Genomic DNA, 57,671 nt, shown 5'->3' on the forward strand with positions numbered 1-57,671 from the left:
ACTCAGCAGTGAAACGATGCATCGCCGATGGTAGTGTGGGGTTTCCCCATGTGAGAGTAGGTCATCGTCAAGATTAAATTCCGAAACCCCAATTGCGTAAGCAGTTGGGGTTTTGTTTTAGTAGAAGTTCCTGTTTTTGCTGGCTTGTTACCGTGTTGACGGGCCAGATAAAGAATTTCTTGACGACCATAGAACATTGGAACCACCTGATCCCATCCCGAACTCAGCAGTGAAACGATGTATCGCCGATGGTAGTGTGGGGTTTCCTCATGTGAGAGTAGGTCATCGTCAAGATTGAATTCCGAAACCCCTGTCTGCTCACGCAGACAGGGGTTTTGTCATTCAAGCGCTTACACAAGCTCAAGCTGCTCTACGAGGCTTGCTGCTGCGTCTTGCCTGCCGCTTGCGCCACCATATATAAACGCCCGTTCCTGACAACCCTGCAATCAATACTCCTAATACTGCGATCATTATCTGCCCTGTCACGCCGATGATCCTCCCCCCATGTATCGGCAACTGAAGCCGATAGAACTGCTCTCCCAATGTGCCCTGTCCCGCGATTTCCTGTCCTAATAAATGTCCGTCGGTACCGTGAAAGAACAACCAGGATTTGCCATGTGCGTCCGTATCGTGCTGTCCAAAACCTGCACCGTAAAAGTTGTACTCGAAGCTGTAATACAACTCGCCGATTGCCGCCGTCAGACCTAACCGTTTCCCTTCCTGCAATGCCCTCTCGTACGCCTGTTGATAACTTAACTGTGTCGTCCCCAGTTCATCGGCGGGCATTCGTCCTCTGGCTTCATAAACGCTTGGCTCGATAGGCGAAAACAGCGACACAGCAGGTTTGAACACTTGGCTCGGCAAGTTCATTGCCACGCTGCTGACCGCGATCGGTAATAGCAGTAGCCACAGCCACAATCCACCTGCGCGATGCAGGTCGTAGTTCAAGCGGTACGCATGCCCGCCTTTCACTTTCCACGCAACAGCCCATTTCTTCCAGAATGGATTGCCGCGCGGTAAGGTCAGCCACAACGCGACAAAGCAGTCGATTACCCACGCGATGGCCACTAGGCCCATCAACAGCAATCCCCAGTTACCGGGCAGCGCCAGGTTGTAGTGAAACTCCAGAATGAACGGGATGAAGTTCTCCCGTTGAAAACAGCACTCGCCCCAGTAACGAGCGCCTTTCTGCTCCGCACTCACCGGGTCCAGATAGAACACCTGATTGCGCTCATCAAACGGCTGCCCCGTCGCTGGATCGTTACGCGGAACGGCCGCCAGCAGCGCCGTATGCCCCGTCTCATGCGGATACTCCATGTACCAGACTTGCAGTTTCGGATGGGCAGACTGCACCGCATCCACTAACGCACCGGGTGGCAGGCGCTCACCCACTGATGTCGCCTCGTAGAATTGCGGATTCAGCCATTCATCCAGTTCGTGATTGAACGCCAACACACTGCCTGTAAGGCCCGCCAGCAACAGAAACACCGCAGTGGCCAAGCCAATATAACGATGCAACAAAACCAGAAATGCGCGCATACAAAAGACCCCAAAGAAACGACAAAGCCAGCCCCTGACACCAGGGGCTGGCTTTTTTATGCACAGGACATAGCTTTAGAACTGATAGCTGACGGTCGCCGCTACGTTGCGTTCTTCGCCCATGTAGCAGAAGTTCAGACTGGCGCAGGACGCGACATAGGACTCATTGGTCAGGTTGTTTGCATTGAGCCGTATATCCACACCTTTCAAGCCAACCTTGCCCAAGTCATAACCAATCGAGGCGTCGAACAACGTGTAAGACGGCACCTTCATCGTGTTCTCGGCATCGGCCCAGCTGTAGCCGACATAGCGCACCCCACCGCCCAATCGCAGCCCATCGAGTGCAGCAGTGTCGAAATTGTAATCGGCCCACAGTGAGGCCATGTGTCGAGGCGCCTGAGTCGGTGAGTTGCCTTTGTTCTCGATTACATCGGCCGGCGTGCTCAAGGTGCTGATCATTGATTTGGAGTATTCGATATCAGTGAAGGTGTAACTGCCGAGCACTTTGAAGTTGTCGGTCAGTTGCATGTGCGCTTCCAGCTCCAGACCTTGCGAGCGCACGGCGCCGACCGCGCGATAAAAGTTCTCCTGCGGCAGTTTGGTCGCGAGATTCTCCTGGTCGATACGGAACAGCGAGGCGGTGAACAGGTTGTCGGTCCCCGGCGGCTGATACTTCAAACCAACTTCCCACTGCGTGCCATCGGTGGGAGCGAGTGGGTTGCCGGCGCTGTCGGCATAAGAGTTCGGGTTGAATGACTCGGAGTAGCTGATATACGGCGCCAGACCGTTATCGAACAAGTACAGCGCGCCGGCGCGCCCAGTGAGTTTGGTGCGTCGATCATTGATCTCTGTACCGACAGGACGCCCGGCTTCGGCGATGCGGTTTTCGTCGGATGTCTCGACCCAATCCTGACGCAGGCCCAGCGAGAAGCGCCATTTGTCCATCTCGATCAGGTCTTGCAGGTACACGCCAGTCTGCTCCAGACGACGCAGATAGCTGGTCTCGCCGTACATCTCGATCGCCGAGTTGCCGTACACCGGATTGAACGCATTAATCGGCGCGAGGCCACCGCTGGTCCAGTCGACCACGGTTTTGCGCCGTTGATAATCCGCGCCCATCAGGACTGTGTGCCTGGTCGCGCCGGTGAAGAATTCGGCCTGCAGCATGTTGTCGACGATGAACGCATGCAGGCGCTCATCACCGCCGGTGTAATAACGGTTCAGTTCATTGCTGGTCGGGGTGGTCCAGCCATAGGCGTAGACCTGATCCATGTTCACTTTGGAATCGAGATAACGGAAGTTCTGCCGTGCCGTGAAGACGTCGTTGAAGCGATGTTCGAACTGATAGCCGAACGATTGCTGGTCACGGGAGTAGCCGTCGACCCCCGGCTCGCCCTCGAAGAATCGCGGCGAGATGCGGTCGCCATTGCGCTGATGGATCGTGCCGTCCGCCGGAACACCGCCGTGGTAGCCGCCGTCCGGATCGTGTTGCAGATAGGCCTGCAGGGTCAGCGAGGTATCTTCACTGAAATCGATGCTCAACGTCGGCGCGAGGGCGAAGCGTTTTTCCTTGTTGTGGTCGAACTGCGTGTCGGACTGATCGCTCAATCCGGTCAGACGATAGGCAATACGCTTGTCGTCATCGACCGGGCCGCTGAAGTCAAAACCAACCCCACGCTGGCCTTGTGTGCCCACTGTGGCCTGTACCTGATGGTAGGCCTCGTACAACGGCTTTTTGCTGGTCAGCGCGACCAGACCGCCGGGCGAGCTGCGACCGTAGAGCACGGATGACGGGCCTTTGAGAATGTCCACGCGTTCGAGGAAATACGGATCGACCTGCATCGTGCTGTAGGTGCCGCTGTCACCCATCGACTTGAGGCCGTCGAGGTAGATGTTGTCCACCGAGCCGTCGTTGAAACCGCGCATCGCCACGTAGTCGTAACGGTGCGTGGCGCCATACGGGTTGGTCAGCACGCCCGGGGTGTAGCGCATCGCTTGCGAGACGGTTTGCGAGCCTTGGTCATCCATTTGCTCGCGTGTGACCACGGACACGCTTTGCGAAGTTTCCAGCAGCGCGGTACTGGTCTTGGTGGCGATCTGGCTGTGCGTGGCGTTGTAGCCGGCCATACTTCCCAGCGCGTTGCCGAGGGCGAAGCCTTTGATGTCGGTGGTCGGCAAGGCCAGTGCTTCGCTTTCGGCAACTGGACGCAGGATGTAACTGCTGCCGTCCTGGCTGACGGCTTGCAGTCCGGAGCCCCCGAGCAAATGGCTCAAGGCCTGATCGGTTGAATATTCACCTTGTACGCCCGGGGATTGCTGACCTTGTGTCTGTTGCGGCGTCATCGCCAAAGTGATGCCGGCCTGCCGGGCAAATTGATTCAATGCCTCAGCCAATGGCCCGGCCGCGATGTTGTAGCGGTGGCTGATCTCAGTGTCGGCAGTGCTGGCGGCCAGACTCAGGTTTGGTAATACGCTGACGCCCAACGCGGTGGACAGCAGTGCCGCCCGAACTGCTTGGCGTAGCGGTGCCGATTCGGCAGTGAAATTCAGAGAATTCTTACAAATGGCGCGGACAGTCATTGTGGTTTTCCGTAGGCAGTCGCGAAGGCTGAGTTGAAGTGCTTACTGACTAAGCCGGACTGCCTGGAAAAACCCGCCAAAAAATTTCACACCGCGCGCTCGAGCGTCACCCACCAGCGAGTGCGATAGCGCAGTTGCACCGGTAGCGTCTGCGGCAGGACTGCCAGCAGCCTGTCGGTGTCCTCCAGACGGAACACTCCAGAGAGGCGCAAGTCTGCGATATTCGCCGCACAATTGAGCAAACCCGGGCGATAGCGGGCGACTTCGACAAGGAAGTCGCCCAGCCGCATATTGCGCGTGACAATCAAGCCGTCGAGCCAGGCGCCCGCATCCATGTCCGCCGGCGGCGCTGCGCGCAAGCCCGTTGGATCAACGAGGAAACTCTGCCCGGCGATCGCTTCGAGCGAATGACCGCCAGCGTGAACGACAACCCGGCCACGCGTGACGCTGAGCCGCGTGCACTGATCGTCCTGGCGCAGAATGAAACGCGCATCGAATGGCTCATAAATCCCGTGACGATTCTGAACGCGCAGTGGTCGATCGGTCGCCGCGCCTTCGTCCGAGCCGCCGCAGGTAACGATGATCTCGCCGCGAGTCAGTTTGATCAGGCGCTGCTGCGCGGTGTAATGCAGGTCAACGGCGCTGGCGGTGTTGAGTTCGATCCGCGTGCCGTCGGGCAACTGGAAACCGCGCCGTTCGCCGGTCGCCGTCGCGTAGTCGGCGCTCCATTGCTGCCAGGCAGCCGAGTCCTTGGCCAGCCACGCGGCGGACCCTATCAACAGTGCGCCGGACAGCAGCTTTATGGCTTGGCGACGGTGCAATCGCTGTGCACTGTTTTCCAGGGTGTTGAAAGCGACCTGCGCACCCGGCACGGCGCGCAGGTTACTGCTCAATTCGGCTTGCAGCGACTGCACCCGCTGCCAAGCCAGTTCGTGCTCGTGGTGCTCGGCGCGCCACTGCTCGCATTGGTGAGTAAGCCGGGGGTTGCCGTGATTGTTGCGCAGCCGCAGCAGCCAGTGAATCGCTTGCCTGACCACTTGTTGTCGTGGTTCGACACGGCGACCGAGCGTTAGGTTATCCACAGGCATCAGCTTTCGTACCGCAACACGTAACAGTGATACAGCGCATCGGCGACGTAGCGTTCCACGGAGCGTACTGATATGGCCAGTTGATCGGCGATCTGTTTGTGCGTTAACCCTTCGCACTGCGCCAAGAGAAACGCCTGACGCACTTTCGGCTTCAATCCCTCAAGCATGCGCGCGATGCTCTCCAGCAGTTCCAGCACCAACGCTCGCGATTCGGCGTCAGGAACTTCGCCTTCGGGTAAATGCGCAATCGTTTCCAGATAAGCCCGCTCGATTTCCTCGCGGCGCCAATGATCGATCACCAGGCCGCGCGCGATGGTCCGCAGGAAAGCGCGGGGCGCTTTCAGTTCGAGGCGTTCGGTGCGTTGCAGAAGTCGCAGGAAAGTGTCCTGCGCCAGATCAGCAGCATCCGCCGCGTTGCCCAGCCTTGCGCGCAGCCAGGCGTTGAGCCAGCCGTGGTGACTACCGTAAAGCGCCTGTACGACCAACTCAGGTGAAGACATGACACGCCAGCCCGAACGTCACAAATGATAATTAGTCGCATTGTCATCAAGGGTCACCGATTTTGCAACTGTCGCTCCGGTGCAGGTAGGAAATATTTGGTCGCAGCCGCTCTGGCACGCCGTTCGGCGGGAATCCTCTACAAAACGCGTTCATTTCTTACGCGGCCCTAAGATTTCTCCGCCGCTGGCCGACAGACTGGTGAGAAATGCGTGCACCAAAGTAGAGCGGCCAGAAGAACGCTGCCTGCGCTGTACATGGAATGTTGCATCGGAACGCATCCCCACTTTTGGCATAAGAAGTCCTCTGAAATGAATCTCAAGTTCAGCCATAAAATTCTCCTGGCCGCTTCGGGCGTCGTCGTCCTGGCGTTCGCGTTGTTCACGCTCTACAACGACTATCTGCAGCGAAACACCATTCGCCAGAACCTGCAGTCCTCCGTGCAGCAGGCCGGTGACCTCACCGCCAGCAGTGTGCAGAACTGGATGAGCGGGCGGATTCTGGTGCTGGAAAACCTCGCGCAAAACGTTGCCCATCAAGGCAGGAACGCCGATTTCCCCGGGCTGGTGGATCAGCCGGCGTTCACGTCGAATTTTCAGTTCACCTACGTCGGGCAGGCCAACGGTGTCTTCACCCAGCGCCCCGATGCCAAGATGCCGGACGGTTACGATCCGCGTCAGCGTCCTTGGTACAAGCAGGCAGTGGCCGCCGACAAAACCATGCTGACGCCGCCGTACATGGCGGCGGTCGGTGGCCTGGTGGTGACCATCGCCATGCCGGTGAAGAAGGACGGTGAACTGCTCGGTGTGGTCGGCGGCGACCTGAGTCTGGAAACCCTGGTAAAGATCATCAACTCGGTGGACTTCGGTGGCCTCGGCCATGCGTTTCTGGTCAGCGGTGACGGCCAAGTGATCGTCAGCCCGGACAAAGACCAGGTGATGAAAAACCTCAAGGACATTTACCCGAACACCAGCGTGCGCATTGAGAAGGGCAACCAGAACGTCGTGCTCAACGGCCAGGAGCGCATTCTTTCGTTCACGCCGGTCAGCGATCTGCCGAATGCGCAGTGGTACATCGGTCTGTCGATCGATCGCGACAAGGCCTACGCCGCACTGAGCCAATTCCGCACTTCGGCGCTGATCGCCATGTTCGTCGCGGTCTCGGCGATTGCGTTGCTGCTTAGCCTGTTGATCAATGTGTTGATGCGTCCGCTGACCACCATGGGGCGCGCGATGAAAGACATCGCTCAGGGCGAGGGCGATCTGACCCGGCGTCTGGAAGTCGAGAGCAAAGATGAATTCGGTGAGTTGGGCAGTGCGTTCAACCAGTTTGTCGAGCGCATTCACGCTTCGATTTCCGAAGTGTCTTCGGCGACCCGCCACGTCCATGACTTGTCACAACGTGTGATGGCTTCATCCAACGCTTCGATCATCGGTTCCGACGAGCAAAGTGCGCGCACCAACAGTGTCGCTGCAGCGATCAACGAATTGGGCGCCGCCACTCAGGAGATCGCGCGCAACGCGGCGGACGCTTCGCAGCATGCCAGCGGTGCTTCCGAGCAGGCAGACGACGGACGGCAGGTGGTTGAGCAAACCATTCAGGCGATGACCGAGCTGTCGCAGAAGATCAGCCTGTCGTGCACGCAAATCGAGACCTTGAACGCCAGCACCGACAACATCGGCCACATTCTCGATGTGATCAAAGGCATCTCGCAGCAGACCAACTTGCTGGCGCTCAACGCTGCCATCGAGGCCGCGCGTGCCGGTGAAGCCGGACGCGGTTTTGCTGTGGTCGCCGATGAGGTACGCAACCTCGCCCATCGCACCCAGGAATCGGCGGAGGAAATCCACAAGATGATCACCTCGCTGCAGGTCGGTTCGCGTGAAGCAGTCAGCACGATGAACGCCAGCCAGGCGTCCAGCGAGCAAAGTGTGGAAGTGGCGAATCAGGCCGGTTTGCGTCTGGTCAGCGTGACCCGGCGCATTGGCGAAATCGATGGCATGAACCAGTCGGTTGCCGCTGCGACTGAAGAGCAGACTGCGGTGGTGGAAACCCTCAATGTCGACGTCAACCAGATCAACCTGTTGAACCAGCAGAGCGTGGCCAACCTCAACGAAACGTTGAAGGATTGTGACGCGTTGTCGCAGCAGGCGAACCGGTTGAAGCAGTTGGTCGACAGCTTCAAAATCTGATTTTCAGATTGGAGACCGCGTTATCGTTCTTCGCGAGCAGGCTCGCTCCCACAGTTGGAATGCATTTCCCTGTGGGAGCGAGCCTGCTCGCGAAAGCGGTCTGACAATCACCGCAAAGCCGAAGCCTTAGACAAACAGCTTCAGCACATTGCCCATCGCTTCATCGGCAAACCCCTGCACAAAATCCTTGAACCCCGGCAACGCCCCTTCCCCGCCCGTAACGGGTTCAGCGATGATCGTCCAGGTCGCCCGGGATTTCCCTTCACTCAGCCATTCCACCTGCATCGCCGCCCACAGGTTCGCCACCCCCAACGTGTTGTAAATCGTCGTCCAGGTCATGCGTCGCGCCTGTTCATCGCGGGCGTTGAGCTGCTCGACCACGACGTTGCCGTCCTTGAAGATTTTCTTGCGCAGCGAGGACACGCCTTCGCCGGTCATTTCGGTGTGCGACAGCGCCGGAATGAAGCGATCGAAGCCGGCGAAATCGCCCACTACGGCCCAGACTTTTGCCGCATCCGCCGGCACGTCGACCGACGACACAACGTGGCAGCCTTGCGGATTTTTGATCAAGGTGTCGGGTTGCAGATTGCTCATGGTGTGGCTCCTTGTTGATGAGTCAGATGAAGTTGATTTCTTTCAGGTAGTCGCAGCCGCGACGTAGCAGCGCCGGGGATTTTTGCGGGTAGTGCGCGCCCATCTGCTGCACGCCGGCCGCAGCGTTGGCGTGGCCGATCAGGGAGATGTCGCCGATGTCTTCTTCAAAGCCGTTGAGGTAGAAACCGAGCACGCCGAACAGCGCGTTGTCAGCGTCGACCCGATTCAGTTGCTGTTGCCAGTGGGCAACGCTGACCAGCGAAAACTCGCTACCGGTTTCGCGGAACGAAGCGACGTAGGCATCCCAGCTCAGCGGCTCGGGGTTGTGCAGGTTGAACACCGCTCGTTCCGGCGAATAACGGCTGGCATGGAAGGCGATGAAGCGGGCGAGAAAGTCCACCGGCATCAGGTCGAAATTCAGCGCAAAGGCTGGCACCTGACCGAGCTGGATCGAGCCTTTGAGCATCAGCATCAAACGGTTTTTGTGCGGCTGACAAACGCCGCTGAGGCTGTTGAAACTTATGTTGCCGGGGCGATACAGATTGACCCGCACACCGCGTTCGCGCGCCCGTTCGAGGAGGCGTTCGCCGACCCACTTCGACAGGTTGTAGCCGTTGCGAATGTAGATCGGCGGCGTCGTGGCGGCGGGCAGCTCAAGCACTCGACCGGCGGCGTCCACGGTGCTGGATGCCGATAGAGTCGAGACGAAGTTGAAGACCTTCTTGCGTTGCCCTTCGCACAGTTTGAGCAGTGCAAAGATCGGCTCGACGTTGTCCGCTGCCAGCGACTCGTAATCGAGTACGTGGTTGACGTTGGCGGCGTTGTGCACCAGCGCGCCGAACTCGCGATCCAGGCGCTGATAATCGTCATCAGTGAGGCCCAGTTGCGGTTGACTGATGTCCGCCGCGTAGACTCGCACCCGGCTGAAATCCAGGTGCTCCAGACGGTTTTCACGCAATGCCTGAGCGAAGCGTTGCGCCGCCGTTTGCCCGCCGCCGGCGCGCACCAGGCAGGCCACCTCGCTGGCGCCCCAACCGAGCAGCGCCTGGACGATGTGCACGCCGACAAAACTGTTGGCACCGGTGACGATGACCTTGTGCACATCACCCATGCGGCTGATCGGCAGCGCTTCGATGTCCAGCGCGCGCTCGGCGTCGACCATGGCCTGGGCGCTGAGCACGGCGCTGTCATCGGTGCCGCGCACCAGCGTCGCCAGTTTGCTGATCGTCGGCTGTTCGATGAAGCGGTTGATCGAAATGCTCCGGCCGAATTCCTCACGCAAGCGCAGCAACATCCGCGACAGCAGAATCGAATGGCCGCCGAGATTGAAGAAGCTTTCGTCGGTGGAAATTTCATTGGTCGGCAGATCCAGCAACTCGGCCCAGATCTCCAGCAGCAGTGCTTCGTCGGCGTTCGCCGGCAGGCATTTCGCAGCGCTGTCCTGCACCGTCACCGGCAGTGCCAACAGCGCCTTGCGATCGATTTTGCCGTTGCTGGCGAACGGCATCTGCGCCAGTTCGGTCCATGCCACGGGTTGCATGTAGTCCGGCAGAAACTGCCGGGCGTGGTCTCTCAGTTCGTCTCGGGCAGTCTCGGTCTGTGGCTGGGCGAGGAACGCCAGAATGCGTCGCTGACTGTCGATGACCACGGCGATCTGCCGGTACAAGCGGCTCTCGCGCAGGCAGCGTTCGATCTCTTCCGGCTCGACGCGAAAGCCACGGATTTTCACCTGATTGTCGCGCCGCCCGCACAGTTCGATACCGTGCTCGCCCCACCTGGCCATGTCGCCGCTGCGGTAGGCGCGCAAGGTCTCGCCGCCGGGCAGCGACAGGGTCAGATAACGCTCGGCGGTCAGCTGCCGATTGTTCAGGTAGCCGAGGCAGACACCGGGTCCGACGATGAATAATTCGCCGACGGTTTGATCGGGCACCGGTTGCAGATCATCGTCGAGAATCAGCACCTGACTGTTGGCGATCGGCCCTCCCAGCGTGCGGTTGCTGTCGCCCGGTTTGAGCTGGCGCGCGGTGATCAGCACGGTGGCTTCGGTCGGGCCGTAGAGGTTGTGCAGGGTGCCTTGACGGGTCAGTTGCTCGATGACGAACGGCTCGCAGACATCACCGCCGGTCATCACCTGCACGCCCTCCAGTTGCTCCAGCGCCAGGATGCTCAACAGCGCCGGCGGCAGGAAGGCGTGGGTCAGTTGCCGACGGCGAATCAGCGCAACCAATTGCAAAGGATCGCGGCGCTGGGTGTCGTCGGGCACCACCAGTTCAGCGCCGGCGAGCAGACTGGGGAAGATGTCGATCAGCGATGAATCGAAGCTCAGCGACGAGAACTGCAACACCCGACTCTCGGCGCGCAACTGCACGTAGTCGGCGTACCACGCGGTGAAGTGGGCGAGGTTGGCCTGGCTCAGCAGCACGCCTTTCGGATGCCCGGTGGTGCCCGAGGTGTAAAGCGCCATGCACGGCGCGTCGAGTTCCGAGCGGTGCAGCATCAGCGGTTGATCGAGGGCGGTGTCCGTGGCCTCAATGCCACTGACATCCAGTCCCGCTATCGATTCGCCGAGCGCCTGCTGGCCATCGTGGAGCAGCACAACAGCGCCGGCGTTTTCCAGGATGAATTGCTGCCGTTGCAGCGGATGACTCGGCTCCAGCGGCAAGTACACCGCGCCGCTGCCGAGAATCGCCAGAATCGAAGCGAACAGCGCCGGGCTTTTGCTTTGGCAGACACCGATCACCCACGGCTGCGGATGTTGCTCAAGCAAGGGCAGCAGTCGCTGCTGAATCGCGCGGCTGTGGGCGTGCAGCTGGCGGTAGCTGACGGACTGCCCGCCGAGGTGCAGTGCCGGTCGTGCGGCATGCTCGGTCAGGCTCTGTTGCAGGCGCTCGATCAACGGGGTCTGCGCTTGTTGCAGCAGCGCCGGGTTCGCCGTGTCGTTGAGGCGGTGGACGTAAGCCAGCTTGTCGAGAAACAGCAAATCTTCCAGCCGTTCGAAATCCGGCGCGATCAGTGCCGGGGCATGGCGCAAATAGTCGCCATCGCGGGAAAAGCGGCTGACCAGCAAAGCCACTTCGTCGACCACATGGGCGAGCGTTCGCTGGCGTAAGGACTGGCCGTTGCCGGACGGCTCATCGCCGATCGGTGTGCGGCTGATCAGCGACGAGCCGAGGAAGCACAACAGATCGAGGGTCGGCAGGCCGCCATGGTCTTGCGCGGCGACACCCAGGCGCAGGTGCAAGTGTGGAATGGCGCAGAGGTCGCCGGCAGCGATAAAACCATCGTCGATGATCAGATCCATCGCCGCTCGTGTCGCACCGCTGCGGGACACTGCATGGCCGTGTTGTTCGAGTTCCCCGGCCAGGTCGGTCATCGCCTGGCTGGCGCCGGTGAGCAAAATGTCGAGACGTCTCATGTCGGCCTCCTCAAGCCAGGTAGTCGCGCAAGGCGTGCTGCACGCACGGTGCGTCGAGCAGCGCGCTGTTGTGGAAAAACCTGACGATGTTGCCCACCAGCGGGTGATGGCGATTGATCGGGAAGGCCAATCCAGCGATCTCCTCGCGCAGTGAGCGCCGCGTGGTTTCGCTGACCGGCAGAGCCTCGATCAGGCGCAAATCGAAAGACTTCTGGATGTCGTTGGTCAGGTAATGGCCGATGAACACCGGCAGAATCTGCGCAATGGTCTGGCGATCCGCGTCGTTGGCGGTGTGCCAATAGATGCGCACCATCCGCGCCCAGAAACTCGAGTGGCGACCCTCGTCGAGCAAGTGGTCGGCCATCAGGCCCTTGATCGACGGCTTGACCGAATCGTCGCGAGCGAACGCTGCAACGTCGCCGGTCACGGTGTTTTCGGCGATCGCCACGCAGATCAATTCCACCGCGCTGCGCAGGTGCTCCGGCGCTAGTGCGACGGCGGCAGGAATCGCCCGGCTCAGTTCGATTTCGTCGGGCAACGGGATCGGTTCGATACCGGTCAGCGCGACGGTTTGCTGCATGAAATCCATGGCCACCAGCGCGTGGTAATCCTCATCGACCACGACCGTCATCGCGTCGTAGCGACAGGCGAACGGGAAGGCCACGGCGAAGCGATTCTTGGCAATGCTGCGGGCGGTCTTGTCGACGATTTCGGTTTCGAATATCACTACGTCGTTGATGAATTTGTACAACGTCTGCACCAGGGCGAAGTCACGTTGCTGCGGGCATTCACGCTGGAAGGTTTCGCTGAGCACCAGCGGCTGGCGGCTCAGCGGGTAGATCAGTCGCTGATCGTCTTCGAGCAACCGCCGGGGACGGGTACGGATGGTCGCGCGGCTTTCCCAGGCCTCGGCGAAGGATTGATAGTCGGCGGCGTTCATTGGGCCACCTCGGCAACTTCTGCGCCCATGCTCAGGCGCAGCCCGTTCCACAGGGCGATGCGGCTTTCCACGGCGGCGATGGCGCTGGCATAGACTTCAGCTTCGCGCTGCGGATCGCCGTCCACCAGCCGTTGCAGCAATTGTTCGGCGGCGGGGCCGTGGTCTTCGGAATCGACTTCGATGTGCCGTTGCAGGTAGTAGCGAAAGGTCGGTGCCTGTTCGATGCCGATGCCCCAATCGTCAAGGATGCGCTGGAACATGGTCGGGATAACGCTTTCGCGACCGTGCAGAAACGCGGCGGCGACGCTGTGTCCCGGCGCCTCGAGGGCAATGCGCAAGGTATCGCGGACAAACTGCGCCGCCGCCGGGTCGACATCGACGCTTTGCAGCGCCACGTCATAACTCGCGCCTTCCTGCTGCAACGTGACGAAACGCTCCACCGCCGTGGTGCTCGCGCCGATTTCGCGCATCGCATCCAGGTACAACTCGAAGTGGCTGTAATGGCCGACATCGAGGCGATCATCCGATTCCTCGCCCAGCACGATCTCGTTGATCAACCGCGCCGCATGAGGATCGCGCGGCGGCAACCAGGGTAACCGCGTGCAGGTCAGTTCCTGTTGCAGGCGTTTGGTCAGCGACATGAAGTCCCAAACGGCAAATACATGGGTTTCCATGAAACGGCGTAATACCGATAACGAAGTAATCTCGGAAAAGATCGGGTGAATACTCAGTTCGGCTTTCTTCAGGGCGAGTTGCTGCTTAATAGGCATCATGATGTCCTTTATCATTGATATGAAGTCCACGGTTCTTTCCGCTGCTGCAAACTGTCGAGCAAGTTCGGCAGAAGTTGTTCGGGTAATGCGCTGTTGCGGCGCCATGTTTGCTGCGTGAGGTGTGCCGGGCTGGACAACGAATCTCAAACCTGGCGAGAGAAAGCTAATACAGGGCAAATGCAATTAACAAGTTATTTTTCAGTTATTAAAAGTTGGCTGTTTTATAGATATGAAAGTTACCGATAAAACTTTCTTGGCAAGTTTTATTTGGGCGAAGTTGCTCCTTTCGGCTAATAGGGGCCAAAATTGAAGGGGAGAGTGAATGCCTCACTCGAAGCAACTTTTAAACAAGGGGATTGATTGAATTCAAAGGGGGCGAAAGTTGGCCGGGACCGGCGCCATTACTTCCTGTTTCCCGTGACAAGGCTCCTTCCGTAGGTTCCTGTTGCGGGGACTTTGCCGTCAGGGCGGCGTGTCTCCGTTCTATAGGGTTTGGCGCTGGAAGAGTGCGGGTAAATTGCCGTTACGGCTATTACCGATTGGTCATTGGCATGGAGGAACAATGCGTGGGGCAGGGCGAGGCGGGCAGTCGCGCGCAGGCCGATCCGCTGCCAGAGCGGGCGGCAGAGCGGGCGCGAAGATTTGTAAGGGGATTATTCGAACTTTGGGATATCAGCGTGCGGTATGGCGCTTCTGCGCAGCGGAAGTCGCGAGGTAGCGGGTGATCACCTCGACGCCACGGTTGAGGTGTTGCTCCAGCAGTTCGATTGAACGCGGGATGTCCCGTTCGGCCACGGCCTGATGCATGGCGCGATGGTCGTCCTGAGACAGCTTGCCCAGGCCCATGGCTTCGAGATTGAAACGCAGGAAGCGTTCTTCTTCATTCAGGCCGTCTTCGACCAGACGCAGCAGTCGCTGGTTGGGCGCCTTGCTGTACAGGGCCATGTGGAACAGACGGTTGAGGCGGCCGATTTCGTTGTAATCGTGCTGCGCTTCCAGCTCGTCGATATAGCTGGCGGCGAGTTGATGCTCGGCGTCGGTCAGCAACGGAACCGACTGCCGCAATGCCTCGGATTCGAGCAGAATGCGCAACTCGTAGGTTTCGGCGGCATCACCCTGGATCAGCGGTGCGACCACGGCGCCTTTGTGCGTGGTGACGCTGAGCAGCTCCTGCGCTTCGAGCTGGCGCAAGGCTTCACGCACCGGCATGCGGCTGACCCCGAACAGATCGGCCAGATCCTGCTGGCGCAGTGCAGTACCGCAGGGCAGGCGTCCATCGAGAATGGCCGAGCGCAGGGTTTCTTCAATCACCGACCGGGCCAGATGCGCAGGAATCGGTCCTTCGACTTTGATGCTGTGCAGCGGTTTGGGCTTCTGAGTCACGACGACACACTCTGCAGGTCGCAATATTTGGATCCAAATGACACTAGTGATTGGTCTACGGGTTGTCAAACCTGGTAGAGCGTGGCGCTGCAATGCTGAGTCTAGCGCGTCTTCGATGATCTCACGGTGCCATTGTTTTTTAGCGGACTAAGCTTCACCATCAAACGCTTCCTTCTTGTCCTTCTGGAAACCTGCTGTGGCGGTACGTTTCGCGATCCCTCGGACCTTGCGCTGGCTTGGCTGCGCATTGCTGCTGGCCGGCGTCATGCTGGGCGGTCTGCACGCCGATTGGGATTTTTCCGCGATCAGCCGCAAGGCATCTGCCCTTTACGGCCCACTGGGCGCCGGGCAGCAGCGCATCGATGCCTGGCAGAATCTGCTGGCCACGCAAAAGCAGGCGAGTGAGATGGACAAGCTCAAAGTCGTGAATCTGTTCTTCAACAAGCAGGTGCGCTATGTCGAAGACATCGATCTGTGGCGCGAAGTGGATTATTGGGAAACCCCGATCGAGGCGCTGTGGAAGGGCGCTGGCGACTGCGAAGACTATGCCATCGCCAAGTATTTCAGCCTGCGCCACCTCGGAGTTTCCAGTGACAAGCTGCGCATCACCTACGTCAAGGCATTGCGCCAGAACCGCGCGCACATGGTGTTGACGTACTATGCGACCCCCGATGCCATGCCGCTGGTGCTCGACAGCCTGATTGATCCGATCCAGCCGGCGTCGCAGCGGACCGATCTGCTGCCGGTCTACTCTTTCAATGCCGAAGGTCTGTATTTGCCGGGCGCCAAGGGCAACAAGAAGGTCGGCGACACCAAACGCCTGTCGCGCTGGCAGGATGTGCTGAAGAAAATGCAGGCCGAAGGTTTCCCGGTCGAGACGACTAACTAGGAGCACGCGCTCAGATGTCTTTGTTCAAACAGCTGTTGATCGCTATCTGTCTGTTCCTGGTCGTGGCCTTCACCGGCAGCTTCATGGTCAGCCTGGAGAGCTCGCGCACCCAGTACGTCAACCAGTTGCGTTCCCACGCGCAGGACGCCGCCACCGCGCTGGCCTTGTCGCTGACGCCGAGTATCGACGACCCGGCGATGGTCGAGCTGCTGGTCAGTTCGATTTTCGACAGCGGTTATTACGCAAGCATCCGCGTGGTCGACGTGAAGACCGATCAAACCATCGTCGAGCGTACCGGCACCCCGGCGGTGAGCAACGTGCCCGACTGGTTCGTCAAACTGATCGGCCTCGAGCCGGCCGGTGGTGATGCGCTGGTCAGCCGAGGCTGGGAACAGGCCGCGCGGGTCGAAGTGGTCAGCCACCCGATGTTCGCCGTGGCCAAGCTGTGGCAGAGCGCGCTGGGCAGCCTTGGCTGGTTGCTGATCTGCGGCGCATTGAGCGCGGTGCTCGGCGCGCTGTTGCTGCGTCGGCAGTTGAAGCCTCTCGATTACATGGTCCAGCAGTCCCACGCCATCGCCCGCCGCGAGTTTCTCAGCCTGCCGGATCTGCCGCGCACACCTGAGTTGCGTCGCGTGGTGCAGGCGATGAATCAGATGGTCGAGAAGCTCAAGACGCTGTTCCAGGAGCAGGCCGAACGCAGCGAAAAACTGCGCACCGAGTCCTATCAGGACAACCTCACCGGCCTGGCCAACCGCCGCTATTTCGAGATGCAACTGAACGACCGGGTGAGCAATCCGGAGCAGGCCAGTTCCGGTTATCTGTTGCTGTTGCGGGTCAAGGATCTGGCCGGCCTCAACCAGCGTCTCGGCGGCCAGCGTACCGACCAGTTGCTCAAGGCCGTCGGTGAGCAACTGACCCGCGAATGCGCCCGATATCCACAAACCCAGGACCTGGTCACGCGTATTCGCGGCGGTGAATTCGCCGTACTCGCACCCGGGCTGGTGCGTGAAGAAGCGTTGCAGTTGGCGCAAAATCTCGACAATGCGTTGAGCAGCCTGCATGCCACTGGCGCGACCGATGTGCCGGCGGTGGCGTGTATCGGGCTGGCGCCGTTTGCGCACGGTGACTCGCCGCAAGCGGTGTTGACGTTGGGCGATCAGGCTTTGGCGCAGGCTGAAGGGCAGGGCGAGCAAAACTGGGCGTGCATCGATCAGAGTCTGGTGGCGGAGGTCGGCGACGATCACCACGCCTGGCATCGATTGCTGGACCAGGCCTTGAGTCAGCAGCGTTTCGAGTTGTATTTCCAGCCGGTAGTCGCTGCGCAAGACACGCAGCTGGTGTTGCATTACAAGGTGCTGTCGCGCTTGCTCGACGAGCAGGGCCAGACCATTCCCGCCGGGCGCTTTCTGCCGTGGCTGGAGCGCTTCGGCTGGACCGCGCGGCTCGATCGGCTGATGCTCGAACGCGTGCTTGAGCAAATGAAGGAGCACGAGGATTCGCTGGCGCTGAACCTGTCCTCGGCGACGCTGGCTGACCCGCAGGCGCTGAACAAAGTCTTCGAGATTCTGCGCGCGCATTCCAATCTCGGCGCGCGTCTGACCCTGGAAATCGGCGAGGAGCAATTGCCTGAACAGGCGGTGCTGGAGCAGTTGACCCGGCGCCTGCGCGAGCTTGGCTTCTCGCTGAGCCTGCAGCGCTTCGGCGGGCGCTTCAGCATGATCGGCAACCTGGCGCGGTTGGGTCTGGCGTACTTGAAGATCGACGGCAGCTACATCCGCGCGATCGATCAGGAAAGCGACAAGCGCCTGTTCATCGAAGCGATCCAGCGCGCAGCGCACAGCATCGATCTGCCGCTGATTGCCGAACGGGTCGAGACTGAAGGGGAGTTGTCGGTGATTCGCGAGATGGGCTTGTATGGCGTGCAGGGACAATTGCTCGGTGAGCCGAAGCCCTGGGCCTGACCTGATCGTTCCCACGCTCTGCGTGGGAACGCATCCCGTGACGCTCTGCGTCACAACGATGTTTGAGCGGTGTGGCTGGAACGCATAGCGTCCCTTGATGCATTTCCACGCGGAGCGTGGGAACGATCACTGCAGCGAATCAGATCAACCCACCCTCATCCTCATCGATCAACTGGCTCAACCCGCCCAGCGCTTCCCGCGCCTGGGTTCGGTCCATCAGTTTGGCCTGGGCCGCCGCCGGCAGGTCGGTGACGCGGATCACGCCTTTCTGGGTCAGCACCTGAATCAGGTCGTCGAGTACCCGAATCATTTCAAAGTCGCTCTGCTTGAGCTGTTTGAGGCTGTTTTCCACGGCTTCGTTGGCGTACCACGCCTGAATTTCATGGTGGTCGGCGGGCAGCGTTTCCGTAGCCTCGGCGTACGCCGCAGCTTCCACGCGAATCAACTGGCCCTGCGCATCGCGTTGCACGTAAAACATTGAGCATCCCTCACAAATGAACAGCGTCATGCTGTCAGCAGCATAGCCAACTGCGCGCCAGTATGCGGCTCGACGATGAAATCGTCACCGCTGCATTACCCGCAAACGCGACGGCCGCCTCATCGGAGGCGGCCGTTTTGGTTTCAGCCTCAGCTATTGTTGTGGTCGACCTTGATAGTCGGATCGCTGCCGGCAATCAGGTTGTGCAGATTGGCGCTCGCCCAGTTGTTGCCTTCCAGTTTGATCGTCACGTCCGGCGTTGCCGCGGCGGCATCGCCTGAGTTGAATTTACCCGCCGAGCTGACTTGCAGCGACGACGTGCCATCGACTGTGGTGATCTTCAGGAAGTTGTCGATCGTGCTGCCGGTCTCGCCCTGCAACAGGTCGCGCAGGTCGATGCGGTCGCCTTCGCTGGCTTTGAAGTCCTTGATCACATCGTTACCGGTATCGCCCGATTTCCAGACGAAGGTGTCGCCACCTGAACCACCGATGAGGATGTCGTTGCCCTGACCGCCGATCAGCGTGTCGTTGCCGGTGCCGCCGAGCAGGATGTCATTGCCCTTGCCGCCGTCGAGCAGGTCAATACCGCCCGAGCCGAACAGGATGTCATTGCCTGCGCCACCGAGCAGCGTGTCGTTGCAATCGTGCGCGCCGGACACATCGAACGTCTGATAGTGCTCGGTGATGTACTGGTGCACGTTGCTGGTGCTGACTTTGCTGACGTCGACGCCGGTTTCCTTGGCGACGAACGCCTGCATCGCCTGGTAACCCTCGCCGGCAATGCCGTTGAAGCTGACCAGATCGCCGAACAGGATGTCATTGCCGTCGCCACCGTTGACGGTGTCGTTACCCGGCATCGTGGCTTCGGTGTGACCGATGATCGAGTTGGCCAGGTCTTTCGGATCGATATTGGTTTGCGGCGTTTTGTCCGAATCGTACGGCTTGAGGTCGTTGAGACTGACGCCACTGTTCAGGCCGATGGCTTCGACATTCGACAGACCGCTCAGCAAGGCAAAGCCACTGGTCGAGTTACTGGTCGTGTACGAGTTGGTGCTGTTGCCGGTACCCGCCAGGCTCGACAACTCATAAGTGCCGTCGCCCTGCGCATGGATTGTGCCCAGGGTCTCGCTGCTCCAGCCCCACCACGAACTGTAGGTTTGCAACACAACGCTACCGGCGCTATTGATGGTCAGGTAATGCGTGTTGTCGATATAGGTGCTGAACGCGTCGCCCTGCTTGTAGTTGCTGGTGTTCACCACGCTGTCGAGTTTCACGTTGCCATACAGCGTCGGGTTGGTCTGCTCGCCGCTCTGGTAGTAAGTCGGCTGGCCGTCGGTGATGAAGTACGTGAGGTTCTTCGCCCCGGTGTTGGCCACGGCGTCGGCACTCTGGAACCAGTTGGCGGTGGTTTTGAACACGTCTTCGTAGTTGGTACCGCCGCCGGAGCCCATCGAATTGAGTACGGCTTTGAGCAACGTGAGCGCGTTCGGGTCGTTGAGATTCACCGACACCGATTTATTGACCTGGGTGTCGAAGTCCACCAGGAAGATGTTCACCGTGCCCGAGTTGCTGCCGCCCAGGCTTTGCTTGAGGCTGTTGAACACCGAGGTCAGCGAGTCTTTCGCAGCGTTCAGCGAGGAAGTGCTCATGCTGCCCGAGCTGTCGACCATGAAGGCGATGTTGTAGTTGGTGCCCGGCACCACGGTCAGGCCGCCGATATCAGCGACGATGATGTCGTTGGCGTCGGTGCCGGTGACGTTGTCGTCACCCGAGGTGGCGGTGACCGCGTTGTACACCGCAGGCACTACCGTGACCGGAATGGTCGCGGTGCTGCTCGCCGAGCCGCCGACCTGCTCGGTGGACGTCGAGGTTACGGTGAGATTGAACTGGCCGTTGTAGTAGGTCGGCGGGGTCACGGTCAGAGAACCGAGGTTCCAGCCGGTGACATTGGCTTCGCCATTGCTCGCGCTAACGGTGAAGGTATGACCCGCGCCATCGCTGAGCACCGAACCGACCGGTGCGCCGCTGATCTTCACGCTCAGGGTTTCCGAGCCGTCGGTGTCGGTCAGCGCGGTGCTGATCGCCGAGAGTTTCACCGTGGTGCCCTCGGCGCCGGTGTTGAGCTTGTAGCCGTCGTAATAGCCTTCGCCATTGGCGCCGTGCAGATCGGAGACGGTGACGCCCGAGTTGATCAGATCCTGCACACCGGTGTAGATCGGCACGCCGGCGTTGCTCAGGTCGATCGGCGTGCTGCCATTGACCGACAGATTGACGTCATAGCTGCCCGGGCCGCTCTGGTTGTGGTGGTAGATGTCGAGGGTGTAGTAACCGCTGGTGGTCGGGGTGAACGAACCGTTGATCGCACCGCCCGCGCCCCAGGTCCCGGAAGCCACGCTCTTGCCGCCGATGGTGATCAGCAGGCTGTCATCGGCGATGCCGCTGAAGCTGTAGGTCTTGCCGGCTTCCAGATAGATCAGGCCAGAGGTCTTGGACGCCGTACCGGCGGCCACGCTGCCGTCAGACTGCACGTTGGTGACGCCAGTGCTGGAGTTCGGTTTGCCGGCCGCGTCGATGACGGTTTTCAGGGTGGTCGAGTTGGCGCCGCTGCCGTCAGTGCCCAGGCCCGACAGACCGGTCCAGACTTCCTTGATCAGGCCAGTGGATTTAACGCTGTTGTCGGCCACGGCCACGGTCGGCGCATCCGCCACTGGCGTGATGTCGATCTTCACCGTGCCGGTGCTGCCCAGCACCTGGCCATCGGTAGGCTGGAAGCTGATCTGTGCGTAATCCGACTGATTGTTGCCCAGACCGGTGCCGCCATAACCGTCGGCCCCCGACTCGTTGGCATCCGGCAGGAAACGCAGCTTGCCGGCGTCGATGTCGACCTTGCTGAAGGTCTGGTTGTTGGCAACATCCTTCCAGGTCGAGCCATCCAGATACTGCAGTTTGCCCTCGCCCGGCAGTTGAGTGATCTTGATACCCAGGCTGCTCGCCGGGCTGTCGACATCGCTGACACCGAAGGTCGACCAGCCGAGTACCAGCGGCGTGTCTTCGGTGCCGGTGACATTGCTCGGCGCAGCGACCGGTGCATCGTTGACCGCCACCACGTTGACCGTGGTCGTCGCGGTGTTCGAGTAGTTGCCGCCATCGGTCACGGTCACGGTGATGACGCGCGGCACGGTGCTCGGGTTTTCGCTGCTGTTGGTGAAGCTGATGTTCTTGATGGCCTGCATGTAGTCGGCCAGGGTCGCGTTACCCGAGAGCGTCAGGGTCACCGTGCCGTTGGTGCTGTTGGCATTGATGATGATGCCGTTGACGCTGTTGCCCAGATTCAGCGCATCGCCGTCCTGACGGTTGGTCAGCACCACGGTGGCACCGGCCAGCATCGTGCTGTCCGGGTCGGTGATGCTGAGGTCGGTGTCAGCGATCGACACGCCGGCGCCCGGGGTGTTCTCGGTGAACGTCACTTTGTAATCGGCACCGGTCGCACCGCTGGAGTTGTTGGCGTCCAGATCGAGCACCGGTGGCGCATCGTTGTCGATGATCGAGGTGCTGACGCTGCCATTGGTGCCGCTGACCGCGAGGTTCTCGAAGTTGCCGCCGGTGGCCGAATCGATCTTGACCACGAAGTTCTCGGTGCCTTCGGTGATTTTGTCATCGAGGGTGGCGACATTGAATTGCGCGCTGCTGGCGCCCGCCGGGATCTTCACGGTGTACACGCCGGTGAAGTCCGAACCGTCGGCAGCGGTGCCGCTGTAGACGATTTTCAGCGTCACTTCGGTCTGCGCCGGATGATTGAGGCTGACGGTGTAGCTGGCGGTCTGGCCTTCGGTCACCGAGCTGCTGCCAGTGATGCTGACGGTGGTGGTGTCGACGGTGTCGGTAACAGTGGTCACCGCGGGCGTGGTGCTCGGTACCAGATTTTCGAAGTTACCGCCGGTCGCGGTTTTGATCGTTGCCTGGACCGAGCCGGCGTCTTTGTAGACGTCGTCTGCTGGCGCTGAAACGTTCACGGCGCCGCTGGTTTCGCCTGCCTTGATGGTGATCACAGCGCCGTTCGACAAGGTCACGGTGACTGGCGAGCCGGCGGCGTTGCTCAGAGTCGCGGTGTAGGTGATCTGGCCACCTTCGGCTACCGAGCCGGTCGCGCTGAGCGACAGGTTGGTGGTGTCGACGGTATCGGTCACGGTGGTGCTGACCGGGGTCTTGTCGGCGATGAGATTTTCGAAATTACCGCCGGTTACGTTAGTAATCGAGTTGGTCAGCGGAGCGTTACCCGTCAGCGCATCGTTCGGTGCGACGGCAGTTACCGTGCCGGTGGTCTGGCCGACGGCGATGGTGATGTTCTGGCCGTTGGCCAACGTCACGACAACTGGCGAACCGGTGACGGGTGCGCCGACGGTTGCGGTGTAGACGACGTTGCCGCCTTCGGCCGCTGTGGCGGTTGCGCTCAGTTTTACGGTGGTGGTGTCGATGGTGTCGGTGACGCTGGTCACTGCTGGCGCGGTGCTCGGCACCAGGTTTTCGAAATTGCCACCGGTCGCAGTTTTGATCGTGGCTTGCACGGAACCGGAGTCTTTGTAGACGTCATCGGACGGTGCAGCAACGGTCGTGGTGCCGGTGGTTTTGCCGGCCTCGATGGTGATCGTTGCGCCATTGCTCAGCATTACGGTCACTGGTGTGCCGGCGGCGTTGGTCAATGTCGCGGTGTAAGTGATCTGGCCACCTTCGGCCACGGAACCGGTCGCGCTGAGCGACAGATTTGTAGTGTCGGTAACGTCGGTGACTGCAGTCGAAACTGGAGTTTTGTCCGCCACCAGATCTTCGAAGTTGCCTCCGGTTACGCCAGTGATCGAGTTGGTGATCGGCGCATTGCCTGTCAGCGCATCGTTCTGAGCCACAGCGGTTGCAGTGCCGGTAGTCTGACCGACGCCGATGGTGATGGATTGGCCGTTGGCCAGGGTCACGACAACAGGCGAGCCAGTAACAGGCGCGCCAACGGTGGCCGTGTAGGTAACAGTCCCGCCTTCAGCGACCGAAGTATCGGCGGTCAATTTGACGGTCGACGTATCGATGGTGTCAGTGACAGTCGTCACGGCTGGAGCAGTGCTTGGCACCAGGTTCTCGAAATTGCCACCGGTAGCGCTGGTGATCGTGGCTTGCACGGAGCCAGCATCTTTGTAGACGTCGTCTTTCGGAGCATCGACGGTCACGGTGCCGGTGGTTTTGCCGGCCTCGATGGTGATCGTTGCGCCATTGCTCAGCGTTACGGTCACTGGTGTGCCGGCGGCGTTGCTCAGAGTCGCGGTGTAGGTGATCTGGCCGCCTTCGGCCACCGAGCCGGTCGCGCTGAGCGACAGATTTGTTGTGTCGGTAACGTCGCTGACTGCAGTCGAAACCGGTGTTTTATCCGCCACCAGATCTTCGAAATTGCCGCCGCTCACGCCAGTGATCGAGTTGGTGATCGGCGCATTGCCAGTCAGCGCATCGTTCTGAGCAACAGCGGTTGCAGTGCCAGTAGTTTGACCGACCGCGATGGTGATGGATTGGCCGTTGGCCAGGGTCACGACCACTGGCGAACCGGTGACCGGAGCGCCAACCGTGGCCGTGTAGGTAACAGTCCCGCCTTCAGCGACCGAAGTGTCGGCGGTCAATTTGACGGTCGACGTATCGACGGTGTCAGTGACAGTCGTCACGGCTGGAGCCGTGCTTGGCACCAGGTTCTCGAAGTTGCCACCGGTCGCAGTTTTGATCGTGGCTTGCACGGAACCGGAGTCTTTGTAGACGTCATCGGACGGTGCCGGAACGGTTGCGGTGCCGGTGGTTTCGCCAGCCTTGATGGTGATCACAGCGCCGTTAGACAGGGTTACGGTCACTGGCGAGCCAGCGGCGTTGGTCAGCGTCGCGGTGTAAACAATCGAATCACCTTCGGCCACGGAACCGGTCGCACTCAGCGATAGATTTGTAGTGTCAGAAACGTCGGTTACAGAAGTCGAAACCGGTGTTTTATCCGCCACCAGATCTTCGAAGTTGCCTCCGGTTACGCCAGTGATCGAGTTGGTGATCGGCGCATTGCCTGTCAGCGCATCGTTCTGAGCCACAGCGGTTGCAGTGCCGGTGGTTTGACCGACCGCGATGGTGATGTTCTGGCCGTTGGCCAGGGTCACGACCACTGGCGAACCGGTGACCGGAGCGCCAACCGTGGCGGTGTAAGTCACGGTCCCGCCTTCAGCCACCGACGTATCGGCGGTCAGCTTGACCGTCGAAGTGTCGATGGTGTCGGTGACACTGGTCACTGCTGGAACCGCGCTTGGTACCAGATTCTCGAAGTTGCCGCCGGTCGCATTCTCGATGGTCACTTCGACTTTGCCGGCATCTTTATAGACGTCGTCTTTCGGTGCGTCGACGGTCACGGTGCCGGTGGTTTTACCCGCGTCGATGATGATCGTGGCGCCGTTCGACAGGGTCACGGTCACCGGTGTGCCGGCCGGGTTGGTCAGCGTCGCGGTGTAGGTGATCTGGCCGCCTTCGGCTACCGAATCGCTAGCGGTCAGGTTCAGGTTGGTGGTGTCGGTGGTGTCCGATACGACGGTATCGGCAGACTTGCCGTCGACCACCAGTTTTTCGTAATTGCCGCCCGTGGCGCCATCGATGGTCACGCTCAACGAGCTGCCGCCCGCCAGCGGGCTGTTCGGCGCGACATAGTTGACACTGCCGGTGGTTTCACCGACGGCGATGGTGATGGTCTGGCCGTTGGACAGGCTGACAATCACCGGCGAGCCGGTCACTGGCGCGCCCACGGTCGCGGTGTAGACCACGGTTTCGCCTTCGGCGACGTTCGCAGTGGCGCTCAGCGATACGGTGGAAGTGTCGATGGTGTCGTTGACCGTGGTCACCGCTGGCGCTTTGCTGGTAACCAGATTTTCGAAGTTGCCGCCCGTTGCACTCTGGATGGTCGCTTCAACGCTGCCGGCGTCTTTGTAGACGTCGTCTTTCGGAGCATCGACGGTCACGGTGCCGGTGGTTTTGCCGGCCTCGATGGTGATCGTTGCGCCATTGCTCAGCGTTACCGTCACTGGAGTGCCGGCCGGGTTGGTCAGCGTCGCGGTCCTTCGGCCGCAGTTTCGGTGGCGGTCAGTTTGACCGTCGAGGTGTCGACGGTGTCGGTGACATCGGTAACCGCTGGCGTGGTGCTTGGCACCAGGTTTTCAAAGTTGCCGCCAGTGGCGTCCTTGATCGTGACTTCGACTTTGCCGGCGTCCTTGTAGACGTCATCGGCAGGTGCCGGAACGGTGACGGTGCCGGTGGTTTTGCCGGCCTCGATGGTGATCACCGCGCCGTTGCTCAGATTCACGGTCACTGGCGTGCCGGCCGGGTTGCTCAGGGTCGCGGTGTAGACAATCGAACCGCCCTCGGCCACCGAGCCGGTCGCAGACAACGACAGGCTAGTGGTGTCGGCAACGTCAGTCACCGAGGTCACCGCCGGGGTCTGATCGGCGACGAGATTTTCGTAATTGCCACCACTGGCGCCGTCGATTTTCACGCTCAGGGTGTTGCCGCCGGCCTGTGCATCGTTCGGCGCAGTGAAGTTGACGCTGGCACTGCTGGCGCCGACCGGAATGGTAATGGTCTGGCCGTTGGACAGGGTAACTACTACCGGTGAACCGGTGACCGGTGCAGTCACGGACGCGGTGTAGACGACCACGCCACCTTCGACCGCGCTGGCGCTGGCGGTCAGCGAAACGGTGCTGTTGTCGATGGTGTCAGTCACGTTGGTGACTGCCGGGGTCTTGTCGACCAGCAGATTTTCAAAGTTGCCGCCGCTGGTTTTGGTGATGCTCGCATCGACCTTGCCGGCGTCCTTGTACACGTCATCGGCGGGCGCGGCGATGGTCGCAGTGCCAGTGCTCGCACCCTTGGCAATGTTGATCACCGCGCCGTTGCTCAGGGTCACGCTCATGGCGGTGCCGGCCGGATTGCTCAGGGTCGCGGTGTAGACGATCGAGCCGCCCTCGGCAACGCTACCGGTGGCGCTCAGGCTGATGTTGGTGGTGTCGACGGCGTCGGTGACTTTGGTCACCACAGCCGAACGATCGGCCTCGACGCGCTCGAAGTTGCCGCCGCTGTGGCTGGCGATCGCCGTCCGCACGTTGCTGCCATCGATGTACGGCGTATTGGCGGGCGCCGGGAAATTTACCGAGCCGCTGGTAGCACCGGCAGCGATGTTGATCACCGCGCCGTTGGCCAGGGTCACGGTCATCGCAGTGCCGGCCGGGTTGCTCAGGGTCGCGGTGTAGGTGATCTGGCCACCTTCGCTGACGGTATCGCTGGCGGTCAGGGTCAGTGCGGTTGTGTCGACGGTGTCGTTGACCGTGGTGCTGACCGGGGTCTTGCTGACGTCGAGTCTTTCAAAGTTGCCGCCGCTGGCGTCGGTCATGGTCACGGTGAGCTTGCTGACGTCCTTGTAGACGTCGTCGCTCGGCGCGTCGATGGTTACCGAACCGCTGGTCTTGCCGGCTTCGATGGTGATGGTCTGGCCATTGCTCAGGTTGACGGTCACCGGCGTCTGCGCGGCGTTGGTCAGCGTTGCGGTGTAAGTGATCGAAGCGCCTTCGAGCACATAGCTTTCTGCGCTAAGGGTCAGATGGGTGGTGTTGACGGTGTCGGCGACGTTGGTCACCGCTGGCGTAGTGCTCGGCACCAGACTCTCGAAGTTGCCACCGGTGGCGTCCTTGATGGTCACTTCGACTTTGCCAGCGTCCTTGTAAACGTCATCGGCAGGTGCCGGAATGGTCACAGTGCCGGTGGTCTTGCCTGCTTCAATAGTGATGACCGAGCCGTTGCTCAGATTGACGGTTACCGGCGTACCGGCCGGATTGCTCAGCGTCGCGGTGTAGGTGATTTGCCCGCCTTCGTTGACATTGCCGGTGGCAGTCAGCGCGACGCTGGTGGTGTCGACGGTGTCGGTCACGGTGGTGCTGACCGGAGTCTTGTCGGCGATCAGATTCTCGTAGTTGCCGCCGCTGAGGTTGGTGATCGAGTTGGTCAGCGGGGCATGACCGATCTGGACGTCATTCGATACGGGGGTGGTAACGCTGCCGGTGGTCTGACCGACGGCGATGGTGATGTTCTGGCCGTTGGCCAGGGTCACGACAACAGGCGAGCCAGTAACAGGCGCGCCAACCGTGGCTGTGTAGGTCACGGTGCCGCCTTCAGCGACCGAGGTGTCGGCGGTCAATTTGACCGTCGAAGTGTCGATGGTGTCGGTAACCGTAGTGACGGCCGGAGCAGTGCTTGGTACCAGATTTTCGAAGTTACCACCGGTAGCGCTGGTGATCGTTGCCTGCACGGAACCGGCATCTTTATAGACGTCGTCGGCTGGTGCTGGAACGTTCACGGTGCCGGTGGTTTCGCCTGCTTTGATGGTGATTACGGCGCCGTTCGACAAGGTCACGGTCACTGGCGAGCCAGCGGCGTTGGTCAGCGTCGCGGTGTAGGTGATCTGGCCACCTTCTGCCACCGAGCCGGTCGCGCTGAGCGACAGATTTGTAGTGTCGGTAACGTCGGTGACTGCAGTCGAAACCGGTGTTTTATCCGCCACCAGATCTTCGAAGTTGCCACCGCTCACGCCAGTGATCGAGTTGGTGATCGGCGCGTTGCCGGCCAAGGCATCGTTCGGTGCGGTATATATGACGGAGCCGGTGGTCTGGCCGACGGCGATGGTGATGTTCTGGCCGTTGGCCAATGTCACGACAACAGGCGAGCCGGTGACGGGCGCGCCGACAGTGGCGGTGTAGGTGACGGTGCCGCCTTCAGCGACCGAGGTGTCGGCGGTCAATTTGACCGTCGAAGTGTCGATGGTGTCGGTGACTTGTGTGACCGCTGGGGTGGTGCTCGGAACGAGGTTCTCGAAGTTGCCACCGGTAGCGCTGGTGATCGTTGCCTGCACAGAACCGGCGTCTTTATAGACGTCGTCGGCTGGTGCTGGAACGTTCACGGTGCCGGTGGTTTCGCCTGCTTTGATGGTGATTACGGCGCCGTTCGACAAGGTCACGGTCACTGGCGAGCCAGCGGCGTTGGTCAGCGTCGCGGTGTAGGTGATCTGGCCACCTTCGGCCACGGAACCGCTGGCGCTGAGACTCAGGCCGGTGTCATCGACCGAATCGGTAATGGTCGTCACCGCAGGCGTGGTGCTCGGCACCAGGTTTTCGAAATTGCCGCCGGTAGCACCAGTAATCGTTGTGCTTACCGTGCTGCCATTGTTGTAAACGTCATTGGCCGCTGTCGGCACGTTAACGGTGCCAACGGTTTCGCCGGCTGCAATGGTGATGGTCGAGCCGTTGGACAGGGTGACGGTCACCGGCGTCTGCGCCGGATTGGTCAGTGTTGCGGTGTAAGTGATCTGACCGCCTTCGACAATGTTGTTGGTCGCGGTCAGGGTCAGGCCGGTGTTGTCGACCGAATCGGTAATGGTGGTGACGGCTGGTGTCGCGTTCGGCACCAGGTTTTCGAAATTGCCGCCGGTAGCGCCGGTGATCGTGGTGCTGACGGTGCTGCCATTGTTGTAGACGTCATTGGCCGCAGTCGGCACGTTGACGGTGCCGACGGTCTCGCCAGCGGCAATGGTGATGGTCGAGCCGTTGGACAGCGTGACGGTTACCGGGGTTTGTGCCGGGTTGGTCAACGTCGCGGTGTAAGTGATCTGGCCGCCTTCGACGATGTTGTTGGTCGCGGTCAGGGTCAGGCCGGTGTTGTCGACCGAATCGGTAATGGTGGTAACGGCTGGTGTCGCGTTCGGCACCAGATTTTCAAAGTTGCCGCCGGTAGCGCCCGTGATCGTGGTGCTGACTGTAGTGCCATTGTTGTAAACGTCATTGGCCGCTGTCGGCACGTTAACGGTGCCGACGGTTTCGCCGGCTGCAATGGTGATGGTCGAACCGTTGGACAGGGTGACGGTCACCGGGGTTTGTGCCGGATTGGTCAGTGTTGCGGTGTAAGTGATCTGACCGCCTTCAACGATGTTGTTGGTCGCTGTCAGGGTCAGGCCGGTATTGTCGACCGAGTCGGTAATGGTGGTAACGGCTGGTGTCGCGTTCGGCACCAGATTTTCAAAGTTACCGCCGGTAGCGCCAGTGATCGTTGTGCTTACCGTGCTGCCATTGTTGTAAACGTCATTGGCCGCTGTCGGCACATTGACGGTGCCAACGGTTTCGCCGGCTGCAATGGTGATGGTCGAACCGTTCGACAGGGTGACGGTCACCGGCGTCTGCGCCGGATTGGTCAGTGTCGCGGTGTAAGTGATCTGACCGCCTTCTACGATGTTGTTGGTCGCTGTCAGGGTCAGGCCGGTGTTGTCGACCGAATCGGTAATGGTGGTAACGGCTGGTGTCGCGTTCGGCACCAGGTTCTCAAAGTTGCCGCCGGTAGCGCCGGTGATCGTGGTGCTGACGGTGCTGCCATTGTTGTACACGTCATTGGCCGCTGTCGGCACGTTAACGGTGCCAACGGTTTCGCCGGCTGCAATGGTGATGGTCGAACCGTTCGACAGGGTGACGGTTACCGGCGTCTGCGCCGGATTGGTCAGTGTTGCGGTGTAAGTGATCTGACCGCCTTCAACGATGTTGTTGGTCGCGGTCAGTGTCAGGCCGGTGTTGTCGACCGAGTCAGTAATCGTGGTGACTGCTGGTGTCGCGTTCGGCACCAGATTTTCAAAGTTACCGCCGGTAGCGCCGGTGATCGTGGTGCTGACGGTGCTGCCATTGTTGTAAACGTCATTGGCCGCTGTCGGCACATTGACGGTACCGGTCGTCTGGCCAGCGCCGATGGTGATGGTCGAACCGTTCGACAGGGTGACGGTCACCGGAGTTTGCGCCGGATTGGTCAGTGTCGCGGTGTAAGTGATCTGACCGCCTTCTACGATGTTGTTGGTCGCTGTCAGGGTCAGGCCGGTGTTGTCGACCGAATCGGTAATGGTGGTAACGGCTGGTGTCGCGTTCGGCACCAGATTTTCAAAGTTACCGCCGGTAGCGCCGGTGATCGTGGTGCTGACTGTAGTGCCATTGTTGTAAACGTCATTTGCCGCTGTCGGCACATTGACGGTGCCAACGGTTTCGCCGGCTGCAATGGTGATGGTCGAGCCGTTGGACAGGGTGACGGTCACCGGCGTCTGCGCCGGATTGGTCAGGGTCGCGGTGTAAGTGATCTGACCGCCTTCAACGATGTTGTTGGTCGCGGTCAGTGTCAGGCCGGTGTTGTCGACCGAGTCAGTAATCGTGGTGACTGCTGGTGTCGCGTTCGGCACCAGATTTTCAAAGTTACCGCCGGTAGCGCCGGTGATCGTGGTGCTGATTGTAGTGCCATTGTTGTAAACGTCATTGGCCGCTGTCGGCACATTGACGGTGCCAACGGTTTCGCCGGCTGCAATGGTGATGGTCGAACCGTTCGACAGGGTGACGGTCACCGGCGTCTGCGCCGGATTGGTCAGTGTCGCGGTGTAAGTGATCTGACCGCCTTCGACAATGTTGTTGGTCGCGGTCAGGGTCAGGCCGGTGTTGTCGACCGAATCGGTAATGGTAGTAACGGCTGGTGTCGCGTTCGGCACCAGGTTTTCGAAATTGCCGCCGGTAGCGCCAGTGATGGTGGTGCTGACGGTGCTGCCATTGTTATAAACGTCGTTGGCCGCTGCCGGCACGTTGACGGTACCGGTCGTCTGGCCAGCGCCGATGGTGATGGTCGAACCGTTCGACAGGGTGACGGTCACCGGCGTTTGCGCCGGGTTAGTCAGCGTCGCGGTGTAGGTAATCTGGCCACCTTCAGTCACGCTCGAGCCAGCCGTCAGAGTGACGGTAGTGGTATCGACGGTGTCGGTGACTTGCGTGGTCGCCGGAATGTTCGGCGGGGTCACGGTGATGCCGTTGCCGCCGGTGGTGCCGGTGACGGTCACGTCGATTTGGGTCGGGTCGTTATAGACCGTGTCGTTCGGTGCCAGCGGCACGTTGACGGTGCCAGTGGTGGCGCCGGCCGGGATGACGATCACTGCGCCGTTGGACAGGGTAATGGTCAGGTCAGTCAGCGGCGCCTGGGTCAGGGTCGCGGTGTACACCAGCACGCCGCCCGCTTCGGTGATAGTCGGCGTGGCGCTGAGGCTCAGGGTCGAATCACGCAGCGCATTGGTGGTGGTATCGGTGGTCAGGCCGCCGGTGGTGTCCTGAGCAACTTGCGCGGCAGAATTGATGCCCGCCGTGGGGAAGCCAATGGTCGGATCGACGCGGCCAGCGGTGGCGTCGAGCATGACGAAGCTGTGACCACCGCCGGCAGCACCGCCGGTACCTGCGGCAGTCGGGCCTGCAGCGGTGGATTCAAGCGCGGTGGTCGGGTCGACGCCGGCGGCGATGGCTTGCTGCAGTTCTTCAACCGATGGCGCAGCTCGCGCGGTGGCTTCGGCCAGGTCGGTGCTGGAGTCGGGCGCATTGGCGCTCCACTGCGTATCGCGACCCAGGTCAAGGGTGCGGCCATCGGCCAATTCCAGCGACACGGCGCCGGACAGACCGGTATCGATCTGATCGCCAACATACAGGCGATCGCCTTCAACGAGTACGCGACGCACGCCCTCTGGGGACACCACGAAAACCTGACCGACAATGCTTTTGACGACGGCAACAACACTGCTCATTGAAGACTCTCCGGGGTGTCACATCAGTTGACTTCCATGGACCTGACGGGCGTCGGCGCCACTTCAGTCTGGACGTACTTTCTATAAATGGATAACTTATTGGCGCTGTATTTCCGTCAATAATCTGGCTATAAATTATCGCGATTAACTTTATGCCAAATTATTGACCTTCTGGGAGCCATCCTAAACAATCGCCCCACTAATGTCACATTGATATTTCCGCGGCGACCTGTCCTTCAGCGTGTCATCCAGTTCCTCTTTTGAACTTTCCGACATACGGTCTTTCGGGTTGCCATCATCCGACGCAGCGCCACGTTTTTGCTGTGATTCAAGACAAGAAGTTCTGGGAAATTCCAACCATGCGTTCGCTTTTGCTCCTTGCCGCTCCCTTCGCCCTCGCCGCCTCTTTTGTACAAGCACAATCCTTACCAGAAGCCATGCAACAGGCGCTGGATGTCCATCCGGAGATTCAGGCGGGGGTTAACAGTCGATTGGCGGCGGATTACCAGCTGAAGGCGGCGAAGGGCGGATACCTGCCCAAGGTTGATCTGCTGGGCGGTTACGGTCGTGAGGGCACCGATAGCGTGACGACCCGAGCGAACAGTGGCGGCAATCACTGGGAGACGTTAACCCGCAGCGAGTCAAGTTTACGTCTCTCGCAAATGGTTTTTGACGGTTTTGCGACCTCCAACGAAGTTGCGCGTCAACAAGCCAACGTCAGCTCACGCGCCTACTCGCTGCTTGGCACTTCCGAGCGCACCGCGCTGACCGTCGCCCAGGTTTATCTGGACGTGCTGACCCGCCGCGAATTCGTGCGTCTGGCCGAGGAAAATCTCAAGAGTCACCAGCGCATCTACGACCAGATCCAGTTGCGCACCCAGCGCGGCGTGGGCAGTGGCGCCGATCTTGATCAGGCCGAAGCGCGGATGGCCCAGGCCCGCAACAACCTGATCACCGAGCAGACCAACCTCGCCGACTCGGAAACCAATTTCCTCAGCGCCGTGGGTCAGATGCCCGATCAACTGGAGCGCCCGGCGCCGTTCATGGCAATGATGCCGGCCAACCTCAACGAGGCCCGCGCACAGATGCTGGAAAACAGCCCGATCCTGCGTTCCGCCGAGTCGGATATTGCCGCTGCCGAGAAGCAGTTCGCCACGGCCAAATCGACGTTCTACCCACGCTTCGACGCCGAACTGGGCCGCACCGCCGACAACGATCTTGACGGCCAGAATGGCCACAACAACGAGTGGCAGGCCATGCTGCGCATGCGCTTCAACCTGTATTCCGGTGGCAGCAACAAGGCTGATCTGGAATCCAAGTCGTACCTGGCCAATCAGGCGCTGGACATCCGCAACAACGCTTTGCGCCAGTTGAACGAAGAGCTGGGCCTGGCCTGGAACGCCCTGAACAACGCCAACGCGCAGGTGCCGATCGCCCAGCAATACGTCGATCACAGCACCTCGGTGCGCACCGCCTACCAGCGTCAATTCAGCCTCGGCGAACGCACCCTGCTGGACTTGCTCGACAGCGAAAACGAACTGTTCACCGCCTCGCGCCGTCTGGCGGAAATCAAAAACGTCCAGTTATTTACTCAGTACCGAATCAAGGCGACCATGGGCCAATTGCTCAAAAGCCAGGGAGTGGTCGCGCCGTTGGCATCCGTTGTGCAGAACGACGTGAAGCCCAAGGTTCAGCTGCCTGGGATGAACTGAGTTATCCCTTCCAACTGTCAAAGAGTGTCGAGCGTGGAATCAGAAGTCAGTCGAGTTCAACTCAGCCATGATCCACGCGCGTTGCACGACGATCCGCTGCTGGATGGTCTGCTCGCCCTGTGCATGCTGCACCAGAAGCCTGCCAGCGCGGCGATGCTGACCACCGGCCTGCCGCTGCCCAAACAACGTTTGAGTGTCGAGTTGCTGCCGCGCGCAGCGGCTCGCGCCGGCCTGCAAGGTCGGGTGCTGCAGCGCAAGCTCGAAGAGATTCCGGCGATCGCCATGCCCGCGCTGTTGCTGCTCAAGGATGGCCGCAGCGCCGTTCTGCTCGGCTGGCAGGGCGACAACGATGCGCGAGTGCTGCTCAGCGAAAGCGATGGCGGCGAATCGGTGGTCAGCCGCGAACTGCTGAGCGACGACTACACCGGCAAAGTGTTCTTCGCTCAGCCGCAGCACAAATTCGACGTCAACCACGGCACGCTGATCCCGCGCGCACGCTCCTGGTTTCGCGACACCCTCAAGCGTTCGCGCTGGTTGTACGCCGATGCGATCGCGGCGAGTTTCCTGATCAACATCATCGCCATGGCGGCGCCGCTGTTCGTGATGAACGTCTACGACCGCGTGGTGCCGAACCAGGCCGAAGCAACCTTGTGGGTGCTGGCGCTGGGCATTACCGGCGCGTACATCTTCGACCTGATTCTGAAAAGCCTGCGCAGTCTGTGCCTGGACCTGGCCGGCAAGAAAACCGACCTGATCATCTCGGCGACGCTGTTCGAACGCATCGTCGGCATGGCGATGAAATACCGCCCGGCGCGGGTCGGCAGCTTCGCGCAGAACATCCATGAGTTTCAGAGCCTGCGCGACTTCCTTGCCTCGCTGACCCTGACCAGCCTGATCGACCTGCCGTTCACGATTTTGATCTTCATCGTGATCGCCATTCTCGGCGGGCATCTGGTATGGATTCCGGTGCTGGCGTTCCCGATTGCCCTGCTGATCGGCTACGCCTTGCAGAAGCCCTTGATCGCGACCATGGAGCGGACCATGGCACTGGGCGCCGAGCGCCAGTCGAGCCTGATCGAAACCCTCGCCGGCCTCGACGCGGTCAAGGTCAACAACGCCGAAAGCGAACGCCAGTATCAGTGGGAGCAGACCATCGGCACCCTTAGCCGCCTCGAGCTGCGAGTGAAAATGCTTTCCGGTCTGGCGATGAACATCACCCTGCTGATCCAGCAACTGGCGGGGGGGATCATGATCGTCTTCGGCGTCTACCAGATCATCGCCGGTAACCTGAGCATGGGCGGGCTGATTGCCTGCTACATGCTCAGTGGCCGCGCGCTGAGCCCGCTGGCGTCGCTGTCCGGCCTGCTCACGCGCTATCAGCAGGCGCGGGTGACCATGACTTCGGTCGACCAGATGATGGAGCTGCCGCAGGAGCGCAATTTCGAAGAACGGCCGCTGAGCCGCAAGGTTTTGCAGGGCGCCATCGAATGCCGCCAGCTCAGCTTCACCTACCCGGACCAGCAGAATCCGGCGCTGAAGAACATCAACCTGGTCATCCGTCCCGGCGAGAAGATCGGCATCATCGGCCGCAGCGGCTCGGGCAAAAGCTCGCTCGCCAAGCTGCTGGTCGGCCTGTATCAGCCGGACGACGGCGCGCTGCTGGTCGATGGCGTGGACATCCGCCAGATCGACGTCAGCGAACTGCGCTACAACATCGGCTACGTGCCGCAGGACATTCAACTGCTGTCCGGCACCCTGCGTGACAATCTCGTGTCCGGCGCGCGTTACGTCGAAGACGAGCTGGTGCTGCAAGCCGCGGAACTGGCCGGCGTCCACGAATTCGCTCGCCTGCATCCGCAGGGTTACGAGCTGCAAGTCGGCGAGCGCGGGCAGAACCTGTCCGGCGGCCAACGGCAGAACGTCGCGCTGGCCCGGGCGCTGTTACTCAATCCGCCGATTCTGCTGATGGACGAGCCGACCAGCGCGATGGACAACACCGGCGAAGAACGCCTCAAGCAACGCCTCGCGGCGGTGATCGAAAACAAGACCGTGGTGCTGGTGACGCACCGGGCATCGCTGTTGTCGCTGGTCGATCGCCTGCTGGTGGTCGATCGCGGGCAGATTCTCGCCGACGGCCCGAAAGCCGCCGTGATGGAAGCGTTGAAGAAGGGGCAGATCAGTGTTGCTTAAGTCCGGTGTCAAGGAGTCGATCCGTCGCTACTTCAAGGGCTCTGCCTCGCTGCAGGGCCAGCCGCTGCCGGAGGTCAACAAGGCGCTGATCGAAGACGCCCCGCGCGTCGTGCGCCTGACCATCTGGGCGATCATAGGCTTCTTCGTGTTCCTCATGCTCTGGGCCAACTTCGCCGTGATCGACGAAGTGACCAAGGGCGACGGCAAGGCAATTCCATCGTCCAAGATCCAGAAAATCCAGAACCTCGAAGGTGGCATCGTCGCCGAACTGTTCGTCAAGGAAGGTCAGATCGTCGAGGCCGGCGCGCCGTTGATCCGTCTCGACGACACGCGTTTTGCTTCCAACGTTGGCGAAACCGAGGCTGATCGCCTGTCGATGCTACTGCGTGTCGAGCGCCTGAGCGCGGAGGTCGATGATCGTCCACTGAATTTCCCCGAGGACGTGCTCAAAGCCGTGCCCGGTCAGGCGAAAAGCGAAGAGTCGCTGTACATCAGCCGTCGTCAGCAGTTGCACGACGAAATCGGTGGTTTGCAGGAGCAGTTGATCCAGCGTCAGCAAGAGCTGCGTGAGTTCAGCTCCAAGCAAGCGCAGTACCGTCAGCAACTTGGCTTGCAACGTCAGGAAATCAACATGTCCGAGCCCTTGGTGGCGCAGGGCGCGGTCTCGCCAGTGGAAGTGTTGCGCCTCAAGCGTGCCGAAGTGGAAACCCGCGGCCAGCTCGACGCGACCACGCTGGCCATCCCGCGCGCGGAATCGGCGATCAAGGAAGTGCAGCGCAAGATCGACGAAACCCGTGGCAAATTCCGCAGTGAAGCGCTCACTCAACTCAACGAAGCACGCACCGATCTGAACAAGGCCCAGGCCACCGGCAAGGCGCTGGAAGACCGCGTCAGCCGTACGCTGGTCACCTCGCCAGTGCGCGGCATCGTCAATAAACTGCTGGTCAACACCATCGGCGGCGTGATCCAGCCGGGCAGCGACATGGTTGAAATCGTACCGCTGGACGACACCCTGCTGGTCGAAGCCAAGATCCGACCGCAGGACATCGCCTTCCTGCATCCGGGGCAGGAAGCGATCGTCAAATTCACCGCCTATGACTACACCATTTACGGCGGGCTCAAGGCGCAGCTTGAGCAGATCGGCGCCGACACCATCACCGACGAAGACAAGAAAACCACTTATTACGTGATCAAGGTGCGCACTGAGCGCAGCCATTTGGGCACCGATGAAAAGCCTTTGCTGATCATCCCGGGGATGGTCGCTTCGGTGGATATCATCACCGGCAAGAAGTCGGTGTTGAGCTATTTGCTGAAGCCGATCATTCGGGCGCGGGCTGAGGCGTTGCACGAGCGCTAGGTCTTCAGCGCGGCTTGCGGCCTCTTCGCGAGCAAGCTCGCTCCCACATTGGTCCTTAACCGAACGCAAAATTTTCGGTCACTGGAGATCAACTGTGGGAGCGAGCTTGCTCGCGAAGGCGTCAGTTGCATCGATGCATCTGTCAGTAAGTGACAAAAACCGTCACTCATCACGCCGTCCATTCCTCACCATTCGCCATATCGTTATTCAATAACGGTATTTAACCTCCAGTTTTTATAGCTATAAATTCCTCTCCCTGCGTACCTGCCGACCAATCGGCGCGCCGCACGACCTGAACCGACACGCAATCGAGCGTGAGTGTCTGATCGACGAGCGCGCCCTTGGGCGCGCCGTGCGTGGGAGATGGAAAGATGTCCACAGCTACTGCCACCCCGAGCGCCGCGACCGCCGCGCCGCAAACCTTTGAGATTCGCCCGTTCAGCGGTGCCGTCGGCGCCGAAATCGTTGGCCTCGACCTGAGCCGACCGGTCAATGACGAGGATTTCGCGCGCATTCATCGCGCGCACCTGGATCACCATGTCGTGGTGTTCCGCGACCAGCAGATCACCCCGCAACAGCAAATCGATTTCAGCCGCCGTTTCGGCGTGCTGCAGATCCACGTGCTCAAGCAATTCCTGCTGGCCAATCATCCGGAAATTCTCATCGTTTCCAACATCATCGAGAACGGCCAAAACATCGGTCTCGGTGACGCCGGCAAGTTCTGGCATTCCGATCTTTCCTATAAAGAGCTGCCGAGTCTCGGCTCGATGCTGCACGCCCAGGAGTTGCCGGAGGAGGGCGGCGACACGCTGTTTGCCGACATGCACAAAGCCTGGGACGACTTGCCCGCAGCATTGCGCAATGCGGTTGAAGGACGCTTTGCCGCGCATTCCTACACGGCGCGTTACAGCGAAAGCAAATTCGAGGGCAACTGGCGCCCGACCCTGACCCCGGAACAACTGGCGCAAGTCGCCGAAGTCGTGCATCCGGTGGTGCGCACGCACCCGGAAAATGGGCGTAAGGCCCTGTTCGTCAGCGAAGGCTTCACCACGCGCATCGTTGGTCTGCCGGAAGACGAAAGTCAGCAACTGCTGAGTGAGCTCTACGCCCACAGCGTGCTGGCGCAGAACATCTACCGCCATCAGTGGCAACCCCATGATCTGGTGTTCTGGGACAACCGCTCGCTGATCCACCTCGCCGCCGGCTGCCCCGCGCATCTGCGCCGCAAGCTGTATCGCACGACCATCCAGGGCGACGCGCCTTTCTGATTTGCCGGAGATCGACCATGAACGCCCCTTTGCCAGGCCGCGCGGCCAGCAACCCGATCGCCCGCAGCGAAGCGTTGCTGGCCGTCGATCACGTCAGCCTCGAATACCGCACGCCGCAGCGCGTGGTGCGCGCCACCCATCAAGTCAGTTTCGAAATCGACCCGGCCGACCGCTACGTGCTGCTCGGCCCGTCCGGCTGCGGCAAGTCGACCTTGCTCAAAGCCGTCGCCGGTTTCATTCAGCCGTCCGAAGGCGAGATCCGTTTGCAAGGCCAGCGCGTCGATGCGCCGGGGCCGGACCGGATTGTGGTGTTTCAGGAATTCGATCAACTGCCGCCGTGGAAGACCGTCAAACAGAACGTGATGTTTCCGCTGCTGGCTTCGCGAACGTTGAACAAAAAACATGCCGAAGAACGTGCGCTGCACTATCTGGAAAAGGTCGGGCTGGCGGCGTTCGCCGATGCCTATCCACACACGTTGTCCGGCGGCATGAAAGCGCGGGTAGCGATCGCCCGGGCCTTGGCCATGCAGCCAAAAATTCTCTTGATGGACGAACCCTTCGCTGCGCTCGATGCGCTGACCCGCCGCAAGATGCAGGAGGAATTGCTGCTGCTCTGGGAGGAGGTGCGCTTCACCCTGTTGTTCGTCACCCATTCGATTGAAGAAGCCCTGGTGGTGGGCAATCGCATTCTCTTGTTGTCGCCGCATCCGGGCCGCGTGCGCGCCGAAGTGCACAGCCATCAATACGACCTGCACAGCCTCGGTGGCGCGGCGTTTCAGGAATCGGCACGACGCATTCATCGTCTGCTGTTCGATGAGGGCCAGGCGCCCGAGACCGAACGTGAGCATGACTTCAACGACATTCGCATCGCCTATTGAGCGGCCAGGAGGACTACCCGATGAGCCATTCATCATCCGTGCGTGAGGAATTCGAAACCGTGCTCGAGCCGCTGACTGCAGTGCCGGTCGAGCGCGAGCTGCCGCTGAGCACGCGGTTATGGCAACAAGGCTGGCTGCGCAAAGGTTTGATCCTGATCGTCCTGGCGATCATCTGGGAAGTGGTCGCGCGCATTCAGAACAACGACCTGATGCTGCCGGGTTTTCTGCAAACCGCGCATGCCTTGTTCGACGGGCTGCTCAGTGGCGAGCTGTTGGCCAAGGTGTGGATATCTTTGATGGTGCTGATCAAGGGTTATCTGATCGGCATCGTCCTCGCGTTCGCTCTGACGACATTGGCGGTCTCGACCCAGTTGGGGCGTGACTTGCTCAGTACGATGACTTCTATGTTCAACCCGTTACCGGCGATTGCCCTGCTGCCGCTGGCGCTGCTCTGGTTCGGATTGGGCCAGAACAGCCTGATTTTCGTGCTGGTGCATTCAGTGTTGTGGGCGCTGGCGCTCAACACTTATGCCGGATTTCTCGGCGTCTCCGAAACGCTGCGCATGGCCGGGCGCAACTATGGCCTGAAGGGTTTGCGCCTGGTCCTGTTCATCCTGATTCCGGCGGCGCTGCCGTCGATTCTTGCGGGTTTGAAGATTGGCTGGGCGTTTGCCTGGCGCACCTTGATCGCCGCCGAACTGGTGTTTGGCGCGACCAGTGGCAAGGGCGGACTGGGCTGGTACATCTTCCAGAATCGCAATGAGCTGTATACCGACAAGGTGTTTGCCGGGTTGGCGGTGGTGATTCTGATTGGTCTGCTGGTGGAAAATCTGGTGTTTGACACCCTTGAGCGTGTGACGGTGAAGCGGTGGGGTATGCAGCGCTGACCTGAAAAGATCACAGCCTTCGGCAGCTCCTACAAGCAAATGCGATCCTCTGGTAGGAGCTGCCGAAGGCTGCGATCTGTTGATCTGCTAGCATTGCGCCCGAATCAATTGAGATCAGCCAAGAGTGCTCAGCATGCAACTCCCGGACATGAACCTTCTGGTCGCCCTCGACGCCTTGCTCGACGAAGGCAGTGTGGTCGGCGCGGCGCGGCGGATGAACCTCAGTCCGGCGGCCATGAGTCGCACCCTGACGCGGATCCGCGAAGCCATCGGCGATCCGATACTGGTGCGCGCCGGGCGTGGTCTGGTGCCGACACCCAAAGCCCTCGAGTTACGCGAACAGGTGCGAGATGTGGTCGAACAGGCGGCGCTGCTGTTCCGTTCGGCCGATAGCGTAGAACTGGGCACCCTGCGGCGGCGTTTCAGCATCCGCGCCAATGATTTTTTCGTCGGCGTCTACGGCGGCAAACTGTTCGATACCCTCGATCAACTGGCTCCGCATTGTGAATTGCGCTTCGTCCCGGAAGGCGATGGCGACGATGAGGCGCTGCGCGAAGGGCGCATCGATCTGAGCGTCAGCAACACCCGACCGCTCACGCCGGAGGTGAAGGTGCAGAACCTGTTCTCTACACATTTCGTCGGCCTGGTGCGCGAGAACCATCCGCTGCTCGACGGCGAAATCACTGCCGAGCGCTACGCCGGTTTCTCCCACATCAGCATGTCCCGCCGTGGCATCGCTCGCGGCCCGATCGACACGGCGTTGAATGCGTTGGGACTGGAGCGCCGGGTGGCGGTGATCGCGCCGAGTTTCCACGCGGCGATGTTTGCCTTGCCCGACTCCGACCTGATCCTGCCGGTGCCCAAAGAAGCCCTGCTCAGCGTGCGGCGGCTGGGCTTGAAACTGCGCTCATTCGACCTGCCGATTCCGCTGCCGATGCTGATGCTGACCCAGGCCTGGCACCCACGCTTCGACAAGGATCCGGCGCATCGCTGGCTGCGCGAAACCCTCAAGACCTGCTGCGATGAAACGTGGCTGGCGGCACAGCCCTAAAAAAAGCAAAGCAAAAGATCGCAGCCTTCGGCAGCTCCCACACTGGAATGCATTTCACCTGTCGGAGCTGCCGAAGGCTGCGATCTTTTGCTTTTGATATTTGTGTTCAATGCACTTATAACCTGCCGATAAGTCAATTTTCGTCAGCATCAAGCCCCACTAAAATGCTCCGGTATTTTCACCCCCGGAGTTTTCATTCATGACATCCCTGACGGTCACGGCGCCTCTCGCCGCGACCAGCCCGGCGACGGCGGTTGCGCCACCGGTGTTCGGGGCGCGGATCATCATTGGTCTGGTCGGCGTGCTGTTGGCCGTGCTGGTCTCGGGCCTCAACGAGATGGTCACCAAAGTCGCACTCGCAGATATTCGTGGCGCGCTGCACATCGGCTATGACGAAGGCACCTGGCTGGTCGCCAGTTACACCGCCACGTCGGTTGCGGCCATGGCCTTCGCGCCGTGGTGCTCGGTGACCTTCTCACTGCGCCGTTTCACTCTTTGCGCCATCGGCCTGTTTACGTTGCTCGGCGTGCTGTGCCCGTTTGCCCCGAATTACGAAAGCCTGTTGTTGATGCGCATCCTCCAGGGCCTGGCCGGCGGTGCACTGCCGCCGATGCTGATGACCGTCGCGCTGCGCTTTTTGCCGGCGAACATCAAACTGTACGGACTGGCCGGCTACGCGCTCACCGCAACGTTTGGCCCGGGACTCGGCACGCCGCTGGCCGGTCTTTGGACTGAATACGTCGGCTGGCAATGGACCTTCTGGCAGATCATCGTACCGTGCCTGATCGCCATGGTCGCCGTTGCCTACGGCTTGCCGCAGGATCCGCTGCGGCTGGAGCGGCTCAAGTCATTCAACTGGAAAGGCCTGCTGCTGGGCTTTCCGGCGATCTGCATGCTGGTCATCGGCCTGTTGCAGGGCAATCGCCTGGACTGGTTCGAGTCGAATCTGATCTGTGGATTACTCGGCGCCGGTTCGCTGCTGTTGGTGGCGTTCATGATCAATGAATGGTCGCAGCCGATTCCGTTTTTCAAGCTGCAGATGCTCGGCATCCGCAACCTGTTGTTCGCCCTGATTACCCTCGCCGGCGTGCTGATCGTGCTACTGGCGGTGGTGCTGATTCCGTCGAGCTATCTGGCGCAGGTACAAGGTTATCGTCCGGCGCAGACCGCACCGATCATGCTCATTGCTGCGTTGCCGCAACTGATTGCGCTGCCGTTGGTGGCGGCGCTGTGCAATTTGCGCTGGGTCGATTGTCGCTGGGTGCTCGGCATCGGTCTGGGCATGCTCACGTTGTCCTGTCTGGGCGGTTCGCACCTGACCTCGGTGTGGATTCGCGATGATTTCTATGTCCTGCAATGGCTGCAGATCTTCGGTCAGCCGATGGCGGTGTTGCCGCTGTTGATGTTGTCGACCGGCAGTATTTCGCCGATGGAAGGACCCTTTGCGTCGGCGTGGTTCAACACCGTCAAAGGTCTTGCCGCAGTGGTTGCCACCGGCGTCATCGAAGCGCTGACCACATCGCGCCTGCATTTCCATTCGACCATGTTGGTCGACAGCCTCGGCAATTCGCCGCTGGCCGATCACAGCGATCCGGGCCTCGCCCACCGCTTGCACGAGCAGGCCGTGGTGCTGACTTCGTCCGATCTCTACGTGTGCATGGCCGGCGTCGCCGTGGCGTTGATTCTGTTGATTTTCTGGCTGCCCACGCGGATCTATCCGCCGCGCGCGCCGACCTGATCGCTGCACTGAAACTGAAGGTTTTTTATGACTCAATCCAAGCAAAAACTTGCGGTGGCCGTGGCTGCCGCGCTGGCGGTGGGCGTGCTGGTGTACCTGGCGATGCCCGGGCTGTTCGGCCAACGCACCGAGCAGACCACCAACGACGCCTTCGTCTGCGCCGACTACACGCTGGTGGTGCCGCGCGTGGCCGGGTTCATCAAGCAGGTGCTGGTCGAAGACAACCAACAGGTCAAGGCCGGGCAGTTGCTGGCGCTGATCGATGACCGTGATTTGCGCGCGGCGGCGGAAGCGGCGGATGCGCAAACCCTGGTCGCGCGGGCGCAGTTGCAGAACGCCAACGCGACTCTCGAGCGGCAGGCTTCGCTGATTGCTCAGGCGCAGGCTGCAGTGGTCTCGGCGAAAGCGCAAATGGCCTTTGCGCAACAGGAACTGAACCGCTACAACCACCTCGCCGGTGTCGGCGCCGGCACCGTACAGAACGCGCAGCAGGCGCGCACGCGCATTGATCAGGCGTCGGCGCGTCTCGATACTGCGACGGCGAGACTTGCGGCCGAACGCAAGCAAGTCGAGATTCTCACCGCTCAGCGCAACGCCGCCGAAGGCAATCTGAAACACGCGCAGGCGGCGCTGGAGATCGCCAGTTTCAACCTCTCTTACACGCGTATTACTGCGCCGCAGGACGGCATGATCGGCGAGCGTGCGGTGCGTGTTGGCGCTTACGTCATCCCGGGCAGCAAATTGCTGGCAGTAGTGCCATTGCAGCAGGCCTATGTGGTGGCCAATTTTCAGGAAACCCAGTTGACTGACGTGCAGCCGGGGCAGGATGTGCAAGTGCGGGTCGACAGCTTGGGCGGCGAAGCCTTGAGCGGTCGCGTCGAGAGCATTGCGCCGGCAACTGGCGTGACATTCGCGGCGGTGAAACCGGATAACGCCACCGGTAATTTCACCAAGGTTGTGCAGCGGATTCCGGTGAAGATCGTGCTGGAACCGGGCCAGCCACTGGCTGAGCGGTTGCGGGTGGGGATGTCGGTGGAGGCGAGTATTGATACCGCCAGCTCAAAGGCGTCCGGGCGCGAGGTAACGCAGCGATGATCGGTGTTGAATCGGCTGGCGCCTTCGCGAGCAGGCTCGCTCCCACAGGGACAACGCATTGCAGAATGTGGGAGCGAGCCTGCTCGCGAAAACGCCAGTGGCAGCAGCTAACTTTCAGTGCCTTGCTCACAATGAGTCTCACCGCCTGCACCGTCGGCCCAGACTTCCAGAAACCCGAAGCCCCTCAACCTGCCGACTGGGCCAAACCGGCCCGGTCCGCCCCAAGCGAGGCCGTCAGCGAACCCTTGAACGAACGCTGGTGGGAAACCTTCCACGACCCGCAACTTTCCGCGCTCACCCAGCGCGCGCTGAACAGCAACCTCGATCTGCAACTGGCCAGCAGCCGCCTGCAACAAAGCCGCGCCGCGCGCCAGGTAATGACCGCCGAACGTTATCCGAACAGCGCCGCCACCGGCAGCTACGCACGCAAGCGCAACAGCGGCGAAGGTCTCAATGATCCATCGGGAAATAACGGTGATTCGGCTTTCAACCTGTGGGATGCCGGTTTCTCGGCCTCATGGGAACTGGATTTCTGGGGTCGCGTGCGCCGTGAAACCGAAGCCGCTGACGCCAATCTCGAAGTGGCGGAAAACGATCGTCGCGGTGTGCTGCTGACCGTTCTCGCCGACACCGCGCAAAATTACATTCAGCTGCGCGGCGTGCAGAATACCCGCGCCGTCACCGAGCAGAATCTCGATGTCGCCCGGCATAGCCTGAAGCTTTCGCAGCTGCGTCTGGCTGACGGGGTGGCGACCGATCTCGATGTCGCCGAAGCCGCCGCGCAAGTCGCCGCCATCGAAGCACGGCTGCCAGCGCTTGAGCAGCGTCAGGCGCAACTGATCAACGCGATCAGTCTGTTGATGGGCGAGCCGCCGCAGGCACTCGCTCAAGCATTGTCCAAAGACGCGGCAGTGCCGCAGTCGCCGCTGCAAGTCGCGATCGGCCTGCCGTCGGAACTGGCCGAGCGCCGCCCGGATATCCGCCAGGCCGAAGCGCATCTGCACGCCGCCACCGCCAACATCGGTGTGGCCAAGGGTGATTTCTATCCGCGCATCACGTTGTCCGGCAACTTCGGATCGCAGGCGATGCAACTGAGCGATTTCGGCTCCTGGGGCTCGCGCGCCTTCGGCATCGGCCCGCAATTCAGCCTGCCGCTGTTCGACGGCGGTCGCCTGCGCGGCATGCTGCAACTGCGCGAAGCCCAGCAACAGGCAGCGGCCATCGCCTACCAGCAGACTGTGCTGCGCGCCTGGCATGAAATCGACGATCAACTGACCGCGTACAACGCCAGCCAGCGCCGTCGCGACAGCCTCGCCGAAGCCGTGCGCCAGAACCGCATCGCCCTGCGCACTGCGCAGCAGCAATACGTTGAAGGCGTGGTCGATTTCGTCAACGTTCTCACCGTGCAAAGCGCCTTGCTCGCCACGCAGGAACAATGGGTGGAAAGCTCGACCGGCGTTTCCCTGGCGATGGTCGGTTTGTACAAGGCGTTGGGCGGCGGATGGCAATCGGTCTACCCGGCAGCGCACCTGGCCGCAGGCTCGCCGGATGTCGCCAGGCCCTGAACCGCAGCGACAGCTATGATCAACTCCACTGCAGTAAACGGCGCAACGCCGGACCTGGACTGCAGAGGAGTTGCATCATGGAAAATCCGCAGCACAGCTTACCGGCCCTGTTCAAACAACTCGGTCTCGCTGACGACCCGACCGGCATCGACCAATTCATCGCCAGCCATTCCCCGCTCAAGCCGGAATTGCATCTGGCCGACGCGTTTTTCTGGACGCAAAGTCAGGCGCAGTTCTTGCGCGACGAGATTCTGGAGGACGCGGATTGGGCGGAGGTGGTGGATCAGTTGAATGTGATGTTGCGGAAGGGGCGGGTGGGGTGATCATTGCGAAGTTTGTATCCTCGTCGAACGCCGCAGTTGTCCATTGGGTATAAATAGACCAAAATCACGTCCTAATTTGAGGTCCTTATTATGCAAAGTGTTCTTGCCGATATGGCTGTCAGTGTCTCTGAACTAAAGAAAAATCCTACTGCCGTGTTGAACGGTGCACATGGGGGGGCCGTCGCTGTCCTCAACCACAATCGCGTCATGGGTTATATGGTGCCGGCCGAAGTTTACGAAGCGATGATGGAGCGGCTTGATGATCTTGAGCTGGCTGACATCGTTCGTTCGCGCCTCCACGAAACGCCCATTTCGGTAAGCCTGGATGACTTATAAGCTTGAGTTTCTGCCGTCTGCGCACAAAGAGTGGAACAAGCTGGGTCATACGTTGCGGGAGCAGTTCAAAAAGAAGCTGGGTGAGAGGCTGAAGCTTCCCAGAATCCCGGCTGACGCCCTCCACAGCATGCCTGACTGCTACAAAATCAAACTCAAAGCCTCGGGGTATCGATTGGTTTACCAAGTCATCGACGAACGAGTCGTGGTTTCTGTGCTAGCGGTTGGCAAGCGCGAACGCAGCAGCGTTTACGATGCTGCCAGGAACCGTTGAACGAGCCCCCGCTTTATTCAAGTGGCCGATGTTTGTCGATGTGATTCTTGAGTGACCGGACTGGGCCACCAAAGTGTGGGATCAGTTGATGTATCGTCTGGCATGCGGCGCAGCATGTAAAAAAAATTGCGCGAAAAGGCTCAGATGTAAAAAAACCTTCTTACTGTAAAAAAAATTTCGTTTTGTCCGTCGCATTAAATTTTTTCTTCGAAAATTACAAATCCAACTCGTGGTACGCCTCGGCCAAGCGTGAGTAGATTTGTTTCAAAACTTGACTGAAATTCCCCTCCAATGCGATATTGATAGTTAGCAAACTAACAGTGTCCGTTATCCCGTGTCCGATTCCATCGACAGTCTCCAGATGAACATCAGCAGTGCCATGGTGGTGGCCGCCCGGCATTGGCGGAAGATCTGCCAGACCACGCTGGTCAACTACGGAATTTCCGAAGCCTGCGCCGTTCCATTGTTAATGATCGGGCGTCTGGGCGAGGGCGTGCGCCAGGTGCAAGTCGCCCAAGCTGCCGGGATGGAGAGTCCGTCGCTGGTGCGGTTGCTTGATCAGCTGTGCCATGCCGGTTACGTCTGTCGCACCGAAGATGCCCAGGATCGCCGCGCCAAGTGCCTGAGCCTGACCGATACCGGCCGCGAGTTGGTGCAAGCGGTCGAGGCCGAGCTGGTGCGCTTGCGCCACGAAGTGCTGGAAGGCATCGAGCGCAGCGATCTGGAAGCTACGCTTCGGGTACTCAAGGCTTTTGAGGCGGCGCGTTCGCCTGTGGTGGTCAATTCTTGAACGGTTTTTTCACTGGCATGCCGCCGGCCCGTGACTGGTTTTACGGGGTCCGCACCTTTGCAGCGTCGATGATTGCGCTGTACATCGCCTTGCTCATGCAAATGCCGCGTCCGTACTGGGCGATGGCCACGGTGTACATCGTCTCCAGCCCGTTTCTCGGCCCGACCAGTTCCAAGGCGCTGTACCGCGCGGCGGGCACTTTCCTGGGCGCGGCGGCGGCGGTGCTGTTCGTGCCGATGTTCGTGCAGAGCCCGTACGTGCTGGTGGTGGTGATCGCGTTGTGGACCGGCATTCTGCTGTTCATGTCCCTGCATCTACGCACGGCCAACAGCTACGCATTGATGCTGGCCGGTTATACCTTGCCACTGATCGCTCTGCCGGTGGTCGATAATCCGCTGGCGGTGTGGGACGTGGCCGAGGCGCGTACCGAAGAGATTTTCCTTGGCATCGCCGTCGCTGCGGTGGTCGGTGCGATGTTCTGGCCGCGTCGGCTGGCACCGGTGTTCAACGATGCGGTGAGCAAGTGGTTCGCCGATGCGACGAGCTACAGCCTGAAGTTTCTCAGTCGCGATGTGCAGCCGGAAGAAGTCACCGCGCTGCGCATGGCCATGGTCGCCAATTTCAACAGCCTCGAATTGATGATCGGCCAGTTGCCCCATGAAGGCGCGCGGCCTCAAACCGTGCGCAACACCAAGGAGCTGCGCGGACGAATGATTCACCTGCTGCCGGTGATCGATGCCCTCGAGGATTCGCTGTATGCCCTTGAACGCCGCACGCCGGAACTGGTGGAAAAATTCCAGCCGCTGCTGACGGCGACCCGTGAATGGCTGGGCCACGCAGACGCCAACCTTGCGCGCTGGCAAGCCCTGAGAGATCAACTCGACGCGCTGCAACCCAGCGCCGAAGCACTGGAAGACCGCAAACAGTTGCTGTTCTCCAACGCGATTTACCGCCTCGGTGAATTCATCGATTTGTGGCAGGACTGCCGCAGCCTGCAGGATGCGATTCTGTGCGAGCGCCAGGACAGCTGGCGCGCGGTCTATCGGCACTGGCGACTCGGCCGTTTGACGCCGTTCATCGATCGCGGGCTGATGCTGTACTCGGTGGCCTCGACCATTCTGGCGATCATCGTCGCATCCGTGCTGTGGATTTTGCTGGGCTGGCCGGACGGCGGCAGCGCGGTGATCCTGGCGGCGGTAGCGTGCAGTTTCTTCGCCTCGATGGACGACCCGGCACCGCAGATTTACCGGTTCTTTTTCTGGACCGGGATGTCGGTGCTGTTCGCCAGCCTTTACCTGTTTCTGATTCTGCCCAACCTGCATGATTTCCCGATGCTGGTGCTGGCGTTTGCCGTGCCGTTCATTTGCATCGGCACGCTGACGGTGCAGCCGCGTTTCTACCTCGGCATGTTGTTGACGCTGGTCAACACGTCGTCGTTCATCAGCATTCAGGGTGCCTACGACGCGGACTTTTTCGCCTTCGCCAACTCCAACCTCGCCGGACCGCTGGGGCTGTTGTTCGCGTTTATCTGGACGCTGGTGGCACGGCCGTTCGGCGCCGAGCTGGCGGCCAAACGCCTGACCCGGTTCAGCTGGAAAGACATCGTCAGCATGACCGAACCGGCCAGCCTCGCCGAGCATCGGCAGTTGGGTGTGCAGTTGCTTGATCGGTTGATGCAGCACCTGCCGCGTCTGGCCCTGACCGGCCAGGACACCGGCATCGCAATGCGCGAAGTGCGTGTCGGCCTGAACATGCTCGATCTGCTCGCCTATACCCCGCGCGTGACTGGCGTGCCAAACGCCCTGTTGCGACAAGTGGTGACCGAGGTCGGCGAGTATTTCCGCGCCTGCCTCAAATCCGGCGAACGCTTGCCGGCACCGAGCGGTCTGCTGATGACACTTGATCGTACCCGCCGTGCGCTGACCGGCCAGGGCGACGACGAAACCCGTCTGCACCTGTTGCACGCCTTGAGCGGTCTGCGTCTGGCCTTGCTGCCCGGCGTCGAATTCGTCTCCAGCGCCGAGCCTGAAGAACCGCTGCCCGATGGAGCGCCCCTATGATCGGTGATCTGGATATCAGCGGTATTTTCCTGCCGACCCTGCTGGTTTTGATGGGCATCACTTACGTGTTGTTTTTGCTGGTGCACGGCGTCCTGCAACGCCTGCACTTTTACCGTCTGGTCTGGCACCGGGCATTGTTCAACGTGGCGCTCTATGCCGTGCTGCTGTACGGCGTGGACTCACTCAGTCGATACCTGATGACATGAAAAAACCTTTTCTGACTATTGGTCGCGTGGTCCTGACCCTGCTGATCGTGACGTTTGCCGTTGTCCTCGTCTGGCGCATGGTGATGTATTACATGTTCGCGCCGTGGACCCGCGACGGCCACATTCGCGCCGACATCATCCAGATCGCCCCGGACGTGTCCGGGCTGATTCAGCAGGTCGAGGTGAAAGACAACCAGTTGATCAAACGTGGCCAGGTGCTGTTCAGCATCGATCAGGACCGCTTCAAACTGGCCCTGCGCCAGGCCAAGGCCGCCGTTGCCGATCGCCAGGAAACCCTCGCCCAGGCGCAGCGTGAAGCCAAGCGTAACCGTGGCCTCGGCAATCTGGTGCCGGCCGAGCAGCTGGAAGAAAGCCAGTCGCGCGTAGCCCGTGCGCAATCGGCGTTGGCCGAAGCGTTGGTAGCGGTGGACAGTGCGCAGCTCAACCTCGACCGCTCGGTGATCCGCAGCCCGGTCGACGGTTACGTCAACGATCGCGCACCACGTCCGCAGGAATTCGTCACCGCCGGGCGCCCGGTGTTGTCGGTGGTCGACAGCAACTCGTTTCACATTGACGGCTATTTCGAAGAAACCAAACTCGACGGCATTCACGTCGGACAGTCGGTGGATATCCGCGTGATTGGTGATCGTGCGCGATTGCGCGGGCATGTCGAAAGTATCGTCGCCGGCATCGAAGACCGCGACCGTACCAGCGGCAGCAACCTGCTGCCCAACGTCAACCCGGCGTTCAGTTGGGTACGTCTGGCGCAGCGGATTCCGGTGCGCATCGCATTCGATGAAGTGCCCGCCGACTTCCGCATGATCGCCGGGCGTACCGCCACCGTGTCGATCATCGACGATCAGCATGAGGAGCCGCAGCCATGAGCAGGGCCTGGTTGATCGCCGGAATGGGCGTGATGCTCTCGGCCTGTCAGATGGTCGGCCCGGATTATCAGGTGCCCGCCGACGCGGCGGTGCAGCGCAAGGATATTCAGGGCGAGCTGGCAGTCGCCGGCAAGCCGGTGGTCTCGGCGCCGGTGCCCGCCGACTGGTGGCGGCTGTACAAAGACCCGCGCCTCGATCAACTGGTGCAGCAGGCCATGGCTACCAATACCGATCTGCGCGTGGCAGCGGCGAACCTGTCGCGGGCGCGGGCTCAGGTGGATGAAGCCGAGGCCGCTGGCGGCTGGAGCGGCGGGGTGAAAATGGGCGCCCAGCGTTTGCAGGAATCCGGTCAGGCGTTCCTGCTGCCGGAGAAAGTGCCGGTGGATAACGTCGGCGACATTGGCATCAGCGCCTCGTATCAGTTTGACCTGTGGGGCACCCTGCAACGCGGCATCGAAGCGGCCAAGGCCAATGCCGACGCGACCCAGGCCGCCGCCGATACCGCACGCATCACTTTGGTGGCGGACGTGGTCCGCGCTTATACGCAAGTTTGTGCTGCCAACGAAGAGCGGGAAATCGCCGAGCATTCTCTCGATCTGCAATCGCAGAGCACCACGCTGATCCAGCGCCTGCGTGATGCCGGGCGAGGCGACGAAACCCAGGTCACCCGTTCGCAAACACAATTCAAATCCCTGCGTGCCGACTTGCCGCGTTATGAAGCGGCGCGTCAGGCCGGGCTGTTCCGTTTGTCGATGCTGCTGGCCAAACCGGTCGAGCAATTGCCGGCGGGCACGGCCCGTTGCGCCGAGTTGCCGAAGATCGCGCAACTGGTGCCGGTGGGTGACGGCGCTGCGCTGCTCAAGCGTCGTCCGGATATCCGTCAGGCCGAACGCCGTCTGGCGGCGGCAACGGCGGGCATCGGTATCGCCACCGGCGAGCTGTACCCGGACATCAGCATCGGCGCGACGATAGGCACCGTCGGTCTCATCGACGATCTGGGCGACCCATCAACCAATCGCTGGGGCTTTGGCCCGTCGCTGAGCTGGAAAGTGCCGACCAACGGCGCCCGCGCGCGCATCCGTGAAGCCGAGGCCAACACCCAGGGCGCGCTGGCGCATTTCGACGGGGTGGTGCTCAACGCCATCCGCGAGACCCAGACCGGGCTGGCGCAGTACAGCGCATTGCTGCAACGCCGCGACGCGCTGGCCGAAGCCGAGCAGTCGGCGAAGCTCGCCGCCGAGCAGACGCACCGTTTCTTCCAGGCCGGCCGCGAGTCGTTCCTCGCCGATCTGCAAGCGACGCGAACCTATACCGATGTCACCGCGCAACTGGCCGCGGCCAACACCCAAGTCGCGATGAGCCAGGTCGATTTGTTCCTGGCGCTGGGCGGTGGCTGGGAAAGCGGACGAACGAACACCTCGGGCGCCAGCAAACCCTGAGGCCATTGCTATGCTTTGAAGTGTTGGAGGGGCGCCCCGTGCCAAGCGCTCCGCCAATGCACATTGCTCGTGCTGGCCCAGGGGAAACCAATAATGAAGAACCCTTACGCTCTCGGCTTCTGGTGCGCTCTGGTCGCACTGGTGCTGCTCTCGGCCACGTATTTCTACGGAATCATGCTGGCCCATCAGATCGACACGGCAATGATCTTCCTCGACAGCGCCGTTGCGCTGATCGCAGTGATGGCGATCGTCGTCGTTGCGTGGACCTCGATTCAACTGCAGCGGGTCAAGAAGCGCCAGCTCGAACGCGGCAAGATGCTCGTGCTGATCTGGGACACCAAAGTCGCCCTGCGCCGGGTCGAAACCGTGTTCGATCGTTACTTCTGGGGCAGTTACTGGCAGCCCGGGCGAACCTTCGCCGAAGTCATGGGCGAGCTCACCGGCACGCCGCTGGAAAAAAGCCTCGAAGCCCTGAAGAAGCAATGTCTGGAACTCGACAAGCAGATCGCCGATGAAGGCTGGCACTGGCTGAACAATGCCCGTGAGCTGTCCGACGTCGCCACGGCCATGGCCCGAGAGCGCTATCAACTGGATTTCTGCGATGTGCGCGCAGATGCCAATGGCGGGGCGGTGATCGATCGCGACTTTGAAGTGCTGGTGTATACCTGGACGGCGCGGTTGAAGAGCTTTGATCATCAGCTCGATGAAATCGAGGTTCAATATTCCTGAAATCAAAAGATGCAGCCTTCGGCAGCTCCTACAGGAGAATCGCATTCCAAATGCAGGAGCTGCCGAAGGCTCGGGCCGCGATCGGACGATCTTTTTGCTCTCCCAAGTGTCCATAGACACTCTTTTAACCTTTAAACATTGGGCCGTCCGCCACGCCCGGTGCTAATCTCCACCGCTCATTGCGTACAGTCGAGCCGCGACCCGATCTCGGGTTCAGGGAAGACGACTTCATCCACAGCCACGGAAATCGATCAGGTCATTCATGAATAAATCAGCAGGCGTGCTCCTCGGAATTGTTGTTGCCATCGGCGCGGTCAGCGCAGGCGGGGCCTGGTACACCGGGACCAAGATCGAAGGCGTATTGAACAACGCCGTCAGCAACGCCAACAAAGAGCTGCAGACCGCCATGGCCGGCTCCAACGGCACCGCGTCGCTGGAACTGGTATCGCTGGAACGCCATACCTTCACCAGCACCGCGCACTATCGCCTCAAGGGCGAAGGCGAGATGTTCGGTGATGCGCCGGTCGAGCTGCTGTTCGTCGACCACATCGAACACGGCCCGCTGCCGTTCTCGCGTCTGGTTTCGCTGAAGTGGCTGCCGGTCATGGCTACCAGCAACTACGAGCTGGAAAAGAGCCCGTCCACGGAAAAATGGTTCGCCGCCACCAACGGCGCCGCGCCGCTCAAGGGCGTGACCAACATCGGTTACGACGAATCGACCACCAGCACCCTCAACCTGGTGCCGTTCGAAACCGCGCTGGATGAGCAGTCGAGCCTGAAGTTTTCCGGTCTGAGCATGGACATCGCCGCCAGCGCCCAGGCGCAGAAGGTCAAGGCCGACGGCTACATGGACAACCTGAAACTGGTCACCGTGTCTGAAGACCAGGCGCCGGTGCAGGTCGAGCTCAACGGTCTGACCTTGGCCAGCAACCTCGCCAAGAGCAGCTACGGCTACTACACCGGCGAAAACACCCTGGAAGTGACCAGCAGCAAAACCACCTTTGGTGCCAAGCCCATGGTGCTGGGCGTGAAGAACTTCGAAATGAAGAACCGCACCGAAGAAAGCGGCAGCAATGCCTCGGGGCGTGCCGACTACAAAATCGGCGAAGTGTCGCTCAATGACAAGAAAGTGGGTTCGGCGGCCATGGCCATGAGCCTGAAGAACCTCGACATTCCGTCGACCATGTCGCTGATGCAGATCTACCAGACCAAGTTGCAGCCATACGAAAAAGCCGCCGCCGAGGCGGCAGCCCAGGGTCTGCCGGCGCCGGAGCTGAACCTGACCGAAGCGGAAAACGCCCAGGTCAAAGCCGATCTGCAGAAGCTGCTGGCCGCCGGCCCGCAACTGGCGCTGGAGAATCTGTCGTTCAACACCGCCAACGGCGAAAGCCGTGCCAATCTGGTGATCGACCTGACCAAGCCGCAATCGATGGATCTGCCGCCGGATCAACTCGGCAAGCAACTGATCGCGCTGCTCGACCTGAACATTCAGGTGTCCAAGCCGATGCTGGTCGATCTGCTCAGCGTGCAGGCGCAACTCGATGGCCAGACTGACGCCAAAGCCATCGTCGATCAGTCCAAGGAAGCGGCGGACATGTTCGCCGGCATGGCGGTTGGCTCGCAACTGGCTGTCGTCGACGGCACCAACGTGGTGACCAAACTGCATTACGCGGCCAATCAGGTCGAATTCAACGGCCAGAAAATGACCGTCGAGCAGTTTATCGGCTTCCTGATGAGCAAGTTTGCCGGCGTCACCCAAGTGCAATAAATTCACCGCGCGCTATCCAGACGCCCGGCCCCTGTGTGAACAGGCGCCGGGCGTTTTGCTGTGCGGGTTTTATACGGCGCTCATGCCGATTCTGAACAATTATTGCGTTGTGAAAATTCGACTACGCTTGCGTGCAGACTGCCTCACCAAGCTTGGCCGAGGGCTGTCATTGTCGGCCACCGTTACGAATGGGCAAGGAGGGCATTGCGACCCGGCTGGCCATGTAAGGATGCTGACGAATGCCGCGTATTGATGGTCCTTTAATACATCGTGGTTTGCGCCCTTTGTTCCGACTCGCCCTGTGCAGCCAGTTGCTCTGGCCGCTGCTGGCGTTGGCCGACACACCCTACGACGAGATGGTGCGCGATGCCCGCGCCGGGCATTACACGCCTGCGCTGACGGTGCTGCGTCAGGTACCGCCGGGTCAGGCCAGCGACGGCCAGATCAGCGATCACCTGCAAATCGCCAGTTGGGCCGGGCTCGATGCCGAAGTGGTCAAGGTCTATGAGGCCCAGGGCCGCGACCGCGTTCTGCCGGTTCAGGCGCTGACCGCCGCAGCACGTGCCTATCGCAACCTCAAGCGCTGGGATCAGGCCACCCAGGTCTACAACAAGGCACTGGCGCTGGAGCCGGACAACGCCGACCTGCAACTGGGCCTGGCGCTGACCCAGGCCGATGCCGGCAAACCCGATCAGGCAGTCACCCGTGCGCAGGCGCTGGTCGCCGCCAAGCCCGACGATCCTTCGCGCCGGCTCGCCCTGGGCTATACCCTCGGTCGCGCTGGCAAACCGTACGACGCATTATTCGAATTCGATCAGGCCTTTATCCGCGCCGGCAACAAACCGGAAGTCGCCCGCGAGTACGTGGTTGCCCTGCAAAAGGCTCGTCTGCCTGAGCCGGCGCTGCGTCTGGCCAGCCAACGTCCCGGTCTGATTGACCCGGTGACCTTGCGCCGCCTCGAAGGCGATCTCGCTGCCGAACGCGTACGCCTCGCCGAACTGGCTACCCGCAGCGAACAGGAACGCTACGTCATCGCCGACCGTGCGCTGGCCGACTACGACAAACTGCTCGCGACCTGGACGCCTGACGCCACTGCCCACGACGACGTGACGCGCTGGCGCATCGACCGCATGGGCGCGCTCAAGGCGCGGGCGCGCACCGCCGACGTCATCAGCGAATATCAAAAATTGCAGGCCGAGGGCGTGCAGATTCCGACCTACGCCCTGCGTTGGGTGGCGGCGTCGTATCTGGATCAGCGTGAGCCTGAGATGGCCACCGATCTGTATCGCCAGGTGCTTTCGGCACCGGACGCCGATGCCGGTGATCGTCTCGAAGACACCACGGCGCTGTACTACTCGCTGCTGGAAAGCGACCGCGCCGACGAGGCGCGCAAGGTCGCCGAAGATGCGGCAAAAGCCCAGCGGCCGCGCGTCGAACTGAAGGGCTTGCCGGTCGGCAATCCCAACGATGAGTGGATGGACGCTCAGCAACTCGCCGCCCAGGCCGGTACCTACAGTTCTGACTTGCCCCACGGTGAAGAGCGTTTGCAGGCTCTGGTCGATCAAGCGCCGGGCAACCTTGGCCTGCGTTTGGCCCAGGCTGATCTCTACCTCGCCCGGCAAATGCCACGCCGTGCGGAAAGCCTGCTCAAGGAAACCGAGGGCATGGCGCCGCGCGACGCCGGCCTGGAAGTCGCTCAGGCACGCACCGCCATGGAGTTGCAGGAGTGGCGGCAGAACGATGCACTGGTCGACGATGTGGTCGCGCGCTACCCGGACAACCGCCAGGTGCAGCGTCTGGCCCGCGAGCGCGAAGTGCATGACATGGCCGAACTGCGCGTCGAAGCCTACGGCGGCAAGGCCAACGGTGGCGGCAGCGGCGATGCCGGTGCGGTCAGCGGCAGCCGTGATTTCGGTATCCAGAGCACGCTGTACAGCCCGCCGATCAACGAAGACTGGCGCGTGTTCGCCGGCGCCGGTTATGCCACCGGCGATTTCGCCGAGGGCACCGGCCACCATCGCTTCCAGCGTGTCGGCCTGGAACGGCGCACCCGTGACATGACGCTCGAAGCCGAGGTGTCGAATCACGATTACGGCTTCGGTGACAAACAGGGCGCACGCCTGGCGATTGCCCGCGACATCAACGATCACTGGCAGTACGGCGGCAGCCTCGAATACCTCTCGGCCGAAACGCCGCTGCGCGCACTCAACAGCGATATCAAGGCCAACGGCGGCAGTGCGTTCCTGCGCTGGCGTGCCAACGAAAGCCGCGAGTGGCGCGTGTCGGTCAGTCCGTCGCACTTCAGCGATGGCAACAACCGTGTCGAAGCGCTGGTCACCGGACGCGAAGGTATTTACAGCGCGCCGAATATTCAGGTCGACGCCGGTCTGGAAGTCGGCACCAGCCACAACTCGAAATCCGACGACGTGCCGTATTTCAACCCGAAATCCGACTTCAGCGTGATGCCGCTGGTCAACGTCAATCACGTGCTCTACCACCGCTACGAAACCTCCTGGAGCCAGCAGTTCCAGGCCGGCGCCGGCACCTACAGCCAGCGCGACCACGGCACCGGCGGCATGGCGTTGCTCGGTTATGGCCAACGGTACGCCTGGAACGACGTGTTCGATGTGGGCGGCATGTTCAGTGTGATCAACCGGCCTTACGACGGTGATCGGGAAACTGATCTGCGTTTGCTCGTCGACCTCACTTTCCGCTTCTAGAAGAGTTTGAAGATGCCATTTATCTCGCGTTTCATCCTTCTGCTGGGAGCGCTGCTGATCAGCGCCTGCGCCCAGCAAGCCCCGGCCTTTGCGCCGCCCTCCGAGCGCCCGGTCGCGGCCAGTGAACAACCGTGGCCGAAAAACCATGTGCTCGGCATCGCTTACCACGATGTCGAAGACCGTGATCCCGATCAGGCCGTGGTGGCGGTGCGCACCGAGCGCATGATCGAGCAACTCGCGTGGCTGCGCGAGAACGGCTACAAACCAGTGACCGTCGACCAGATCATGGCCGCGCGCAAGGGCGGCCCGGAGCTGCCGGCGAAAGCGGTATTGCTCAGTTTCGACGACGGTTATGCCAGCTTCTATACCCGCGTGCTGCCGGTGTTGCGCGCCTATAATTGG

General features: G+C 60.8%; 36 protein-coding genes, 1 rRNA gene and 2 pseudogenes (1 of these 39 running past the window's edge). 27 read left to right on the forward strand and 12 right to left on the reverse strand.

Annotated features, from left to right (window positions below; genetic code table 11):
* Positions 1-178 precede the first annotated feature (178 nt).
* Positions 179-294, forward strand: a 5S ribosomal RNA gene (gene rrf, locus ACP7D9_RS15245).
* 66 nt (positions 295-360) lie between these two features.
* On the opposite strand, the gene ACP7D9_RS15250 is transcribed toward rrf, so the two are convergent.
* The 5 genes from ACP7D9_RS15250 to ACP7D9_RS15270 form a co-directional block, all read right to left on the reverse strand.
* Entirely contained in the window at positions 361-1,539 is a 1,179-nt protein-coding gene (locus tag ACP7D9_RS15250) for a PepSY-associated TM helix domain-containing protein (protein WP_426158349.1), read from the reverse strand.
* Between the two features lie 75 nt (positions 1,540-1,614).
* Complete coding sequence (locus tag ACP7D9_RS15255; protein ID WP_426158351.1) at positions 1,615-4,119, reverse strand: TonB-dependent siderophore receptor; 2,505 nt, start codon at positions 4,117-4,119, stop codon at positions 1,615-1,617.
* A gap of 86 nt (positions 4,120-4,205) precedes the next feature.
* The gene (locus ACP7D9_RS15260; RefSeq protein WP_426158353.1) at positions 4,206-5,207 is read right to left on the reverse strand and encodes a FecR domain-containing protein; all 1,002 of its coding nucleotides are present in this window, start codon (positions 5,205-5,207) and stop codon (positions 4,206-4,208) included.
* Complete coding sequence (locus ACP7D9_RS15265) at positions 5,207-5,707, reverse strand: sigma-70 family RNA polymerase sigma factor (protein ID WP_312998373.1); 501 nt, start codon at positions 5,705-5,707, stop codon at positions 5,207-5,209. The genes ACP7D9_RS15260 and ACP7D9_RS15265 overlap by 1 nt, the downstream gene beginning before the upstream one ends.
* 150 nt (positions 5,708-5,857) lie before the next feature.
* Positions 5,858-6,037, reverse strand: a complete 180-nt coding sequence (locus tag ACP7D9_RS15270; protein ID WP_157830888.1) for a hypothetical protein — start codon at positions 6,035-6,037, stop codon at positions 5,858-5,860.
* On the opposite strand from ACP7D9_RS15270, the pseudogene ACP7D9_RS15275 reads away from it, so the two are divergent.
* Both ACP7D9_RS15275 and ACP7D9_RS15280 read left to right on the forward strand, forming a co-directional pair.
* Positions 6,017-7,042 (forward strand): annotated as a pseudogene (locus tag ACP7D9_RS15275) (HAMP domain-containing protein); the annotation flags it as partial. The gene ACP7D9_RS15270 and the pseudogene ACP7D9_RS15275 overlap by 21 nt on opposite strands.
* Positions 7,043-7,111: 69 nt before the next feature.
* Entirely contained in the window at positions 7,112-7,897 is a 786-nt protein-coding gene (locus tag ACP7D9_RS15280; RefSeq protein ID WP_397478606.1) for a methyl-accepting chemotaxis protein, read from the forward strand.
* Between the two features lie 126 nt (positions 7,898-8,023).
* Here ACP7D9_RS15280 and ACP7D9_RS15285 read toward each other — a convergent pair whose 3' ends face one another.
* The 5 genes from ACP7D9_RS15285 to ACP7D9_RS15305 all read right to left on the reverse strand — a co-directional run bounded on the left by ACP7D9_RS15285 (position 8,024) and on the right by ACP7D9_RS15305 (position 15,002).
* Positions 8,024-8,491, reverse strand: a complete 468-nt coding sequence (locus ACP7D9_RS15285; RefSeq protein WP_426158356.1) for an SRPBCC family protein — start codon at positions 8,489-8,491, stop codon at positions 8,024-8,026.
* A gap of 22 nt (positions 8,492-8,513) precedes the next feature.
* Positions 8,514-11,906: an amino acid adenylation domain-containing protein gene (locus ACP7D9_RS15290; protein WP_426158358.1), complete on the reverse strand. Its 3,393-nt coding sequence runs from the start codon at positions 11,904-11,906 to the stop codon at positions 8,514-8,516.
* Between the two features lie 10 nt (positions 11,907-11,916).
* Positions 11,917-12,846 (reverse strand): diiron oxygenase, encoded by a 930-nt coding sequence (locus ACP7D9_RS15295; RefSeq protein ID WP_426158360.1) that lies wholly within the window; start codon positions 12,844-12,846, stop codon positions 11,917-11,919.
* Positions 12,843-13,616, reverse strand: a complete 774-nt coding sequence (locus ACP7D9_RS15300) for a DUF3050 domain-containing protein (protein ID WP_426158362.1) — start codon at positions 13,614-13,616, stop codon at positions 12,843-12,845. The genes ACP7D9_RS15295 and ACP7D9_RS15300 overlap by 4 nt, the downstream gene beginning before the upstream one ends.
* A gap of 675 nt (positions 13,617-14,291) precedes the next feature.
* Entirely contained in the window at positions 14,292-15,002 is a 711-nt protein-coding gene (locus ACP7D9_RS15305; RefSeq protein WP_426158364.1) for a GntR family transcriptional regulator, read from the reverse strand.
* Positions 15,003-15,198: 196 nt separating this feature from the next.
* Between ACP7D9_RS15305 and lapG the strand changes: the two genes are divergently transcribed.
* Together lapG and lapD are read left to right on the forward strand one after the other, a co-directional pair.
* Positions 15,199-15,891: a cysteine protease LapG gene (gene lapG / locus ACP7D9_RS15310; protein WP_101158980.1), complete on the forward strand. Its 693-nt coding sequence runs from the start codon at positions 15,199-15,201 to the stop codon at positions 15,889-15,891.
* 14 nt (positions 15,892-15,905) lie between these two features.
* Positions 15,906-17,852: a cyclic di-GMP receptor LapD gene (lapD, locus tag ACP7D9_RS15315; protein ID WP_426158366.1), complete on the forward strand. Its 1,947-nt coding sequence runs from the start codon at positions 15,906-15,908 to the stop codon at positions 17,850-17,852.
* 139 nt (positions 17,853-17,991) lie between these two features.
* Here the strand turns inward: lapD and ACP7D9_RS15320 are convergent, their stop codons facing one another.
* Together ACP7D9_RS15320 and ACP7D9_RS15325 are read right to left on the reverse strand one after the other, a co-directional pair.
* Entirely contained in the window at positions 17,992-18,330 is a 339-nt protein-coding gene (locus ACP7D9_RS15320) for a tryptophan synthase subunit beta (protein WP_101158976.1), read from the reverse strand.
* Positions 18,331-18,479: 149 nt separating this feature from the next.
* Positions 18,480-32,002 (reverse strand): annotated as a pseudogene (locus ACP7D9_RS15325) (retention module-containing protein).
* 359 nt (positions 32,003-32,361) lie between these two features.
* Between ACP7D9_RS15325 and ACP7D9_RS15330 the strand changes: the two are divergent.
* From ACP7D9_RS15330 to pgaB, 22 genes are all read left to right on the forward strand, one after another.
* A complete protein-coding gene (locus ACP7D9_RS15330) occupies positions 32,362-33,714 on the forward strand; it encodes a TolC family outer membrane protein (protein ID WP_101157108.1) in 1,353 nt (450 codons plus the stop codon).
* Between the two features lie 33 nt (positions 33,715-33,747).
* Positions 33,748-35,904: a type I secretion system permease/ATPase gene (locus ACP7D9_RS15335; protein ID WP_426158369.1), complete on the forward strand. Its 2,157-nt coding sequence runs from the start codon at positions 33,748-33,750 to the stop codon at positions 35,902-35,904.
* On the forward strand, positions 35,894-37,261 hold the full coding sequence (locus ACP7D9_RS15340) for an HlyD family type I secretion periplasmic adaptor subunit (protein WP_101157087.1): 1,368 nt from the start codon (positions 35,894-35,896) through the stop codon (positions 37,259-37,261). Before ACP7D9_RS15335 ends, ACP7D9_RS15340 begins: the two co-directional genes overlap by 11 nt.
* Positions 37,262-37,632: 371 nt before the next feature.
* Positions 37,633-38,529 carry a TauD/TfdA dioxygenase family protein gene (locus ACP7D9_RS15345; protein WP_426158371.1) on the forward strand — a complete coding sequence of 299 codons (897 nt, stop codon included), beginning with the start codon at positions 37,633-37,635 and terminating at the stop codon, positions 38,527-38,529.
* A gap of 17 nt (positions 38,530-38,546) precedes the next feature.
* On the forward strand, positions 38,547-39,407 hold the full coding sequence (locus tag ACP7D9_RS15350; RefSeq protein ID WP_426158373.1) for an ABC transporter ATP-binding protein: 861 nt from the start codon (positions 38,547-38,549) through the stop codon (positions 39,405-39,407).
* Between the two features lie 20 nt (positions 39,408-39,427).
* Positions 39,428-40,294, forward strand: a complete 867-nt coding sequence (locus ACP7D9_RS15355; RefSeq protein ID WP_397478595.1) for an ABC transporter permease — start codon at positions 39,428-39,430, stop codon at positions 40,292-40,294.
* A 133-nt stretch (positions 40,295-40,427) separates the two neighbouring features.
* Complete coding sequence (locus ACP7D9_RS15360) at positions 40,428-41,345, forward strand: LysR family transcriptional regulator (protein ID WP_016772273.1); 918 nt, start codon at positions 40,428-40,430, stop codon at positions 41,343-41,345.
* A 199-nt stretch (positions 41,346-41,544) separates the two neighbouring features.
* On the forward strand, positions 41,545-43,083 hold the full coding sequence (locus ACP7D9_RS15365) for an MFS transporter (protein WP_426158376.1): 1,539 nt from the start codon (positions 41,545-41,547) through the stop codon (positions 43,081-43,083).
* A gap of 27 nt (positions 43,084-43,110) precedes the next feature.
* Complete coding sequence (locus ACP7D9_RS15370; protein ID WP_426158378.1) at positions 43,111-44,178, forward strand: HlyD family secretion protein; 1,068 nt, start codon at positions 43,111-43,113, stop codon at positions 44,176-44,178.
* On the forward strand, positions 44,175-45,743 hold the full coding sequence (locus ACP7D9_RS15375; protein WP_426158380.1) for an efflux transporter outer membrane subunit: 1,569 nt from the start codon (positions 44,175-44,177) through the stop codon (positions 45,741-45,743). The genes ACP7D9_RS15370 and ACP7D9_RS15375 overlap by 4 nt, the downstream gene beginning before the upstream one ends.
* Positions 45,744-45,820: 77 nt before the next feature.
* On the forward strand, positions 45,821-46,066 hold the full coding sequence (locus ACP7D9_RS15380; protein ID WP_426158382.1) for a DUF2789 domain-containing protein: 246 nt from the start codon (positions 45,821-45,823) through the stop codon (positions 46,064-46,066).
* 90 nt (positions 46,067-46,156) lie between these two features.
* Positions 46,157-46,402: a type II toxin-antitoxin system Phd/YefM family antitoxin gene (locus ACP7D9_RS15385; RefSeq protein ID WP_041477418.1), complete on the forward strand. Its 246-nt coding sequence runs from the start codon at positions 46,157-46,159 to the stop codon at positions 46,400-46,402.
* Complete coding sequence (locus tag ACP7D9_RS15390) at positions 46,392-46,673, forward strand: type II toxin-antitoxin system RelE family toxin (RefSeq protein WP_071174010.1); 282 nt, start codon at positions 46,392-46,394, stop codon at positions 46,671-46,673. Before ACP7D9_RS15385 ends, ACP7D9_RS15390 begins: the two co-directional genes overlap by 11 nt.
* Positions 46,674-47,034: 361 nt before the next feature.
* Positions 47,035-47,463 (forward strand): MarR family winged helix-turn-helix transcriptional regulator, encoded by a 429-nt coding sequence (locus ACP7D9_RS15395; protein WP_426158385.1) that lies wholly within the window; start codon positions 47,035-47,037, stop codon positions 47,461-47,463.
* Positions 47,460-49,523, forward strand: coding sequence for an FUSC family protein (locus tag ACP7D9_RS15400; protein ID WP_312998318.1), 2,064 nt, complete (start codon positions 47,460-47,462; stop codon positions 49,521-49,523). The genes ACP7D9_RS15395 and ACP7D9_RS15400 overlap by 4 nt, the downstream gene beginning before the upstream one ends.
* Positions 49,520-49,729, forward strand: coding sequence for a DUF1656 domain-containing protein (locus tag ACP7D9_RS15405; RefSeq protein ID WP_016772264.1), 210 nt, complete (start codon positions 49,520-49,522; stop codon positions 49,727-49,729). Before ACP7D9_RS15400 ends, ACP7D9_RS15405 begins: the two co-directional genes overlap by 4 nt.
* Positions 49,726-50,613, forward strand: coding sequence for an efflux RND transporter periplasmic adaptor subunit (locus tag ACP7D9_RS15410; RefSeq protein ID WP_076564936.1), 888 nt, complete (start codon positions 49,726-49,728; stop codon positions 50,611-50,613). Before ACP7D9_RS15405 ends, ACP7D9_RS15410 begins: the two co-directional genes overlap by 4 nt.
* Positions 50,610-52,052 carry an efflux transporter outer membrane subunit gene (locus ACP7D9_RS15415; protein WP_426158388.1) on the forward strand — a complete coding sequence of 481 codons (1,443 nt, stop codon included), beginning with the start codon at positions 50,610-50,612 and terminating at the stop codon, positions 52,050-52,052. Before ACP7D9_RS15410 ends, ACP7D9_RS15415 begins: the two co-directional genes overlap by 4 nt.
* A 93-nt stretch (positions 52,053-52,145) precedes the next feature.
* The gene (locus ACP7D9_RS15420) at positions 52,146-52,781 is read left to right on the forward strand and encodes an NADH:ubiquinone oxidoreductase subunit N (RefSeq protein WP_101157062.1); all 636 of its coding nucleotides are present in this window, start codon (positions 52,146-52,148) and stop codon (positions 52,779-52,781) included.
* Positions 52,782-53,043: 262 nt separating this feature from the next.
* Positions 53,044-54,549 carry a YdgA family protein gene (locus ACP7D9_RS15425; protein WP_101157060.1) on the forward strand — a complete coding sequence of 502 codons (1,506 nt, stop codon included), beginning with the start codon at positions 53,044-53,046 and terminating at the stop codon, positions 54,547-54,549.
* A gap of 239 nt (positions 54,550-54,788) precedes the next feature.
* Positions 54,789-57,269 (forward strand): poly-beta-1,6 N-acetyl-D-glucosamine export porin PgaA, encoded by a 2,481-nt coding sequence (pgaA, locus tag ACP7D9_RS15430; protein WP_426158390.1) that lies wholly within the window; start codon positions 54,789-54,791, stop codon positions 57,267-57,269.
* A gap of 12 nt (positions 57,270-57,281) precedes the next feature.
* Positions 57,282-57,671: the beginning of a poly-beta-1,6-N-acetyl-D-glucosamine N-deacetylase PgaB gene (pgaB, locus tag ACP7D9_RS15435; protein ID WP_312998302.1), read on the forward strand. The gene runs 1,608 nt beyond the window's last position; the window shows 390 of its 1,998 coding nt (coding positions 1-390); the start codon lies at positions 57,282-57,284; its stop codon lies beyond the right edge, outside the window.

The sequence above is a fragment of the Pseudomonas sp. TSRC2-2 genome, assembly GCF_049897785.1.
Taxonomy (GTDB): Bacteria; Pseudomonadota; Gammaproteobacteria; order Pseudomonadales; family Pseudomonadaceae; genus Aquipseudomonas.

Excerpts from the sequence above, each read along its gene's own strand:
- ACP7D9_RS15350 (WP_426158373.1), top strand. The coding sequence starts at position 38,547 with ATGAACGCCCCTTTGCCAGGCCGCGCGGCCAGCAACCCGATCGCCCGC.
- ACP7D9_RS15425 (WP_101157060.1), top strand. The coding sequence starts at position 53,044 with ATGAATAAATCAGCAGGCGTGCTCCTCGGAATTGTTGTTGCCATCGGC.
- ACP7D9_RS15390 (WP_071174010.1), top strand. The coding sequence starts at position 46,392 with ATGACTTATAAGCTTGAGTTTCTGCCGTCTGCGCACAAAGAGTGGAAC.
- ACP7D9_RS15395 (WP_426158385.1), top strand. The coding sequence starts at position 47,035 with ATGAACATCAGCAGTGCCATGGTGGTGGCCGCCCGGCATTGGCGGAAG.
- ACP7D9_RS15360 (WP_016772273.1), top strand. The coding sequence starts at position 40,428 with ATGCAACTCCCGGACATGAACCTTCTGGTCGCCCTCGACGCCTTGCTC.
- ACP7D9_RS15380 (WP_426158382.1), top strand. The coding sequence starts at position 45,821 with ATGGAAAATCCGCAGCACAGCTTACCGGCCCTGTTCAAACAACTCGGT.
- ACP7D9_RS15280 (WP_397478606.1), top strand. The coding sequence starts at position 7,112 with ATGGCTTCATCCAACGCTTCGATCATCGGTTCCGACGAGCAAAGTGCG.
- ACP7D9_RS15420 (WP_101157062.1), top strand. The coding sequence starts at position 52,146 with ATGAAGAACCCTTACGCTCTCGGCTTCTGGTGCGCTCTGGTCGCACTG.
- ACP7D9_RS15295 (WP_426158360.1), bottom strand. The coding sequence starts at position 12,846 with ATGAACGCCGCCGACTATCAATCCTTCGCCGAGGCCTGGGAAAGCCGC.
- ACP7D9_RS15365 (WP_426158376.1), top strand. The coding sequence starts at position 41,545 with ATGACATCCCTGACGGTCACGGCGCCTCTCGCCGCGACCAGCCCGGCG.
- ACP7D9_RS15300 (WP_426158362.1), bottom strand. The coding sequence starts at position 13,616 with ATGCCTATTAAGCAGCAACTCGCCCTGAAGAAAGCCGAACTGAGTATT.
- ACP7D9_RS15265 (WP_312998373.1), bottom strand. The coding sequence starts at position 5,707 with ATGTCTTCACCTGAGTTGGTCGTACAGGCGCTTTACGGTAGTCACCAC.
- ACP7D9_RS15405 (WP_016772264.1), top strand. The coding sequence starts at position 49,520 with ATGATCGGTGATCTGGATATCAGCGGTATTTTCCTGCCGACCCTGCTG.
- ACP7D9_RS15290 (WP_426158358.1), bottom strand. The coding sequence starts at position 11,906 with ATGAGACGTCTCGACATTTTGCTCACCGGCGCCAGCCAGGCGATGACC.
- ACP7D9_RS15355 (WP_397478595.1), top strand. The coding sequence starts at position 39,428 with ATGAGCCATTCATCATCCGTGCGTGAGGAATTCGAAACCGTGCTCGAG.
- ACP7D9_RS15385 (WP_041477418.1), top strand. The coding sequence starts at position 46,157 with ATGCAAAGTGTTCTTGCCGATATGGCTGTCAGTGTCTCTGAACTAAAG.
- ACP7D9_RS15375 (WP_426158380.1), top strand. The coding sequence starts at position 44,175 with ATGATCGGTGTTGAATCGGCTGGCGCCTTCGCGAGCAGGCTCGCTCCC.
- ACP7D9_RS15250 (WP_426158349.1), bottom strand. The coding sequence starts at position 1,539 with ATGCGCGCATTTCTGGTTTTGTTGCATCGTTATATTGGCTTGGCCACT.
- pgaA (WP_426158390.1), top strand. The coding sequence starts at position 54,789 with ATGCCGCGTATTGATGGTCCTTTAATACATCGTGGTTTGCGCCCTTTG.
- ACP7D9_RS15285 (WP_426158356.1), bottom strand. The coding sequence starts at position 8,491 with ATGAGCAATCTGCAACCCGACACCTTGATCAAAAATCCGCAAGGCTGC.
- ACP7D9_RS15330 (WP_101157108.1), top strand. The coding sequence starts at position 32,362 with ATGCGTTCGCTTTTGCTCCTTGCCGCTCCCTTCGCCCTCGCCGCCTCT.
- lapD (WP_426158366.1), top strand. The coding sequence starts at position 15,906 with ATGTCTTTGTTCAAACAGCTGTTGATCGCTATCTGTCTGTTCCTGGTC.
- ACP7D9_RS15255 (WP_426158351.1), bottom strand. The coding sequence starts at position 4,119 with ATGACTGTCCGCGCCATTTGTAAGAATTCTCTGAATTTCACTGCCGAA.
- ACP7D9_RS15260 (WP_426158353.1), bottom strand. The coding sequence starts at position 5,207 with ATGCCTGTGGATAACCTAACGCTCGGTCGCCGTGTCGAACCACGACAA.
- ACP7D9_RS15345 (WP_426158371.1), top strand. The coding sequence starts at position 37,633 with ATGTCCACAGCTACTGCCACCCCGAGCGCCGCGACCGCCGCGCCGCAA.
- ACP7D9_RS15410 (WP_076564936.1), top strand. The coding sequence starts at position 49,726 with ATGAAAAAACCTTTTCTGACTATTGGTCGCGTGGTCCTGACCCTGCTG.
- ACP7D9_RS15370 (WP_426158378.1), top strand. The coding sequence starts at position 43,111 with ATGACTCAATCCAAGCAAAAACTTGCGGTGGCCGTGGCTGCCGCGCTG.
- ACP7D9_RS15270 (WP_157830888.1), bottom strand. The coding sequence starts at position 6,037 with ATGGCTGAACTTGAGATTCATTTCAGAGGACTTCTTATGCCAAAAGTG.
- ACP7D9_RS15415 (WP_426158388.1), top strand. The coding sequence starts at position 50,610 with ATGAGCAGGGCCTGGTTGATCGCCGGAATGGGCGTGATGCTCTCGGCC.
- ACP7D9_RS15320 (WP_101158976.1), bottom strand. The coding sequence starts at position 18,330 with ATGTTTTACGTGCAACGCGATGCGCAGGGCCAGTTGATTCGCGTGGAA.